The following is a 56658-nucleotide window of genomic DNA, read 5'->3' as shown; positions in this document are numbered from 1 at the left end:
CGGCAACCCCAAGATCGTCCAGGAATGCTCGCTCCCGCTGACCGGGAAGGGCTGCGTGGACCGGATCATCACGGACCTGGCCGTCATCGACGTCGTCCGGGACGGCAGCGGATCGCGGCTGGTCCTGAGCGAACTGGCCCCCAACGTCTCCGTGGAGGATGTAGTGGCCGCCACCGGTGCGGACCTGTTCGAGGAAGACCGGGAACTCACCGTATGACCGGCAGCAACCCCACGGACGGCAACCCCGCGGACCGTAAACCCACGGAAGACGGCGGCCGGCGGGTCATCGAGCAGCGCGGGCTGTACTTCGACGAACTTGAGGACGGCCTGGTGTATGCGCACCGTCCGGGCCGGACGGTGACGGAGACGGACAACGTCCTCTTCAGCACCCTGACCATGAACACCCAGGCGCTGCATCTGGACGCCGCCTGGAGCGCCGGCCAGCCCTTTGGGCAGCGGCTCATGAACTCCATGTTCACCCTGGCCACCATGGTGGGCCAGTCCGTCACCCAGCTGACCCAGGGGACCATCATCGCCCAGCTGGGCCTGACGGACGTTTCCTTCCCGCACCCGCTGTATCACGGGGACACGCTGTACACGGAGACAGTCGTCACCGGCAGGAGGCTTTCGGCCTCACGCCCGGGCCAGGGCATCGTTACCATGGAGCACACCGGCCGCAACCAGGACGGCGCCGTGGTGGCACGTGCCACCCGCAGTTGCCTGATGTGGACCCGGGAGGCACATCAGAACGCGCAGAGCAGCCAAAACGTCGGAGAATAGCCTTATGACCTTTGTGATGGGCCCCGCCCTGCTCTTCTGCCCCGCCGACCGTCCCGAGCGCTACCAAAAGGCCGCCGCCCGCGCGGACGCCGTCATACTGGACCTCGAAGACGCGGTGGCGCCGGCAGACAAGCAGCGGGCCCGCGGCGCCATCCTGGCCCAGCTGGGCACCACCGGCGTGGAGCCCGAGCTTGAGCCCAGCTGCACCATTGTCAGGGTCAACCCCGTGGGCACCGAGGACTTCGAAAAAGACCTGCACTGCCTGGCGCACACGCCCTACCGCACCGTGATGCTGGCCAAGGCTGAATCGGCCGACCAGCTCAAGGCGCTGGAGGGATACCAGGTCATTGCGCTGTGCGAAACGGCGGTGGGCGTCCTCAACGCCCCGGCGATCGCCGCGGCGCCGAATGTGGTGGGCCTGATGTGGGGGGCTGAGGACCTGCTGGCTTCCCTGGGCGGCACGTCCAGCCGGACGGACGACGGCGGCTACCGGGCAGTGGCCCTGCACGCCCGCTCGTCAGTGCTCCTGGCAGCGCGGGCGCACGGCAAGGAAGCAGTGGACGCCGTGTACACCACCATCCCGGACCTCGACGGGCTGGCTGCTGAAGCGGCCGACGCCGTGGCCTCCGGCTTCAGCTCCAAGGCCTGCATCCATCCCAGCCAGGCAGCCGTGGTCCGCAAGGCCTATGCGCCCTCGGACGATGAGGTGGCCGCAGCCACCGCCCTGCTGGACGCTGCCGCGTCGGCGGGCTCCGGGGTCTTCAAGTATCAGGGCAAAATGATCGACGGCCCCATCCTCAAGCACGCCCAGGAGATCGTCCGGCGCGCTGCCGTGGAGGCATAACTACCGTTGCCGTCCCTCCGGCCGCCGGAGGGACGTGGCCGGGATCGGCTCATACAGCAGCGTCCGCACCCAGCGGTTCCCTGTTTCCCGGAACTCCTTCCGGCTGGCGAAGCGGTAATGGAAACTGCGCACGCGCACCCAGCGTGGCGCGGCGCCGTCGAACGGGTCCTTCCGCAGCAGCCGCAGCATCTGCCGGTCCGCCGCCAGCAGCTTGCCCAGGAAGGCGTAGAACCATTCCTCGTGCACGGTCCGCAGCGGCAGGAACCACATCAGCCAGTCCAGCCGCAGGTGGTATGGGGCCCACTGCCGCGGAATCCGGCGCACGTCCCCCGGCTTGCCCTTGAAGCCGTACTCGCGCCAGTCCGAACTGTCACCGGGGTCCTCGTCCAGCGTGCCCTCCACCACGATCTCGATGCGTTGCTTGGTCACCGTGCCAAACGCGCCGTAGGCGTTGACCAGCTGCCACCGGTTGAAGCTGGCGTTCATCAGCTGCCGGCGGGAGAAAAGGTTGCGCAGCGGCCAGTAGCTCAGCACCAGCAGCAGGATCGACGCCGCCAGCGTGATGGCCAGCCACCACAGCGGGGTTTCCGGCCGGGTGCCCGCGGCGGCATTCCAGTCCGCGGGGATGGCAGGGATCACGGCGTGCGCCACGGGGTCGCTGACCGCCGCGAACGCCAGCACGATCGCCATCCAGTTCAGCCAGGCGAAGTTGCCGCTGGCCACCAGCCACAGCTGGGTCACCACCACCACTCCTGCCGCGACGCTTGCCACGGGCTGGGGTGCGAACAGCAGGAACGGCACCACCAGCTGGGCGATGTGGTTGCCCACCACCTCGATCCGGTGCAGCGGCCTGGGCAGCAGGTGGGCCTGCCGGCTCAACGGCCCGGGCATGGGCTGGGTTTCGTGGTGGTAGTACAGGGCGGTCAGGTCGCGCCACTCCCTGCCGCCGCGGATCTTGATCATTCCCGCGCCGAACTCCAGCCGGAACACCAGCCACACGGTCAGGATCAGGATGGTCCGGGGCGGCTCCGTCTGGTTGGAGCCCAGGAAGCCCACCGTGAAGCCCGCCTCCAGGAGCAGCATTTCCCAGCCGAACCCGTAGAAGGTCTGGCCCACGTTCACGATGGACATGTACAGCAGCCACAGGGCCAGGAACGCAATCAGCGGCACCCAGGGCGGCCCCAGCTGCGGGATTCCGGCCACCAGCAGCGCCGACACCACCAGCCCTGCGGCGCAGACTCCGCGCAGCAGCCCGTCCGAGTACCGCCAGCGGAACAGCGTAGGCCGGCGAAAGCGGGGGAACGCGGACAGGAACCCGGGCACCGGGAGGAGGCCGCGCTCGCCGAGCAGGGCGGGGAACTGGTTCATCGTGGACAGGAACGCAACAAAATACAGCGCCGCCACACCCCGTTGCAGCACCTGCCGGGCGAACCCGTATTCCGGCGCGTCAAACCACCACAGCCAGTCCACGGATTCCACGTTACGCCCGGTCACGCGGGGGTCAAGGTGCACTATCGGGCCCGGGCGGAGCAGGGCCAGGGGCGTCAAAGGGGCCCGGACGGGTGCGGGATACTTAACCCATGCAGCCACGCAGAATCGTCCTCCTCGGATCCACCGGTTCCATCGGCACCCAGGCGATTGACGTCGTCGACGGCGCCCCGCCCCTGTTCGAGGTGGTGGCGCTCAGTGCCGGGGGCGGCAACCTGGAGCTCCTGGCGCAGCAGGCGGTCCACACCGGCGCCGCTGCGGTGGGGATTGCCGGCGGGGATCCTGCCCGGCTGACGGCACTGATCAGCGACGCCGCCGCTGCGGCCGGCCGCCAGGGGTACCGGCCGGAGATCGTGGCGGGCCCGGACGCGTCCGCCCGCATCGCCGCAATTGAGGCGGACGTGGTGCTCAACGGCATCACCGGATCCATCGGCTTGGCACCCACGCTCGCGGCCCTCAAGTCCGGGGCCACCCTTGCCCTTGCCAACAAAGAGTCCCTGATCGTGGGCGGCAGCCTGGTCAAGGCCGCAGCCCGCGAAGGCCAGATCGTCCCCGTCGATTCGGAGCACTCCGCCATCGCCCAGTGCCTGCGCTCCGGCACTGCCGATGAGGTGGACAAGCTCATCCTCACAGCTTCAGGAGGACCGTTCCGGGGCAGGAGCCGGGAAGAGCTCCACTCCGTCACCCCCCGGGAAGCCCTGGCCCACCCCACCTGGGACATGGGCGTCATGGTCACCACCAACTCGGCCACCCTGGTGAACAAGGGGCTGGAAGTCATCGAGGCGCACCTGCTGTTCGACATTCCCCTGGACCGGATCGACGTCGTCGTGCACCCCCAGTCCGTGGTCCATTCCATGGTCCAGTTCGTGGACGGCTCCACCGTCGCCCAGGCGTCCCCGCCCGACATGCGCCTGCCCATTGCCCTGGGGCTCGGCTGGCCGGCCCGCGTGCCCAACGCCGCCGTCCCGTGCGACTGGACCCAGGCCGCCACCTGGACCTTCGAACCGCTGGACACGGATGCCTTTCCCGCCGTCGGGCTGGCCAAGGACGCCGCCAAGCAGGGGAGCACCTACCCTGCTGTCTTCAATGCGGCCAACGAGGAAGCGGTCACGGCGTTCCATGCCGGCCGGATCCGTTTCACCGACATCGTCGACACCGTGGACAGTGTGCTCAGCGAACACTCAGGTTCCTCCGGGCTGACGGTGGAATCCGTGCTGGATGCTGAAAGCTGGGCACGCGCCCGGGCCCACGAACGTTTAGCAGTCAGCAGTCTCTAGGAAGCAGCAGCACCTCCATGACCCCTGTCCTACTTTTCATCCTCGGCGTTGTTTTCGTCGCCCTTGGCATCGCCGTGTCCATTGCGCTCCACGAAGTGGGCCACCTGGTGCCCGCCAAGCTCTTCAAGGTCCGCGTCACCAAGTACATGATCGGGTTCGGCCCCACACTGTGGTCGCGCCGAAAGGGCGAAACCGAATACGGCGTGAAGGCCGTGCCGCTGGGCGGCTACGTCTCCATGATCGGCATGTATCCGCCGAACAAGGAGGACGGTTCGGTCCGGCCTTCGAGCACCGGCATGTTCCAGACGCTGGCCACCGAGGCCCGTTCCATGGCCCACGAGGAAGTGGGGCCCGGCGACGAAAACCGGGTCTTCTACCGCCTGCCGGTCTGGAAGAAGGTCATCGTGATGCTGGGCGGCCCGGCCATGAACATGATCCTTGGCGTGCTGCTCACCGCCGTTCTGCTGATGGGCTTCGGCGTGGCGACGGCCACCACCACCATTTCCGACGTCTCCAAGTGCCAGGTTGCCGCAGGGCAGACCGTCGACCCCGATTCCGCCGACTGCCAGTTGACGCCCGCCGCCGCGGCCGGCCTGAAGCCCAATGACACCATCACCTCCTTCGACGGCAAACCTGTCACCAGGTGGGACCAGCTGACGGAATGGATCCGCGCTTCCGCCGGCAAGGAAGTCTCCATTACGGTGCAGCGGGACGGCAACCCGGTATCCACCACCGTGACCCCCGTCCTGTCGGCCCGGCCGGTCATGGGAACCGACGGTCGCCAGGCCACCGACGCCGCCGGCAACCTCCAGTACCAGGACGTCGGATTCCTTGGCATCGGCGCGCAGACGGCGCTGGTGCCCCAGCCGGCGTCGTCCGTCCTGCCCATGGCGGGGGAGAACATCCGCCAGGTGGCCGGTGTTGTCTTCAACCTGCCTGCCCGCGTGGTGGGCGTGGCCAAGGCTGCGTTCAGCGAAGAGCCGCGCGACCCCAACGGGCCCATCAGCGTGGTTGGCGTGGGCAGGGTTGCAGGCGAGGTGGCAGCCATGGAGGCCGTGCCGATGCAGTCCCGGGTGGCAACCCTCGTCGGACTGCTGGCCGGCCTGAACTTCGCACTTGCGGTGTTCAACCTGGTCCCGCTCCTCCCACTAGACGGCGGCCACGTTGCGGGCGCCCTGTACGAGGGCGTCCGGCGCCGGGTGGCAAAGCTGCGCGGGCGGCCGGATCCCGGGGCCTTCGACATCGCCAAACTGCTTCCCGTCACGTACGTGGTCGCGGCGCTGTTGATGGGCATGAGCGCGTTGTTGATCTACGCGGACATCGTCAAGCCGGTCAACCTGTTCGGATAATCGCCCCATATCGGTTGACTTTCAAAAATCAGCCAAATCTGATTGATTGATCACTCTCAACCGCCTATGGTTGAGAGATGTTCGTCATGACCATCGACCAGCGCGGAAGTACCGGTGACCAGGACCGTGTACCGGCCCTGCTGGACCAGCTTGCCGGCCTTGAGCTGCCCAACCAGGAACAGCCGGTCTTCGAGCGCTCCGTAGGGGATGAAGTCCAGGGAGTGGTCCGGGACGCCTCCGCCGTGGTGGAGATAGCCCTGCACGCGCTCCGCGGCGGCCACTGGTACATAGGCATTGGCGTTGGGACCGTGGTCCTGCCGCCCCACGCCAGTCCCCGGGAAGGAACCGGAACGGCCTTTGTTGCCGCGCGGAAGGCTGTTGAGCTTGCCAAGGGCGCCGGTTCCCAGGTGCCGTTGTCGGTGGTGCCCGGCATCATGGCAGGGGAAGCGGCCAAGGGTGTCGCTGCAGCGGAGGGGGTGCAGGCTTGTGCCAATGCGGAGGCGGTGCTCCGGTTGCTGGGCCGGCTTGTCCAGGACCGCACGGAGGCGCAGTGGCGGGTGGTGGACGCCCTGCGCCGCCTGGGCGCGCGGGGCCAGGGCCAGGGCCGGCACGGAAGCCAGAAGCACGTGGCGCTTGAACTCGGAATTTCGGAGCAGTCGGTGAGCCGTACCGTGCTTCGCTCCGGGTGGCAGGAAGAATGGGCAGCCAGGCCGGCCGCGTCCATGCTCCTTGGTTTTGCCGACTCCCGGGTTGGCCGGGCCGAAAAGGATGTCCCTGCGCAGCAACAGCAGCAGGCGCCTGCGCAGCGGCAGGGGCCTGGGCAGCGAAAGCCGGCGGACCGGATTGAAGGAGACACGTGACCGCACTGTGGGTGGCAGTGGCCTTGGTGGTGGCGGGCTTTGCCGGCTGGCCGGTCACTGCGCTGGTGTTCAAGCTCGCCCGGACCATCGACGACAAGGCAGATGCCGCCAAGGCCGCGGAGGAAGCCCGGGCGGCGGAAGAGGACCCGTCGGCTGACGTCACCGTCGATGACCCTTCCCATGCATCCCCGGGGTCGCGCGGAGGCACCGTACCGGCGGCGGGCGCAGACCCGGCTCCTGACGCAGACCCGGCTCGTGACGCTGCCGGCGGTGCAGGCAACCAGGCAGTGGACAGTGAGCTGACCGCCCCTCCCGGACGGCTGGCGTCGGACGGTCCCGCAGCCGGACCCGCCGCACCCAGCCAGCGCATCCTGCGCGGCGGGGCCATCATCGGCGTGCTGGAGCGGCTGGGGGTGTGCCTTGCCATCCTTACCGGCCAGCCCGTGGCCATCGCCTACATCGTTGCGGTCAAGGGCCTGGGCAGGTTTGCCGAGCTGAAGGAGACGCCGGTGGCGGCTGAGCGTTTCATCATCGGGACCCTCACTTCCATGCTCTGGGCCGCCGGCACCGCTGCCGCGGTCAAAGTCCTCTTCCTGCACTGACTGCAGCCCACTGGGCGTCGTCCGCTCCGCCCCGGCACATCCTCCGGCATTGGGGATTGGGACGGTACCAGGGCGGCCATGGCGATAGGGTAGCGGTATGACAGTTTTTGCCGTTGAGTACGTTTATGCCGCCAACTCCACCGAAACCCGCAATGAGGTCCGCCCCGCGCACCGGGAATGGACAGGCGGCCTGGCACAGGACAGCGTCATCGTGGCCAGCGGCCCCTACGGCGACGGCGCGGGTGCCCTGCTGATCTTCAAGGCGTCAGATGAAGGCGCCCTCAACTCGATCCTCAAGCAGGACCCTTTCGCCGAAGCCGGTGTGATCGCCGGAACTCGCATCACCGAATGGTCTCCGGTAACCGGCATGCTGGCCGGGATTGCCGCGTAGCCGCCTTTTTACCCTTTCAACTCAAGGAGTCCACGTGACCTCGGTCAGCCTGGGAATGCCGTCAGCACCACCGCCCGTCCTTGCCCCCCGCCGCAAGACGCGCCAAATCAAGGTCGGCTCGGTAGGCGTCGGATCTGATTTTCCCATCAGCGTGCAGTCCATGACCACGACGCCCACCACGGATATCAACGCCACCCTGCAGCAAATCGCCGAGCTCACGGCGTCCGGCTGTGACATTGTCCGTGTGGCCTGCCCGTCCGCCGACGATGCCGAGGCGCTGCCCATCATTGCCCGGAAATCGCAGATCCCGGTCATCGCGGACATCCACTTCCAGCCCAAGTACGTCTTCGCAGCCATCGAGGCCGGCTGTGCGGCAGTGCGCGTGAACCCCGGAAACATCCGCAAGTTCGATGACCAGGTCAAGGAGATCGCCGCCGCCGCCAAGGACCACGGCACCTCCATCCGCATCGGGGTCAACGCGGGCTCCCTGGAGCCGGGCATCCTCAAGAAGTACGGCAAGGCCACCCCCGAAGCGCTGGTTGAGTCAGCGGTCTGGGAAGCCTCGCTCTTCGAGGAACACGGCTTCCACGACTTCAAGATCTCCGTAAAGCACAACGACCCCGTGATCATGGTGGCCGCCTACGAGATGCTCGCGGAAAAAGGCGACTGGCCCCTGCACCTGGGCGTCACCGAAGCCGGCCCCGCCTTCCAGGGCACCATCAAGTCCGCCACGGCCTTCGGGGCGCTTCTCTCGCGCGGCATCGGCGACACCATCCGGGTGTCCCTCTCCGCGCCGCCGGTGGAAGAGATCAAGGTGGGCAACCAGATCCTCCAGTCGCTGAACCTGCGCCCGCGCAAGCTTGAAATTGTGTCCTGCCCTTCCTGCGGCCGTGCCCAGGTTGACGTGTACACTCTGGCAGAACAGGTCACCGCCGGGCTGGAAGGGATGGAGATCCCGCTGCGCGTGGCAGTCATGGGTTGCGTCGTCAACGGCCCCGGTGAGGCCCGCGAAGCTGATCTTGGTGTTGCCTCCGGCAACGGCAAGGGCCAGATCTTCGTGAAGGGCGAGGTCATCAAGACTGTTCCCGAGAGCGCAATTGTTGAGACACTGATCGAAGAGGCTATGCGTATCGCGGAAGAGATGGGGGAGGCCGATGGCGAAGATGCTGTCAAGGGTAGCCCCGTGGTTAGCGTCTCGTAAGGACGCGGCGGACCCCGCGGGTCTTTCTGTCCGTACCCTCGACGGCCAGGACACCCCCGCGCTGACATCGCTCGCCGGGCAGGACCCGGTAACCAACGTATTCATCCTGGCGCACCTTCGTGCCACGGGAACGGCGGCACCCACCAGCGGCGGCGCCGGGGTCATCGGCGTTTTCGACGACGGCATCCTTGCCGGTGCGTGCTGGGCCGGAGCCAACCTGGTTCCGGTCCAGCTCGATCCCGCCCTGGCCCCCCTGGTGGCCGAGGCCGCCAACAGCTCCGGGCGCCGGTATGCGTCCGCCTTCGGTCCGGCGGATGCGGTGCTGGCGCTCCATGCCGAACTGGCGGAGCTCGGCCACCGTGCCCACGAGGTCCGGGCGGACCAGCCACTGATGGTCATTGAGGGACCGCCCCTGGTGCAGCCCGATCCCGGCCTGGCCCTGGGGAACCTGGCCGACTTCGACCGCATCCTCCCGGCCTGCGCCGCCATGTTCGAGGAGGAGGTGGGCTACTCGCCCTACCTTGGCGGCAGGGAGTTCTACAGCCGCCGCGTCGAGGGCCTCATCCGGCAGGGTCATTCCATGGTCCACCTCAATGACGCGGGGGAGGTGGTCTTTAAAGCCGAGCTGGGGGCGGTCACGGACGATGTCACCCAGGTCCAGGGGGTCTGGATGAATCCGGTCTTCCGCGGCCAGGGGTTGAGTGCCGGCTACATGTCGGCAGTCGTGGAAAAGGCCCAGCAGATAGCACCCGTGACCAGCCTTTATGTCAACGGCTTCAACACCAGGGCAAGATCCACGTACGAACGCGTCGGCTTCCGCCAGGTGGGCACCTTCGCTACAGTTCTCTTCTAGCCGGCGGTCGCCGGTTCCAAGCAGAATATTGGGGGAAAAGTGAAGACATCGGTGCTGGGAACTTTCGGGGCTTCAGTCCTTTTGGCCGTAGCAGTTTCTGCGTGTGGGGGACCCGGGCCGCAGGCCGCAGAGTCCTCACCCGCACCGTCCGCGGGGTCCGGCACCACAGCCGCCGGCCCCACCGCCACGGCAACTCCTACGCCAACCCCGACGGCGAAGGCATACACGGCCGAAGAGCTGGCTGCCATAGTGGGCCAGGTGCGGGACGCGGCCGACCGGAGGCTGACCGTCCTGCCCAGTGCCGATATCAACACCACGCTGGAGCAGACGAAGGCGATGCTTGCCTCCATCGACGTCAAGCCGGAGGAGTGCAAGGCGCTCGCTGCCGCAAGCACCGTGCCTTCGGTGGACGGAGCAGCCATGGCCGTGGGAATGAGCAATGATGCGTCCACAGGCGCTGTCACTGCCCTTTCTTTGGTTGCCGGCCTGGACCAGAGCTTCCTCAGCAAGGTTGCCGACCCGTCGGAACAGCTGGCGAAATGCTCTTCAATGACCATGACTGCCTCGGGTATGGACGTCTCTGTCACCATCACGCCGGTGGACGCCGGCACACAGCCCGGTGCGGTCGCCTACCGCACGGACAGTGCCCTGCCGGACGGCCGTACCCAGTCCACCATCACGGCGCAACTGGTCCGCCAGGGCGTGGTGCTCACCTCGGTTGCGTCCGGCGGCGCAAGCGAGGCCGACGCCGTCCGTCGGGCAGGTGCGCTCCTTGACTCCGCGGCTGCCCTGGTGAAGTAACAACCGGCGGCAAACACGGGGCAAACGGATTCCCAAAATAAAAACACTTGTCAAACGTGTGCACGATCACATAAGTTCGATCTAGCTGCGCTGGAAGTGGGGTGGGCGGTCTCACCAGTCCTCACCAGTACTCAGGCGATAACGGCGTTGAGCCACGCCCGGATGCGATGACCAGCCCTATTGGGGGGCCAGGGGCTTTGTATTCCCGGGCGTGGCTCTACTGTGTCCGGGGGTGGTCCCTGGTGCTCCCGCCACCGCCAGTAAGTCCCGCCGGTTGAGTGCCGGTAGATTAGTACCCAGACGAATTTGTCCGGCCCTGCTGACCCAGCACTTCCCCAGAAACGGATACCACCCGTGGTCCTACGACTGTCCCAGCTTTTCCTGCGCACGCTGCGCGAAGACCCCGTCGACGCCGAGGTTGCCAGCCACAAACTCCTGGTCCGCGCCGGCTACATCCGCCGCGCCGCCCCCGGCATCTACACCTGGCTGCCGCTGGGGCTGAGCGTCCTGCGCAAGGTCGAGGAAATCATCCGCGAGGAAATGACGGCCATCGGCGCCCAGGAAGTCCACTTCCCGGCCCTGCTGCCCCGGGAACCGTATGAGGCCACCAACCGCTGGACCGAATACGGCGAGGGCCTGTTCCGGCTGCAGGACCGCAAGGGCGCCGACTACCTGCTGGCCCCCACGCACGAGGAAATGTTCACGCTCCTGGTCAAGGACCTGTACTCGTCCTACAAGGACCTGCCGCTGAGCCTGTACCAAATCCAGAACAAGTACCGCGACGAGGCACGTCCCCGGGCAGGGCTCCTCCGCGGCCGTGAGTTCATCATGAAGGATTCCTACTCCTTCGACGTCGACGACGCCGGCCTGGATGCCAGCTACGCAGCGCACCGCGCCGCCTACCTGAAGATCTTCGAGCGCCTCGGACTCGAGGTTGTGCCGGTAGCGGCCACTGCCGGCGCCATGGGCGGATCCAGGAGCGAGGAATTCCTGTTCCCCACCGAGATTGGCGAGGACACCTTCGTCCGCTCCGCAGGCGGCTACGCGGCCAACGTGGAGGCTGTCACCACGGTGGTCCCCGACCCGATCGACTTCACCAATGCTCCGGCAGCGGAAGTCCTGGACACCCCGGACACGCCCACCATCGAGACCCTGGTTGCCGCGTCCAACCAGATTGCCCCGCGGGCAGAGGCCGACGGCGGCGCCTGGACTGCCGCCGACACGCTCAAGAACGTGGTCCTCGCCGTCACCCTGCCCACCGGTGAGCGTCAGCTGGTGGTCATCGGCGTTCCCGGCGACCGCGCAGTGGACCTCAAGCGCGTCGAAGCCAACATCGGCGCCTTCCTGCCCATCGCAGGCGAGATCGGACTCGAGCAGGCCGGCGAGGAGGACCTGAAGAAGCAGCCGCTGATCGTCAAGGGCTACCTGGGCCCGGGCCTTTCCCCGGACCAGGCCCTCCTCGGCGCCGAGAGCGCCACAAAGCTCCTCTACCTGGTGGACCCGCGCGTGGTCAGCGGCACCGCCTGGATCACCGGCGCCAACGAGGCCGGCAAGCACGTCTTCGGTTTGGTCGCGGGCCGCGACTTTACCTGGGACGGCGTGATCGAGTGCACCGAAGTCCGTGCCGGCGATCCTTCGCCGGACGGCTCCGGCCCCCTGGAAACCGCCCGCGGCATCGAAATGGGCCACATCTTCCAGCTGGGCCGCAAGTACGCCGAAGCCCTGGACCTCAAGGTGCTGGACCAGAACGGCAAGCAGGTAGTGGTCACCATGGGTTCCTACGGCGTCGGCGTAACCCGGGCCGTGGCAGCCCTGGCCGAAGCCAACCACGATGACCGCGGCCTGGTCTGGCCCCGCACCGTGGCACCTGCCGACGTGCATGTGGTGGCCGTGGGCCGCGGCGAGGAGATCTTCCAGGCAGCGGAGAAACTCTCGGCAGACCTTGAAGCGGCAGGCCTGTCGGTCATCTACGACGACCGTCCCAAGGTCTCGCCCGGCGTGAAGTTCGGCGACGCGGAACTGGTGGGCGTGCCCACCATCCTCGCCGTGGGCCGCGGGCTGGTGGACGGTGTGGTGGAAATCAAGGACCGCCGCAGCGGTGAAGCCGAGAACATCGAGGTGGACAAGGCCGTCGACTACGTGGTCAACGCCGTCCGCAACCAGTGATCTCCGGCTTCGAATCGATCCAGCTCACCACCATCATCCTGATCGTGGTGGCTGGATTCGCAGCCGGCTGGGTTGACGCGGTGGTGGGCGGCGGGGGCCTTATCCAGCTTCCCGCACTGCTGCTGGTTCCCGGCATCGCGCCGGTCCAGGCGCTGGCCACCAACAAGATGGGCTCCATCTTCGGGACCGCCACCAGCGCCGCCACGTACTACCGGAGGGTGGGGCCGGACCTTCGGACGGCCGTCCCCATGGCCGTCATAGCCCTCGCGGGCAGCTTCGGCGGGGCGAGCCTGGCGGCCACCCTGCCGGCCGGGGTCTTCAAGCCCATCATCGTGGTGGCGCTGGTCGCCGTCGCGCTTTTCACCGCCCTCAAACCCAGCGTCGGCGAGCTGACGGCACTGCGGCACGAAGGCCACCGGCACTATGTGGTGGCCTGCCTCATCGGTGCGGTGATCGGGTTCTATGACGGACTCATCGGCCCCGGGACGGGGTCCTTCCTGGTCATTGCCCTGGTGTCCGCCATGGGGTATGCGTTCCTGGAAGCGAGCGCCAAGGCCAAGATCGTGAACATGGCCACGAACGCCGGGGCGCTGCTGTTCTTCCTCCCGCACGGCTCCATCCTGTGGGGCATCGGCCTGCTGCTCGGGGCAGCGAACATGGCCGGAGGCTACCTGGGCGCCCGGACCGCCGTGCAGCAGGGCAGCAAGTTTGTCCGGGTGGTCTTCCTGGTGGTTGTCGGGGCCTTGATCATCAAGCTCGGCTACGACGTCTGGCAGGAGAACTTCGCCTGACCCCGGCCCGGAAACTGGTTCTCGTGACCCGGGCGTGCCCGGCGTAGCATGCAGGTATGGCACACGGCGACGACGGGTATGCCGCGGCGTTGGCAGCCGCAGCAGGGCACTCGCAGGCCTGGCTGGCCAGCCTCCGGGACCGCCCTGTAGGCCCCCGCGTGCATGCCTCTGACCTTGCCGGCGTGTTTGGCGGCCCACTGCCCGCAGCAGGCATGCCCGCTGCTGAGGTGATCGATTTCCTTGCCACGCAGGCCGAGCCCGGGCTGATGGCCATGCCCTCGGGCCGGTTCTTCGGCTGGGTCATCGGCGGTACCCTGCCCGCTGCACTGGCCTCAGACTGGCTGGTGAGCGCCTGGGACCAGAACGCGGCCATGCGCTACGCCACCCCCGCCACAGCCGCCATAGAGGACGGCGCCGGAAAGTGGCTGCTGGACCTGCTGGGGCTGCCCGGCGGGTCCGACGTCGGCTTCGTCACCGGGGCCACCATGGCCAACTTCACTGGGATGGCCGCCGCCCGCTGGCGGCTCCTGGCCGACGCCGGATGGGACCTGGACCGGGACGGCCTGTCCGGGGCGCCGCGGATCCGCTGCTTCGTGGGCCGGGAACGGCACGACACTGTCGACCTTGGCCTCCGCTACCTTGGCCTGGGGAAGCCAATCCAGGTCGACGCCGACGCGCAGGGCCGCCTGCTTCCCGCCGCGCTGGACGCCGCCCTCGCCGCCGGGTCCGGCCCCGCCCTGGTATGCCTCCAGGCGGGCAACGTGCACTCGGGCGCCTTTGACCCCTTTGCCGAGGCCATCGCCGTCGCACGCAAACACGGCGCGTGGGTCCACGTCGATGGCGCCTTTGGCCTGTGGGCCGCCGCTGTGCCGGAACTGCGGCACCTCACCCGGGGGTTTGAAGAGGCGGATTCGTGGGGCACCGACGCCCACAAGACCCTGAACGTGCCATACGACTGCGGCATCGCCATCGTCCGGGACCCGTCGGCGCTGCGGGCTGCGATGGGCCTGCATGCCAGCTACCTGGTGCATGACGCCGAAGGCCCGGGCGACCCTTTCGAAAAAGTCCCCGAGCTGTCCCGTCGCGCACGGGGAGTGCCGGTCTGGGCGGCCCTGAAAAGCCTCGGCCGCGACGGGGTGGCCGCGCACGTGGGCGGCCTGGCCGCGGCAGCAACGGCCATCGCGGAGGGAGTGGCAGGGCTCGACGGCGTCGAGGTGGTCAACGACGTCGGCTACACCCAGGTGTCCCTTGCCTTCGGAGACGACGAGACCACCCGCAAGGTCACCGCCCGCATCATCGAGGAGGGAAAGGTCTGGATGTCCGGTTCCCGGTGGCGCGACCGCGACATCCTCCGGGTTTCGGTGAGCAACTGGCAGACGGCCGGGGAAGACGTAGCCACGGCCGTGGGAGCCGTCCGGAACGCCCTCGCCGCCGTCCGGAACCCCTGACTGTTCCGTCGGCGCCCTGCTGTCCAGCCCCGCGCCTCGTTTCCCACCCGGTCCAGCGGCCATGGTTGCCTTGGCTGGGCCTATCCGCCCTGTCCAGGTTCCGGCAGCGAATGGGGATGCGGCAGGCCCTCCAGCGTGTTTCCGGCGAGGGTGCTGGCTACCCAAAGCGACCGCGCCAGGTCACCCCTATGGCCCTTCCCGGCGTACCACAGCGCGTTTTCCACCTCTCTGGCGATGCCCCATTCCCTGGCCGCGTCCGGGTCCAGCCCGGCGGCGGTGCTGAAATCGTGGCAGCGGCCGAGGAGCGCTGGAGCGGGCCGGGCCGCGGGCAGGTCTCCCAGGCGGTTCCAGAGCAGCGGCGCAACCGCGAACTCAGGCTCACCGATCATGGGCTGGGGGTCGATCGCCGCATAGCCGGCCGCGGCTGCCTCCGCTGTTCCAGGCCGGGCCAGGATGTTCAGGAAATGCAGGTCCGTGTGGACCAGGAGATCCCGGCCGGACCGGCGTCCCACCGCGCCGCGTGTCTGGCACACCTCCAGCGCCGCTTCCAACAGCCACCGGGGAAACGGCCGTCCCAGTTGTTCCCAGTCCGCGGGCAGGTCATCGCTCCATTGTTCGGCCCGGGCAGCTATGTGGGTGAACTCCTGCCATTCCGGGCGGTGGTCCGGGACAAGTCCCAGCTGACGCACCAATCCGCCCCACACCTGCGCTGCCTCATCCAGCGGCAGGTCCGCCAATGACCGGCCGGCGTCGAGCCGTTCCAGGAGCATGGCACAGGATCCGCTGTCCGAGGCCAGCAGGAGGACGGCACCGCGGCCGCCCCAGAGCGCCAGCGCATGCCGCTCCACCTTGGCCTCATCGTGGGGAAAAGCGATTTTGAGGGCTGCCGGCGAGCCGTCATCCTGCCGTACCGGCACGACCAGGCCGCCGTGGCCGCTCCAGGGGAAGCAGCCCGGCACCAGGTCAACCTCCAGATGCCACTGTTCCAGACGCTCGGCCAGCAGGCGCGGAAGACTGCCCAGCCAGGCCCGTCCCGCACTGCTGCGGGCGTAGCGGGAAGCGAGGTCAGGGGGAACGGGAACGGCAGCCGGCACGGCGCCAGATGACAAGGGGCCGGGCACCACGGGATCAGACAACACCGGAGGCGCCGAGCAGGTTGCCGATGACGAACGTTGCCGCGAGGGCCAGGGCGCCGCCCACCACCACGCGGACAGCTGCCCTGGTTTTCGAGCCGCCGCCAATCCAGGCACCGAGTGCACCTGTCAACGCCAGGGCCACCAGCACCGATATGAACGTCAGCGGGACCCGGATCCCCGGCGGCGGCAGCAGGATGGCCAGCATGGGCAGGATGGCGCCAATGGTGAAGGCAATGGCCGAGGCGAAAGCCGCGTGCCAGGGGCTGACAATGTCCGCTTCGTCGATGTTGAGCTCGGCGGACAGGTGCGCTGCCAGGACATCATGGGCCGTAAGCTCGCTGGCGACCTTGGCCGCCGTCTCCGGGGTGAGGCCCTTGGCCTGGTAGATGGCGGTCAGCTCAGCCAGTTCCGCTTCCGGGTCCTCCGCCAGCTCGCGGCGCTCCTTCTCGATCAGCGCCCGCTGGCTGTCGCTTTGGCTGCTGACGGAAACATATTCGCCCAGCGCCATGGACACCGCACCGCCCACCACCCCGGCTACGCCCGCCGTGAGGATGGGGCCCAGCTCGGCGGTGGCCCCGGCCACGCCCACGACGATGGCGGCAACGGAGACGATGCCGTCGTTGGCGCCCAGGACACCGGCGCGCAGCCAGTTCAGCCGGTGCGCTGTATCGTCGCCGTGCGGCTCAGTCTCCAGGTGGCGGTTCAGGTCCGGGCCGGCTGCATTGGTCCCCGGGGCATCGGCCGGTTCGTCCGCGTTCATGCCTTCAGCAAACCACCCCCGCCCGCCCAATGCCACCCTCCACAAGGCCTTCCTTCGGGACCGGATCCAGGGCGGGACGGCGGTCCGTTCAGCGGGGGTCAGGATGCGGCGGGCGACGGCGCCAGGCCGGTCCCGGCGGGAAGGGCAGGCAGTTGCCCGGTGTCCAGGAGCAGGCCCGGCACAGGCCCGGGGTCTGCTCCCCAGCGCAGGGCACGGCCTGCGGCGGAGCGAAGGGCTGCCAGGGCCCATGTCCGGTCCTGGCCCTGCGAGACGGCCACAACGTCGCCATACGAGGCCAGCGTTGCCGCCTCAAGTTTGCCCAGCCCGGCGGCCGGGGCAGCCAGGAAGCCCGGATCGAGGACGTACCCGGGCTGTTGCGGCACGGGGCCGCCGCAGGCCGCCCGGAGCCGTTCCGCCGCGGCCGCAGCCAGATCCTTGTGCACGCCCAGGAATTCCGACGCCGGACCGGCCTCGGCGGGAGCGAGGCGGGGGAGCGCCACCTGGTAGCCGTAAACGGCCCGCTGCTCGGCGGAAACGGCCGCGGCCAGGGCCTGGCGCGTGCCGGGGGCAGTGCCTGGCGCCGCGCTGTCCTTGGCGGACGGGGCTGAGACGGACGGGGCTGAGGCGGGCGGGGCTGAGGCCGGCGTGCCTGAAGGGGCCGGGGACAACATGGCCTGGACTGAAGGCGAGGGGCACGGGGAAGCGGCTGCTGCTGTCCCGGGCGCCTCGGCGTCGGGTCCTGGGGTTCCCTGCGGTGCGGGGACCCCGGCGGCAGCGGCAAGACGCCCGGCCGCGATGAGCTGCGCGGTGCCGGCGCCCGCGAGAAGCCGTGCCATGCCGCCGTCGGCCGTTTCAGCGTCCCTGAGCCGGATGGTCCCGCTGGTGGCCAGGGCCTGGACCAGCTCCGCGGTGTTTCGTGGACCGGCGACGGACGCTGGTGACGCACCTGCCTGCGGCGATGCCTGGGGCGGGCCGCCCGCAGGCCCGGTCGGGGCACCGGTCACGGAGGCGGCGCTTGGGGGCATCAACGCCCTGGCCTGAATGGTCAGCAAGGTCACAACAGGGTCCACAGCGGTGGAATCCGCGGCGCCCACGGAAGCGAGCTGCATTCCGGCGGCCCGCAGATCGAGGGCCGCACTGAATGCTGCCGCCCGGGCGCGCTCAGAAAACGGAGGCTCGGCGGGGGCAGGTTTTTCCGCGGGAATCAGGGCGAAACCGAGGCTCAGGACAACCAGGGCAGCAAGTGCAAAGACGGCAAATCGGATCGGGCGCATGCGGGGGTCGGTGTCCTGGCGGCGGTCTTTCACAACAGACCATGGTGTCACGCTGAGGGGGCACCCGGGTGCACCACTGGACCGGTAAAATAGCTACGCTAGTAAACACCACATCATCTATAGGGAGGGCGGCCGGCATCGTGAGCAATGCAGAAGCCACGGCTTCACCAGACCATACCGGTACGGGAAGCGGATCCGCGCCGGCCCACAATCCCGAAGCTGCCAGGCTCCGGGCCCTCCTGGAACCCGCGGTCCAGGCCAACCGCCTGTACCTCGAGGATGTTGCCATCATCCCCGGCTCCCACCGGGTGGTCCACGTTGTGGTGGACCTGCCGCAAGAGGAGACTGGCGGAGTCAGCCTTGACGTCATCGCGGACATCTCCCGGGTGCTCTCTGACGTGCTGGACAACGACCCCAACGACGACGGGCGGCCCTACGACCTCGAGGTGTCCTCACCCGGCGTCGGGCGTCCCCTGACCGAACCCCGGCACTGGCACCGCGCCCGCGGCCGGATGGTCAAGGTCAACGTCATCCAGGGCGAAAACGTCACCGGCCGCATCCACGCCGTGGACGGCGGGGGAGTGACGGTTATCCCCGAGGTGCCCGTCAAGAAGGGCATGAAGCCCCGGCAGGGTGACCCGGTAAAACTTCCTTTCGACAGGATCCGCAACGGAAAAGTCGAGATCGAATTCAGCCACCTCCCGGAGGACGGTCTGGAACCTGAACACAATGGACCTTCCGAGGAGGCCTGATGGATATTGACATGAGCGCACTGAGACTTTTGGAGCGTGAGCGTGAAATCCCGCTGGACCTCCTGATCCCCACCATCGAGCAGGCGCTCCTGGTGGCCTACCACAAGTCACCCGGCGCCTTCGAAAAAGCCCGCGCCGAACTGGACCGCAAGAGCGGCCACGTCACCATCTGGGCTGTCGAGATTGACGACGACGGCGCGCCCATCGGCGAATTCGAGCACACCCCGGAGGGGTTCGGCCGCATCGCTGCCAGCACCGCACGGCAGATCATCCTGCAGCGGCTCCGCGACGTTGAGGACGACAACGTCCTGGGCGAATTCAAGGGCCGCGAAGGCGAACTGGTGTCCGGCACCATCCAGCAGGGCAACAACCCGCACATGATCCAGGTCAACCTGGGGTCAATCGAGGCTCTCCTGCCGCCGCCCGAGCAGGTTCCCGGTGAAAAGTACATCCACGGCAACCGGCTGCGCGCCCTGGTCATCGATGTGCACCGCGGCACCAAGGGCCCGTCCGTCACGCTGTCCCGGTCACACCCGGGCCTGGTCCGGAAGCTCTTCGAACTCGAAGTGCCGGAGATCGCCGACCACTCCGTGGAAATCGTGGCGCTGGCCCGCGAAGCCGGGCACCGCACCAAGATCGCCGTCAAGGCGAACACCCCGGGAATCAACGCCAAGGGTGCCTGCATCGGTGAAATGGGCTCCCGCGTCCGCGCCGTCATGACCGAGCTGAACGACGAAAAGATCGACATCGTCGATTTCAGCGAGAACCCGGCCACGTTCATTGCCAGTGCCCTGTCGCCGTCGCGCGTGAATTCGGTCACCATCACGGACGAGGCAACGCGCTCCGCCCGGGTGGTGGTCCCGGACTACCAGCTGTCCCTGGCCATCGGCAAGGAAGGCCAGAACGCCCGCCTGGCGGCCAAGCTGACCGGGTGGCGCATCGACATCGTCTCCGACGCCGCGGGCAACCGCGATAAGTGAGGTCCGGGCAGGGTGGCTGCTGCGCCGCAACAGCCACCCGGTTTCGGGCAGAACGGCCCGGAGGGGCTAGAATAGATAAGACCGCGCCTAACGGCCGGTAGCCGTGTGCCTTGGGCGTGCTCGTTTCCGTGACTACGGAAACGGTAAAACCTGCGGCCAGCAGAAAGAACGTCAGGACGATGACCGTGGCAGAAATGCTTTCCGCCGGGAATCAGCCCCAACGTACCTGCATCGGATGCCGGAAGAAGGGTCCGCGGTCGCAGTTGCTCCGGCTCGTCGCCGAAGGCAGCGGGTCAACCGCTGTCCTGGTGGATGAACGACGCCGGATGGCTGGCCGGGGTGCATGGCTGCACCCCAGCGCATCGTGCCTGGCTCTGGCGATCAAGCGGCGAGCATTCGGGCGTGCCCTTCAGGGCGCAACCGGGACCGCCGCCGTCGAACACCGGATCACGTCAGGCCCGAACGTTGACGCCGCCCCGGTGGCTGCAACACCAACCGTCCAACCTGAAAGCGGGTCAGAAATCTGATGGAAACCCGATGAGTTCCCAGCGATGAGTGCGTAACGATGACAACTTTGTTGCGCTCTGCAATGGGCCCCTTCGCATCAACAGCGGCTGGGGTCCGCAGTAAGAAGTAGACGGTTCGTGCCTGGCTCGGTGCGGACCGAGACAGGAGAAATGTGGCCAAGGTCCGCGTACATGAGCTCGCCAAAGAGCTCGGTATAACTTCCAAAGATGCAGTGACAAAACTGCAGGAACTGGGCGAATTCGTTCGCTCCGCCTCGTCAACTATCGAGGCCCCCGTTGTGCGTAAACTGCGCAACGCCTTCCCCGACGCTGCCGCAAAGTCGGCGGCTCCGGCCGCAGCGCCCGCCGCTGCCCCCAAGGCGCCCGCTCCCGCAGCAGGCAACCGTCCTTCAGCCCCGGCTCCCGGCCCGGCTGCGCCCAAGGCTCCGGCCCCCAAGGCTGAGGCCCCGGCTCCGGCCGCCCCCGCCGAGCCCGCTGCCAAGGAAGCTGCACCGGCAGCGCCGGCTCCCGCCGCGCCTGCCGCCCCCGCAGCACCGTCTGCGGGTGCTCCTTCCACGGGTGCCAAGCCCGGTGCACGCCCGGCCCCCAAGGCCGAGACCCCGGCTCCTTCCGCCCGTCCGGGTGGATCCACACCGGGTGCCTCCGGCCCCCGTCCCGGCGGACCCCGTCCGGGCAACAACCCCTTCGCCACTTCCCAGGGCATGCCCCGGGGCCGCGGCGGAGACGGTGAGCGCGCCCCGCGCCCCGGCAACAACCCGTTTGCCACCTCGCAGGGCATGCCCCGTCCCGGCGGCAGCCGCACCGACGGCGACCGTCCCGGTGGCCCGCGCCCCGCAGCAGGTGCAGGCGGACCGCGTCCCGGTGGGCCGCGTCCCGCAGCCGGTGCCGGTGGGCCCCGCCCCGCCGCAGGTGCAGGCGGACCCCGTCCGGGTGCACCGCGTCCCGGTGGTCCCCGTCCCACGCCCGGCATGATGCCCAACCGCACTGAGCGTCCCGCACCCGCAGGTGCAGGCCGTCCCGGTGGCGGCCGCGGTCCCGGACGCCCCGGTGGCGCTCCCGGCACCGGTGGTCCCGGTGGCGGCGGCGGTGCTCCCGCCGGCGGCGGTTTCGGCAAGGGCGGCCGCGGCCGCGGCGGTACCCAGGGTGCCTTCGGCAAGGGCGGCGCAGGCCGTGGCAAGCAGCGCAAGTCCAAGCGCGCCAAGCGCCAGGAACTTGAGCAGATGAGTGCCCCGTCGCTGGGTGGCGTGAGCGTACCCCGCGGCGACGGCAACACCGTCATCCGGCTTCGCCGTGGCTCGTCCATCACGGACTTCGCCGACAAGATCGAGGCAAACCCCGCCGCACTGGTCACCGTGCTGTTCCACCTCGGTGAAATGGCCACGGCCACCCAGTCGCTGGACGAAGAGACCTTCGCCCTGCTTGGCGAGGAACTGGGCTACAAGCTCCAGGTTGTCTCGCCGGAGGACGAGGAGCGCGAGCTGCTCTCCGGCTTCGACATCGACTTCGACGCTGAGCTCGAAGCCGAAGGCGACGAAGACCTTGAGGCACGTCCTCCAGTAGTCACCGTCATGGGCCACGTCGACCACGGTAAGACCCGACTGCTCGATGCCATCCGCAAGTCCGACGTCATGGCCGGCGAACACGGCGGCATCACCCAGCACATCGGTGCCTACCAGGTCACACACAACCATGAAGGCACCGACCGCAAGATCACCTTCATCGATACCCCGGGCCACGAGGCGTTCACCGCCATGCGTGCCCGTGGTGCCAAGGTCACCGACATCGCCATCCTGGTGGTCGCAGCCGATGACGGCGTCATGCCGCAGACCGTTGAGGCCCTCAACCACGCCCAGGCGGCCAATGTGCCGATCGTCGTGGCCGTGAACAAGATCGACAAGGAAGGCGCCAACCCGGACAAGGTCCGCGGCCAGCTGACCGAGTACGGCCTGGTTCCCGAGGAATACGGTGGCGACACCATGTTCGTCGAGGTCTCTGCCCGCCAGAACCTCAACATCGACGAGCTGCTCGAGGCCGTCCTGCTCACCGCGGATGCTGCCCTGGACATGCGCGCCAACCCGAACAAGGACGCCCGCGGCATCGCGATCGAAGCCAACCTGGACAAGGGCCGCGGTGCTGTTGCCACCGTCCTGGTCCAGTCCGGTACCCTGCGCGTCGGCGACACCATCGTGGCAGGCACGGCCCACGGCCGCGTCCGTGCGATGTTCGACGACGACGGCAGCGCCCTGACCGAGGCCGGCCCGTCCCGCCCCGTCCAGGTGCTGGGTCTGTCCAACGTGCCGCGCGCCGGCGACACCTTCTTCGTGACCGCTGACGAGCGCACCGCCCGCCAGATCGCCGAGAAGCGTGAAGCAGCCGACCGCAACGCCGCCCTGGCCAAGCGCCGCAAGCGCATCAGCCTGGAAGACTTCGACCAGGCCGTCGCCGAAGGCAAGATCGACACCCTCAACCTCATCCTCAAGGGTGACGTGTCCGGTGCCGTGGAAGCCCTCGAAGACGCGCTGCTCAAGATCGACGTCGGCGAAGGCGTGCAGCTGCGCGTCATCCACCGCGGTGTGGGTGCCATCACGCAGAACGACGTCAACCTGGCAACGGTCGACTCCGCCGTCATCATCGGCTTCAACGTCAAGCCCGCCGAGCGGGTTGCCGAACTGGCAGACCGCGAAGGCGTCGACATGCGCTTCTACTCCGTCATCTACGCAGCAATCGATGACATCGAAGCAGCGCTCAAGGGCATGCTCAAGCCGGAATACGAAGAATTCCAGCTCGGCACCGCCGAGGTCCGCGAAGTCTTCCGCTCCTCCAAGTTCGGAAACATCGCCGGCTCGATCGTCCGCTCGGGCATCATCCGCCGCAACACCAAGGCACGCGTCAGCCGCGACGGCAAGATCATCGGCGACAACCTCACCATCGAGACGCTCAAGCGCTTCAAGGACGACGCCACCGAGGTCCGCACGGACTTCGAGTGTGGTATCGGTCTTGGGTCGTACAACGACATCACCGAAGGCGACATCATCGAGACCTTCGAGATGCGCGAGAAGCCGCGCGTCTAAGCTGGTCCGCCTTCGGGCAGTCAGCAGTGCCAGGTGCGGGGCCGTTGGATTTTTCCGGCGGCCCCGCCCCTTCGCTGGGTGGCCTACGTCTTACGACGTCGGCCACCCAGCTCCGGCAGGCCCGATGCCACTCCCTGGCCGCCGGAAAAATCCAACGCAGGTCCGTCGTGCACTCGCCACAGCGCGGGGCAGCCGGCCCCAGGTGCGTGGCAGATAACTGAAACGTCCGATCGCGGCCCCCGTGCCGCCGTCGTGCGTCCCTAATTTTTTCTTCTTATAGGAGTTGTTCATGGCTGATCCGGCACGTGCTGCCAAGTTGGCGCAGCGGATTAAGGTTGTTGTTGCTGAGGCTCTGGGCCGGAAGGTCAAGGATCCCCGGCTGGAGGGCATTACTGTTACTGATGCCCGCGTGACCAATGATCTGCAGCATGCCACTGTTTATTACACCGTCTTTGGCGACCAGGCTGTCCAGGCCGACGCTGCCAAGGGGCTTGAGAAGGCCAAGGGCGTGCTCCGGCAGGAGGTGGGCCGGAACATCACCGTACGCCTGACCCCCACCCTTGAGTTTGTGGCTGACCAGATTCCGGTGGTCGCGTCCAACCTCGAAGAACTGCTCCGCGAGGCCAAGAGGCGCGACGCCGAGGTGGCCGCCCTTGCCGCCAATGCGCGGCACGCAGGCGACGCCGACCCGTACAAGTCGGCCGCGTCCGCCGACGTGGACATCGACGAGGACGACTTCGACGAAGAGGACCTGGACCTCACCGACGATGAGGACCTCGACGAGGACGGCCACAAGTAAAGACGCACACCAGGGCCCGGGAACGTATCCCGGGCCCTGATGCATTTAATCCCCCCGCGGCCTGCCGGCGGGGCAGGCTGCCGCTAGCGGAGGTCGGCCTTGATGACCTTGCCCGCGGGCGGCTGCGACGGGTCACCCAGGGCGTCGATGGTGGCGTAGAGCGTATGGCCGCTGATGTCGACATCTGCCGGCATGTTCACCGCCAGGAACTGGGAGCGGTCCCCGTCACAGGTGAACTTCAGGATCTCGCCGCCGAACAGGGATGCAACATAGACATCACCGTTGCCTGCTACCGCCAGGCCCGTGGGGCTAAGGATGTCCTCTGCCCAGAGGTCGGTGTCGCCGTTCCACGGATTGATCCTGAAAATGGCACCGCGGGCCCCGAGTTCAGGTCCTTCCGGGCCGCCCGGCAGGGACGTCACATACAGCATCCCGTCAGGTCCGATCCCCACATCCGTGGGTACCGGTTCAAAGGCATACTCATGGCCCACCACGCACGCGGGCACCTCCACCGTGTTTCCCATCATGTCCGTGGGAATCCGCAGGCCCGCCGGAACCACGGCAGGCCGCGGCGGCAGCACGGCGACAGTGTCGATGTCACCGTTCTTCAGGTTCACCTTGAGCACGGCGTTCATGCCTGCATCCGCAACATAGGCAGTGTTGTCGCGCACCGCCAGCGCATATGGATGGGAATCCACGATGCCCTTGTAGCTGGGGGGCGGGAACTGCGGCCACGCGGCGAGGCACTGGGCGCTGACGTCGTCGCCGAATCCGTAGTGCTGGTCACCGTCGGGGTTGTGGCTCCGCTCGTAATCGGCAAAGTCGGCGATGGTCTCAACATCGCCCCGGGCGTCAATGGACTTCAGGTACCCGTGCAGCCCTGCGGGGTCGCCCTGGCCGGCGCCCACGCTTTCAAGGAAGTACGTCGTGCTGCCGCGGGTGTCGGCCCCGGCCACCTCCCAGCCCTGGGGAGTGTCCGTGGAAAGGTCCTCCGTGGACCCGTCCCGGTCAATCCGGGTGAGCTTTCCGGCAAAATCCTGGGACACCAGGACGGATTTTCCGGGTCCGGCAGTGACATGCAGCGGCGAGACGAAGCCTCCTGCAACCACATCGTAATCCGGTGTCCTGGCGGAAGCGGCGGCAGGGCCTGCGGACGCGATGGCAGCGGCCGAGGCCGCCGTACAGGCTAAGAGTGCGAGTCTTTTGTTCATTGGGTACTCCGGGGTGCGGGCCCTTGCGGGCTGGATGTGGAGCCTCCGCGGAGGCAAAATGGATCCCCCGGGCGCAAGCGTAGGCCCGTACCGGCTGGTAGTGGTTGGGGGCATCTCCCCTTTTTGGCCCCCTTTCCATCCCCCTCCGGGGCGCCCGTGGCTAGGATCGTGCTATGAACTCCGCGGACCAAGGCAACAGCCCTTCCATCGACCCTGAGTTGAGCCAATACCTTGGGCAGGCCGTGGACCTGGCCACGCGGAACGTCGGCGAGGGCGGCGGCCCCTTCGGAGCGGTGGTGGTGACCCCCGACGGGCGCGTCCACGCCGGGGTCAACCGGGTGACCCGGGACAACGATCCCACCGCCCACGCCGAGGTGGTGGCCATCCGGGCCGCGGCGGCAGCGACGGTGAATTTCGACCTCACCGGCTCAGTCCTCTACGCAAGCTGTGAGCCGTGCCCCATGTGCCTGGCATCGGCCCTGTGGGCCAGGATCGGCCACGTCTACTTCGCCGCCGACCGGCACGGGGCAGCGGCTGCAGGCTTTGATGACGCGCTCTTCTACGACTACTTCAACGGCGCCGCGCCGGAGCTGATGCCGGTGACCAGGGGTGACATCCCGACGTCGGACCTCCCCTTCCAGACGTGGCGCGCCTTTGACAGCAGGAAGGAATACTAGCCATGGAACCCACACTCGTCAGCTGCCCCAGCTGCGGGAAGACCAACCGCGTGCCCGCGCAGGCTGCCGGCCACCCCCGCTGCGGCAACTGCAAGGCAGACCTGCCGTGGATCGTGTCCGCGGGCGATGGTGACTTCGCTGCCGTGGCGGAGCAGTCCCCAGTTCCGGTGCTGGTGGATTTTTGGGCGGCCTGGTGCGGACCCTGCCGCATGGTCAGCCCCGTCCTGGACAAGCTGGCCCGTGAACGGCCGGGGAAGATCAAGCTGGTGAAGGTGGATGTGGACAAGTCGCCCGGCCTGTCGCGGCGGTTCGACGTGCAGGCCATCCCCACGCTGATGGTGCTCGTGGACGGCAAGGTCGCGGCACGCCAGGCAGGCGCCGCGCCGGCAGAGGCGCTGCGGTCCTGGCTGGACAAAGCGTTGGCCGGCGCCCGCAGCTGATACTGCCTGGCCCGGGTTTTACCGGCCGGCGGCAGGAAGCCGGGACAGTCCTTCCAACAGATCCTGCTTCCGGCCGCACAGCGCGATCCGGACCCACCCCTCGCCGATGGATCCAAACGCAGTTCCGGGAGCCAGCGCCACCCCGGAGTCGGCCAGGAACCGCCGGACCCAGCTCCGCACATCGCCGCCGGTTACATGGGACATGTCCGCCCACAGATAGAACGCGCCCTGCGCCGGCAGGTAGCGGATGCCCTTCGCCGCCAGGACCGCGGACGCCGCATCCCGGTTGTCCCGGTAGTGCTGGTGCGCGTGCCGCACGTAGTCTCGCGGCCCGGTGAGGGCTGCGAGCGCGGCGTACTGCGGGGCGGACGCCACGCAGGAGACGATCGATTCCATGACGTTGTCCATCTTCTGTTCAAGCCCCGGTGGGCAAATCAGCGCGCCGATCCGCAGGCCCGTCAGGCCGTAGGTCTTGGACAGCGTCAACGAGGTGAACACCCGCGCATCCTCCGCCGTACCGCCGTCGAACCTTGCCGGGCTGACATGCGGGACATCGTAGGTGAACGCCTCGTAGCACTCGTCCGAGATGACCCAGATGTCATGCCTGCGGGCCAGCTCCACCAGCTCACGGACCAGGTCTTCACTGAGCACGGCGCCCAGCGGGTTGGACGGGGAGTTGAGTACCAGGACCCGGGTGCGGCTGGTGATGAGGGCTTCCACGTCCGCGACCCGGGGCTGGAAGCCGTGGTCCGGGTGCAGGGGATAGCCGACGGGAACGGCGTTCAGCAGCCGGCTGGTCATGGCGAAGGTGGGGTAGCCCGGGTTCGGGATCAGGATCTCGTCGCCGGGGGAGAGCAGCAGGCTCATGGCGAAGTGCAGGCCCTGCTGGGCGCCGGACACCACGTATACCCGCTCCGCGCCGACGTCCACGCCCTGTTCCTCCCGGAACCTGGCGGCGAACGCTTCCCGGAGGGCCGGGATCCCGGCGTTGGGCGTGTAGTTGGTTTCATCGCGGTCCAGGCAGGCGATGCCGGCGTCCAGGACGTGGCGGGGGAGGGGGAAGCCCGGCTCCCCGATGCTGAGCACCACGGCGCCGGGAGTGCGCCAGGCGGCCTCGGTAATTTCGCGGATCTGGTTGACGGGCACGTCGCGGACATGGGCGGCAAGCTCAGGCATGCCAGCCATCCTAGCCGTCCCCTGCCCCGCCTCCGCCCGCCCCGGTGACGTGGCCGTCGTGGTGGGCTGCCGCCGTCGTCCGCTCCCGGCCGGTACCCTGCACATGCGCCCCAATCTGCGCCCATATACTGGGAGGCGTGCTTTCTGGACTGGTGATAGTGGACAAGCCGCAGGGATGGACCAGCCATGATGTGGTTGGCCGGATGCGGCGCCTCGCAGGGACCCGGAAAGTGGGGCATGCAGGAACCCTCGATCCCATGGCCACCGGTGTCCTGGTGCTGGGCATCAACAAAGCCACCCGGCTGCTGACCTACATCGTGGGCACTTCGAAGACCTACACCGCCACCATCCGCCTGGGCCAGTCCACGGTGACCGACGACGCGGAGGGCGACGTCACGGCCACCACGAGCGCGGCCGGCATCACCGACCAGCAGATTCACGACGGCGTCGCGGAGCTGACGGGCGACATCCAGCAGGTGCCCAGCAGCGTCAGCGCGATCAAGGTCAACGGCGAACGCGCCTACGCCCGCGTGCGGTCCGGCGAGGAAGTCAAGCTCGCCGCGCGCCCCGTGACCATCCACCGGTTCGACGTGCATGGCATCCGCAGGGACGCGGCAGCGGACGTGGTGGACCTGGACGTGACGGTGGAATGCTCCTCCGGCACGTACATCCGCGCCCTCGCCCGGGACCTGGGCAACGCCCTCGGCGTCGGCGGCCACCTCACCTCGCTCCGCCGGACCCAGGTGGGGCCCTACTCGCTGGACCAGGCGCGGACCCTCGAACAGCTCGCCGATGAGCTCAATGTCCTGGACATGTCCCTCGCCGCCAGGGCGCTGATGCCCAACCGAGAACTCACCGCCGAAGAAACCGCCGAGATCTCCTTCGGCCGGCGGATCGCGGCCGGTGCTGCAGCCGGGACGCCCGGCGCCGCCACGGTGGAGCACCCTGCCGCGGCCTTCGCTCCCGACGGCACCCTGGTGGCCCTTCTCGCCGACGCGGGAAGCTACGCCAAACCGGTCCTGGTCTTCGCCCCCGGCACCGGGCCTGGCGCCGGGGCCGGACCTGGCGACGGTGCGGCAACAACCTCCGCAGCGGAGGCATAGGCGTGGACGCGTACTTTTGGATCATCCTGGTGGTCGGCCTGGTGTCCACCCTGCTGTGCCTGGGCGCCGGGATCCTGAAGAAGGCACCCAACGACGTCACCATCCTGTCCGTCGTGGCCGTCGAAGTGGCCCTGGTGGTCTACCTGGTGGGGTCGATCGTCCGCGTGATCGCCGGCGAACCGATCGCAGGGGAAGCCTGGGAGTTCTGGGGCTACATGGCCACCGCGATGCTCCTGCCACCCGCCGCCATCTACTGGTCCATCCTGGAGCGCACGCGGTGGAGCAACTTTGTCCTGGCCGCCGTCGGCGTCACGGCGCTGGTGATGGCAGCCCGAATGAACCAGATCTGGTACTGAAGTGGAAGAAGCAGCAGAAATGAAAGACCAGCAGGCCCAGCCCGCCACCGGAGAAACCGTCCGCAACACCCGCAATACCGGGCCCGGGCGCCTCCTGATCGCGGTGTACGGGGTGTTCGCCATCTCGGCCACCGCCCGCGCCGGCTACCAGATCCTCACCAAGTTCTCCGAGGCACCCCTGGCCTACCTGCTCTCCGCCTTTGCCGCCCTGGTCTACATCCTGGCCACCGTGTCACTGGCCAAGGCCGGAACCACATGGTTCAAGGTTTCGGTTGCGGCGGTGCTGGTGGAACTTGCCGGCGTCCTGGTGGTGGGGACCCTGAGCATCCTGGACTCCGTGCAGTTCCCGCATGAGACCGTCTGGTCGCTGTTTGGCCGCGGCTACGGTTTCATCCCGCTGCTGCTGCCCATCCTGGGGCTGGTGTGGCTTTACCGGCGCCGGCCCTCACAGGCGAAGACTGCGCAGTGACGGGCAAAGCTGCACAGTGAATCCGGGTAATCTTGAAGAGTTCCGCGGCCGGAAGGGTCCCGGAACGTTGATGCTTTCAGGCAGCTTAAGGCGAGGGTGATGGTTTACATCTGGAACGATCCGTCCGATGTCCCGGCGGACTTCGGCCCATCTGTTGTCACTTTCGGCAACTTCGACGGCGTTCACCGAGGCCACCAGCAGGTGTTGTCCCAGCTGATCCGGTCGGCCCGCCTCTCCCATGCCAAGGCAGTGGCCGTCACGTTCGACCCCCACCCCGCGGTGATCCACCGGCCGGAGGCTGCACCGGAGCTCATCATGGGCCTGGATGACAAGCTGGAGGCGCTGGGCGAGCTGGGCCTGGACGCGATCCTGGTGGTCAAGTACTCCCTGGACCTCGCCAGCCTCACGGCCGAAGAGTTCGTGGAGCAGTACCTGGTGGACTGCCTGCACGCCAGCCACGTGGTCATCGGCCATGATGCCCGGTTCGGCCGCGGCAACTCCGGCGACCTGGACACCATGAAGGCGCTCGGCGAAAAATTCGGCTTCGAAGTTCAGGTGATCAGCGAATTCGGGGCCGAAGGCTACCCGCTGCATGACGACGACGGCACGGACCGCCGCTGTTCCTCCACCTGGGTGCGCGAAGCGCTGCAGGCCGGAGATGTCACCACCGCTGCATCGGTCCTGGGGCGGCCGCACCGGATGCGCGGCGAGGTGGTCCACGGCGCCGCCCGCGGCAGGGCACTGGGGTTCCCCACGGCGAACCTTGCTTCCAACGCCACAGGGCTGATTCCCGCCGACGGCATTTACGCCGGGTGGCTGGTGGACCAGGCAGGCAAGCGCTGGCCCGCGGCCATCTCCGTGGGGTCCAACCCCACGTTCGACGGCGTCAGCCGCCAGGTCGAGGCGCACGTCATCGACAGGCCCAAGGAAGCCGTAGAGGACTTCGATCTGTACGGCCAGACAGTGATCGTTGAATTCGTGGAGCGGCTTCGTGGCATGGTGGCCTACCGTGGCCCTGAGGCACTGGTGGAACAAATGCGGCTGGACGTGGCCCAGGCCCACCAGCTCCTGGGCGGCCGCTGACAGTACGGCCCGGGTGACAACAACGAAAGGCAGGACGTGTCCGTCGAGAAGAACACCCGCAAGCTGGATAAGGGGATTGTCCGCGACTTCAGCTCACGGATGAGCTACGCCTCCTACCTGCAGCTCCCCACCCTGCTCAGTGCCCAGCAGCCGGTCAGCCAGCCCGAACACCACGACGAATTGCTGTTCATCATCCAGCACCAGACCACGGAGCTGTGGCTGAAACTGGTCCTGCATGAACTGCGCAGCGCCGCCGCCTGGCTCCGCGAAGACGACCTCGGTTCGGCGCTCAAGGGCATCGCCCGGGTCAAGCACATCCAGAAGACCCTCACCGAACAGTGGTCCGTGCTGGCCACCCTGACACCCACCGAGTATTCGCAGTTCCGGGGCTTCCTGGGCAACTCGTCAGGGTTCCAGTCCGCACAATACCGGGCCGTCGAATTCGTACTGGGAAACAAGAACCGCAAGATGCTGCCGGTCTTCGAATCCGATTCTGAGGCCCACGCAATGCTCGAGGAACTTCTTGCTGCTCCCAGCATCTACGACGAGTTCCTGGCCTACCTCTCCCGGCAGGGCTTCGACGTCCCGCCCGCAGTCCTGGACCGGGACGTGACCCGCGCCCACGAGTTCACCCCGGAGCTGGTACCGCTCTTCAAGCACATCTACGAGAATGCCGCGGACAACTGGGCGGCCTACGAGGCCTGCGAGGAACTGGTGGACCTGGAGGATAATTTCCAGCTCTGGCGGTTCCGGCACCTGCGCACCGTCCAGCGGACCATCGGCATGAAGACCGGCACCGGCGGATCCAGCGGTGTGACCTTCCTGCAGAAGGCCCTGGAACTGACTTTCTTCCCGGAACTATTCGCGGTCAGGACGGAGATCGGACAATGAGCATCCACCAGGAAAACATCGCCGGCGTGACAGCGGAAACGCTCCGGCAGCGCGCCGGGGAGCTGGACCGGAAAGACGCCCTGGCGCACTACCGCGACCACTTCATCGGCACGGACACGCCCCTGTCCTACCTGGACGGTAACTCGCTGGGCCGGCCCCTGAAGCGGACGGCGGACGACGTCGCTGCCTTCATCCGCGACGAGTGGGGCGGCCGGCTGATCCGCGGCTGGGACGAACAGTGGCTCGCCATGCCGCAGGCCATTGGCGACCAGCTGGGCCGTGCCGTCCTGGGTGCGGCGCCGGGGCAGACCATCATCGCCGACTCCACCACCGTGGTGCTGTACAAGCTGATCCGGGCAGCCCTCGCCGCCGCGGCGGACCCGGACCGGAACGAGTTGGTGCTCGACACCGAAAACTTCCCCACCGACCGCTACCTGGTGGAGGGCATCGCCCTCGAGGAAGGCCTGACACTCCGCTGGATCGAACCGGATCCCGCCGCAGGGGTGACCCTCGAGCAGGTGCGCCAGGCCACCGGGCCGCGCACCGCCGTCGTCCTCCTCAGCCAGATCGCCTACCGTTCAGGCCACCTCGCTGACCTGCCCGGCATCACCAAAGCAGTACACGACGCCGGCGCCCTGGTGGTGTGGGACCTGTGCCATTCGGCGGGGTCGGTGCAGATCGACCTGGACGGCGCGGACGTGGACTTCGCCGCGGGCTGCACCTACAAATACCTCAACGGCGGCCCCGGCTCCCCGGCGTTCGCCTACGTCAACGCCCGTCACCTGCCCTCGCTGACCCAGCCGATCTGGGGCTGGATGGGCCGCAAAGACGCTTTCGAAATGGCGGCCGGCTACCAGCCGGCATCCGGCATCCGCGGGTTCCTCAGCGGGACCCCCGCGATCTTCGGCATGATCGCCATGCAGGGGACCCTGGACCTCATCGAAGAGGCCGGCATGGCCGCCATCCGGTCGAAGTCCGAAGACCTTACCGCCTTCGCCGTTGAGGTCTTCGACGCGTGGCTGGCACCCCTGGGAGCCGAACTGGCCACGCCACGGAATCCGGGGGAGCGGGGCGGGCACATCACGGTGGACCACGCTGGGTTCACCAAGGCCACCGTCGAGGCCCTGTGGGACGGCGACGTCATCCCCGACTTCCGTTCGCCGCACGGCATCCGGGTGGGCCTGTCACCCCTGAGCACCAGCTTTGCCGAAGTGCTTCACGGCATGGCCGCCATCCGGGACAGGCTGCTGGGCTGACCACAGCGGTGATCCCGCCGCACGTGTTTCGACAAGGTTAGGCCCGGGCCGGTAAACTGGACGTTGGATCCGGCTGCAGTCCGTGGCGGCTGGTTCCTGTTGGTGGCGGCCCCTTCCGGATTACCGGGGCGGACGAACACGGCAGACCCGGCAGTGAGTTACTGACCTGGGCCCTCACGGCACATTCCCAAGGAGTTATTGTGGCACTTGACGCCGCTGTAAAGCAGTCCATCATCAAGGAATACGCAACCGCCGAAGGCGACACCGGTTCACCGGAGGTCCAGGTTGCCGTCCTGACCCAGCGGATCAAGGATCTGACTGAGCACATGAAGGAGCACAAGCACGACTACCACACCCAGCGCGGTCTGCTGGCCATGGTTGGTCGCCGCAAGCGCATGCTGAGCTACCTCAAGAAGACTGACATCGCCCGCTACCGTTCGCTCATCGAGCGCCTCGGCCTGCGCCGCTAGTCTGGCTTTGGGGCGGCCCTTTCCATCCGGAACGGGCCGCCTTCTTCAAATGAAAAACTAAACAGGAGGATCAACCGCATCACGCATTCGCGGTCCTCGGTAGTGATCCCCGGGAACGGCTTCGTTGACTGAAGCCGGCGGCCCGTGGGTCTCGATCGATGACCGGGTGCAGGGCCAGTAGACAGATGCTGGCCAGGTTGATGCGGCTGGACTTCCGTAAAAAAGAAACGGAGGTGACTCTCTTGGAGGGTCCCGAAATCCAGTTCTCGGAAGCAGTCATTGACAATGGCCGTTTCGGCAAGCGCGTAATCCGCTTCGAAACCGGCCGGCTTGCCAAGCAGGCAGCCGGCGCGGCCATGGTGTACATCGACGATGACACCGCGCTGCTGTCCGCAACCACCGCCGGCAAGCACCCGCGTGAAGGCTTCGACTTCTTCCCGCTGACCGTCGACGTCGAAGAGCGCATGTACGCTGCCGGCCGTATCCCGGGCTCATTCTTCCGCCGCGAAGGCCGCCCGTCCACCGAAGCCATCCTGGCCTGCCGCCTGATGGACCGCCCGCTGCGCCCCGCCTTCATCAAGGGCCTGCGCAACGAGGTCCAGATCGTGGTCACCGTCCTGGCCATCAACCCGGACGAGCTCTACGACGTGGTGGCCATCAACGCCTCCTCCATGTCCACGCAGCTGTCCGGCCTGCCGTTCTCCGGCCCCATCGGCGGCGTCCGCGTTGCCCTGGTGAACGACGAAAACGGCTCCCAGTGGGTTGCTTTCCCCAAGCACTCCCAGCTCGAGAACTCCGTGTTCAACATGGTGGTTGCCGGCCGCGTTGCCGGTGACGACGTTGCCATCATGATGGTCGAGGCCGAAGCCACGGACAACTCCTGGAACCTCATCAAGGAACAGGGCGCCACCGCCCCCACCGAAGAGGTTGTGGCCGAGGGCCTGGAGGCTGCCAAGCCGTTCATCAAGGCCCTGTGCGACGCCCAGGCTGACCTGGCCGCCCGCGCTGCCAAGCCCACGGTCGAGTTCCCGGTCTTCCTGGACTACGAGGACGACGCTTACGCCGCCGTCGAGTCCGCTGCCGCCGACAAGCTCGCCGCCGTCTTCCAGATCGCCGACAAGCAGGAACGCGACAACGCTTCCGACGCACTCAAGGACGAGGTCCTCGCCGGCCTCGCCGGCCAGTTCGAAGGCCGCGAGAAGGAACTGTCCGCAGCGTTCCGCTCGGTCACCAAGCACGTTGTGCGCCAGCGCATCCTCAAGGACCAGGTCCGCATCGACGGCCGTGGCCTGACGGACATCCGCCAGCTCACCGCCGAGGTCGAGGTCCTGCCCCGTGTCCACGGCTCCGCCATCTTCGAACGCGGCGAGACCCAGATCATGGGTGTCACCACGCTGAACATGCTCAAGATGGAACAGCAGATCGACTCGCTGTCGCCGGTCACGCGCAAGCGCTACATGCACAACTACAACTTCCCGCCGTACTCCACCGGTGAAACCGGCCGCGTGGGCTCGCCCAAGCGCCGCGAAATCGGCCACGGCGCCCTGGCCGAACGTGCACTCGTGCCCGTCCTGCCGTCCCGCGAGGAATTCCCCTACGCCATCCGCCAGGTGTCCGAAGCCCTCGGCTCCAACGGTTCGACGTCGATGGGTTCCGTCTGCGCCTCCACCCTGTCCCTGCTGAACGCCGGTGTGCCCCTTAAGGCCGCCGTCGCCGGCATCGCCATGGGCCTGGTCTCCGACCAGGTGGACGGCCAGACCCGCTACGCAGCCCTGACCGACATCCTCGGCGCCGAAGACGCCTTCGGTGACATGGACTTCAAGGTTGCCGGTACCTCCGAGTTCGTCACGGCCATCCAGCTGGACACCAAGCTCGACGGCATCCCGGCCTCGGTCCTGGCCGCAGCCCTGAAGCAGGCCCGCGAAGCCCGCCTGCACATCCTCGAGGTCATCAACTCGGCCATCGACACCCCGGACGAGCTCTCCGAGTTCGCACCGCGCGTCATCGCCGTGAAGATCCCCGTGGACAAGATCGGCGAGGTCATCGGCCCCAAGGGCAAGATGATCAACCAGATCCAGGAAGACACCGGCGCCGACATCTCCATCGAGGACGACGGCACCGTCTACATTGGCGCCACCAACGGTCCGTCTGCCGACGCAGCACGTTCCGCCATCAACGCCATCGCGAACCCGCAGGTCCCGGAAATCGGCGAGCGCTACCTGGGTACGGTCGTCAAGACCACCACCTTCGGTGCCTTCGTATCGCTGACCCCGGGCAAGGACGGCCTCCTGCACATCTCCGAGCTCCGCAAGCTGGCCAACGGCAAGCGCGTGGACAACGTGGAAGACGTGGTCTCCGTCGGTCAGAAGATCCAGGTGGAAATCACTAAGATTGACGACCGCGGAAAGCTCTCGCTCGCCCCGGTGGTCGCTGAGGAAGAGGCTCCGGCCGACTCCGAGCGCGCCCACGCCACGGAGCCTGCCGAAGGCGCTGACGTCTAACAGCCCGGGCTTCCCGGCACAAGCATGAAGCGGCGGGACCGGTGGATGATCCACCGGTCCCGCCGCTGTTACGATGGCAGCCAGATCCGGCTGCCCGTCCTGAAAGGCATCAATGACTGTTGTACCCCTGCCGCTTGAGCAGAACCACGCCGGCGACACCCTGGTCCACGGCTCCGACGGCGGGTCCGAGGTCCGGCGTTCAGTGCTGCCGGGGGGAGTGCGGGTACTGACGGAAGCGATGCCGGGCCAACGGTCAGCCACCATCGGGTTCTGGGTGGGCGTAGGCTCCCGCGACGAAGCTCCCGGCCAGCACGGATCCACCCACTTCCTTGAACACCTGCTGTTCAAGGGCACCAGGCGCCGCACGGCCCTGGAGATCGCCTCCGCCTTTGATGAGGTGGGCGGCGAATCGAACGCGGCCACCGCCAAGGAAAGCACCTGCTACTTTGCCCGGGTCCTGGACTCGGACCTGCCTATGGCCATCGACGTCATAGCGGACATGATCACCGGCGCCGTGCTGGACCCTGACGAGATGGAGCAGGAACGGGACGTCATCCTCGAGGAAATCGCCATGGACAGCGATGACCCCACCGATGTTGCCCACGAGCACTTCGTGGCCAAGGTCCTGGGCAGCCACCCGCTTGGCCGTCCCATCGGCGGCACCCCCGCGGCCATCAAGGCCGTTGCCAGGGACTCGGTGTGGGAGCACTACCGCAGGTACTACAAACCGGAGGAGCTGGTCATCACCGCCGCGGGCGGCCTGGACCACGACGTCGTCTGCGGCCTTGTGGTGGACGCCCTCCAGGCCGCGGGCTGGTCACTGGAACCGGACGCGGCACCGGTGCAGCGCCGGTCCACCGAACGTGCCCTGATCACCGGAACCGCCGGCCTGCACGTGGTCAAGCGCGCGGTGGAGCAGGCGAACATCATCATGGGATGCCCCACCATCGTTGCCACCGACGAGCGCCGCTACGTCATGAGCGTCCTGAATGCGGTGCTGGGCGGCGGCATGTCCTCCAGGCTGTTCCAGGAAGTCCGCGAGAAGCGCGGCCTGGTGTACTCCACCTACTCCTTTGCCTCGTCCTACGCCGACGCCGGCTATTTCGGCATGTACGCGGGCTGCACACCATCCAAGGTCCGGCAGGTGCTGGACCTGCTGGCGATCGAGCTGGACAAGCTCGCCGAACACGGAATCTCCGAGGACGAGCTCCGCAAGGCCGTGGGACAGCTTGGCGGCGGAATCGTCCTGGCCCTGGAGGACACGGGCTCGCGGATGTCCCGGCTGGGCAGGGCCGAACTGGTGTCCGGTGAATACCAGGACATTGATGAGACGCTGCGCCTTATCAAGGCCGTCACCGTTGAACAGGTCCAGGAACTGGCTGCCGAACTCGCCGCGGCGCCGCGGACCGTCACAGTGGTTGGCCCGTTCGAGGAGAACGAGACCTTCGGGCTGTAGCCAACCGGCTGCATACGGCACAGAGGCTGGCGGCGCCACGCAGAAGAGTCCATCCTGAGGTGCAGGGGGTTCATGTCTGCAGGCGGGGCGATGGGCGGTGCACGAAATGGAGCAAGGGCATCCTGCCCTGTCCGGCCTTCTGGGCCACTGGCGGGGCCAAACCCACGTCGCTGCAGGCCCATGGGGGCCCGAACGCAGTGTCGACGCCGAGGTGACCTACAGCCGGGTGGCCGCGGGACTGGGCGTCGTGCAGAGCTACCGCCACGTCGAACCGGACGGCAGCCATTTTGAAGGCCACGGCATCTTCACTGTCGATCCGGTCCACAACGACGTGCTCTGGTATTACGTGGACAGTACTGGCGTGCCGCCCGGTACTGCCGCGCGCTGTACCTGGCGCCACGGCGTCCTCCGCGTTGATCGTCCCAGCGACGCCGGATGGACCCGCCACTCCCTCCTGCTCCGTGACGGTGTCCTGACCCACGTCACCGAGTTGCGCTCAGTTGCCAGGGACGACGACGGCGGCACAGCAGGTGGGGAAGCCGCTGCGGATGGACGAAGCCCGGCCTACAGGCCGTTTATGCGCTCGGTCTTCCGCCGGGACTGAGGTGCTTCGACTGGCTTGAACTGCTCGCCGGGGTGTCGAGGGCCCACAGTGTGAAGGGGGAGCGCTTGAGGTCCACTATGGCCAGGACTGCATCTTGTTCCAACAGTCCTTCAATGGGTCTGGCGGCAGCATGAAAGGGCGCGAGTAGAACTCATCCCACAGGGGGTCGTCGAGGGGGATCGCTTCTGGCGTAAGAAACTTTTCCTGCGGGTCTGTGCCCAGCAATGCACTTTCCTCATAGGGAAACGCATTTAAGAGTCCCACTCCTGGCGGCCAGTGGGTTGGTTCTGCATCCTGATGCTCTGGGTTGTAATGGCGTCCGGTGGGTGAAGTCCAGCCGGGCGGTTCGTGATTGTTGGCCGGCCCGGGTGTCCACCTGCTGTTGTGTTTGAGCCGGTGGTGCCTTGGGCACAGCTGAGCCAAATTACTTGCTCCGGTAACGCCGCCGTGTTGCCACGCTTGTAGGTGGTCGGTTTCGTTGTCGGGGGTGCGGTTGGTGCAGCCGGGGAACGTGCACTTGGCGTCGCGCATCCTGATCCAGCGTTTGATGGTTTCGGTGAGCCGGTAGTTTTTGCGGCCTATCTCCAGGGGTGCCCCGTCCCTGGGGTCGACGAGGACCCGGTAGAACGAGTCAGCCCCGTCGGCGACAAGTTTGCGGGCCATGGAGACCGGGATCGGCCCGAAACCATCGAGCATTGCGGGTTCATCGGTCTGACCGAGCAGGGAGAATACGGGCACCATCACCAGGACGTCTGCCCGCGGGGCGGGGACCTTCCCGACCTCCGTGGATTTCCCGGTCTGTGTGGTGTTCCCAGTGCCGAGAAGCAGTGATGCGGCGATGTCGGGGCGGAGCTGGGTGAGGGTGCGGGGTTCGTCGGGGCCTTGGAGTCCGCGGGCGGTGGCGGTGGTCCGGTTCCAGACGGCGCAGGCGGTGTCGCCGGGGAGGTAGAGCGAGACCCAGGCCATGCCATCGCGGTCGGGAGTGAATTCCATCCGCCGGTCAGCCACTCCCTTTGCGTGGCGTTTCTCGATCGACTCGGGGTGGTGGCGTTCCCGCCAACCACGGACCTTCGCCCGGAACCGGGACGGAACGAGGTCGCCGGGGGCCGCGCCGCGGGCGGGCTGGGGTGCGTCGGGGTCGAAGAAATGCGCAACCAACGCAACAGCACCAGCCCCATCGAGGCCTTCGGTTTCGTCCGCGACAATCCGGGCGTGCTGCCACGACATGTCCCCGGCGGACAGTGCATCGAACACCAGCGGCAGGGAACAAATCCGCCGCGACTGCTCCACGAACACCCCAGCTGCGGCAGAGCTGAGGGTCAGGACCCCGGCGATCTCCTCCACCGCCGACATCTGCGCGTAGGTGCGGTCCTGGACCGAAGCATCCGGCGGCGTCATCGCCTCCTGCAGTTCAACGGCCCGCGCAGCCTGCCGGGACTTTACCGCCCCGAGCTGCGCTTCCAGCCGGGCCATCAGCTCCAAGCCTTCCAGGCACAGCTTGTACCGGTGCTGCAGCATGTCAATATCCCCAGCCGCAGCTTTCAGCGCTGAATGTTCGAGGTTCCGGTCTTCAAGAGCGAGAGCATCAAGGGCAGCAACAGAGGTATGAACACCCTCCAACACCGCCCCAAGACCACCGCTGATTCCCATACCCACATCATCCAGCGTGGGTCTGACAATCAAGCCCCTACCGCGAAGCCCCGACAGCCAGAACCGTCATGGCTCCAGCAGCCCTAGCGCCTAGCCCCCTGCGAAGGGCGGCAGCACGTCCACGACGTCGCCGGGGCCAAGGACGGTTGCCTGGTCCCGCACGGCCACCTCATTGAGCAGGAAGCTGCTCCGCGAAAGAAGCCGGGGAAGCGGCGGAGTGCCCGCCGGAGGCTCCGCGCGCTCCACGGCGGCGATGGCTGCCAGCAGGTCCGCTACCGTGGCGCCCTCGGGCAGCTGGAACTTTTCTTCCTCGAAGCCGGCTGCAGCGCGCGCGGCAGCAAAATAGCGTACAAGCATCTGTGTCAGCCCCCGATGGCGCTCATGCTGCGGTCCGGCTGGACGAAGTCCGGAGCGTCAAGTCCCACGTGGTCCATGCCGTGGGCCTTTGGTTTGATCCACATGGCGTCCTGCCACCGCTGCGCCAGTTCCGCATCGGAGGCGCCCGCGCGCAGCAGGCCCAGCAGGTCGAACTCCTCGCGTGAGAACAGGCAGCTCATGATCTTGCCCTCGGCAGTAATCCTGGTGCGGCGGCAGTCGGCGCAGAACGGTTCGGTGACGGAGGCAATGATGCCCACTGTTCCCAAAACCGGGCTGTCGGTATCAGCGGAACCCGCCACCCGCCGTCGTACTTCAAACCGCTCCGCGGGAGCGCCGTCACGCGCCCGGGGATCCGGGGTGAGGACGTAGTCCCGGGACAGCAGTCCGCGGATTTCGGCGGCGGTGATCATGTTGCGCCGCGTCCAGCCATGGTCGGCATCGAGCGGCATCTGCTCAATGAACCGCAGTTCGTACCCGCGTTCCAGCGCCCACGCCAGCAGCTGTGGCGACTCGGCGTCGTTGATGCCCCGCATCAGGACCGCGTTCAGTTTGACCGGGCCCAGCCCGGCAGCCCAGGCAGCGTCCACGCCGGCCAGGACCTGGTTGAGGAAAGGGCGCCGGGTCAGCTTGGTGAACGTCTCTTCATGCAGCGAGTCCAACGACACGTTGATGCGGGTCAGCCCGGCGTCCTTGAGCGCCGCCGCCTTCTTTGCCAGGCCGACGCCGTTGGTGGTCATGGAGATCGGCAGGTCCGGGTGGTTGGCCCGCAGGGCCGCGATGATGTCCACCAGGTCATGCCGGACCAGTGGCTCACCGCCGGTCAGCCGCAGTTCCCGGACGCCCAGCTGCTCCACGCCGACCTTGACGATCCGCACGATTTCCCCGGCCGACATCACTGCCTGCTTGGCGAGCCATTCCAGGCCTTCCGCAGGCATGCAGTAGGTGCAGCGGAGGTTGCACTTGTCCGTCAGAGACAGCCTCATGTCCGTGGCGCGGCGGCCATACCGGTCCGCCAGTCCCGCCGGCGCATCCGCGGGCCGTCGTGCGGGGACGCCGGGCAGCGCCGATGCTGCTTCCTCCCGCGGCTGCGGCATGCCTAGCTGGACACTCATGAATTCAGGCTACGCCACGTTGCGCCGCGCATCACACCTGTGACCGGGAAGCGGAAGCACCTGGCGCATCCGGGGACATCATCCACGCGCGGAGCGCCGGCGAACCTATGCTGGAAGTTGTGAGGAGTTCCCGGCAAAAGCACGGAGCGGACGACGACGGCGCCGGCCTTGGGGAGCGTGCGGAAAGTCCCGTCCGGCACCGGGCAGTCCTGCGCACCGGGGCCCGCTGGGCCGCGGCTGCCGGAATAGGTGCAGCCGCCGGCGGCGTCGCCGTGGGGGAGCTGGCGGCAGGTCTTGCCAGCCCCTCCCTTTCACCGCTGACCGCTGTGGGCGGGGCTGTCATCGATGCCGTCCCGCCCGGTGTCAAGGACTGGGCCATCGCCCTCTTCGGCACGGCGGACAAGGCTGCGCTCCTGGCGGCCATGGCGCTGGCCATTGCCGTGCTGGCCGCAGTTGCCGGCGTCCTCGAGCGCCGACGGCGGTTCGCCGGTGCCGCCGTGATGGGCATCTTCGGGCTGGCCGGCGTGGCAGCGGTCCTGACACGGTCCCAGGTGACCCCTGCAGCCCTCGTGCTTCCGCTCCTGGCCGCGGCAGTCGCCGTCGTGCTGTTGCGTTTCCTGGCCCGGCGGCTGCAGGCGTGGGAGGACCTGGAACCTGGAGACGCAGGCCCGGAAGGCGAAGGCCCCGGCGACACAGGGCCTGCCGGAACCGGCACCGCCGCTTCCCGACGCAGTTTCCTCCAGGCCCTTGCCACCACTGCCGCGGCCACTGCTTTGGGCGGAGTGCTGGCGGGAATCTGGCGCGGCGCCGCAGCAGCGGTCAGTGAAGCCAGGGCACGCATTTCCCTTCCCCTGCCGGCGTCGGCCGCGCCGCCCATTCCCGCCGCCGCAGAGCCGGGCGTCGCCGGCATGCCGCCGCTGGTCACCCCGAACCCGGACTTCTACCGAATCGACACAGCGCTGGCTGTCCCCGCGGTCAGCCCGGAGACGTGGGTCCTCAAAGTCACCGGACGGGTGGCCCGCGAAGTCCAGCTTTCCTTCGCCGACCTCCTTGCCAAGCCCTTGGTTGAACGCCACGTCACCATTGCCTGCGTGTCCAATGAGGTGGGCGGGGACCTGATTGGCAACGCCCGCTGGCTCGGCTGGCCGGTGCGTGAACTGCTGGCCCTGGCCGGTCCCCAGCCGGGCGCGGATATGGTCCTCTCCCGAAGCGCCGATGGCTGGACCGCCGGAACGCCGCTGGATGCCCTGACCGACGGCAGGGACGCGCTGCTTGCCGTGGGCATGAACGGTGAGCCCCTGCCGCTGGAGCACGGCTTTCCGGTCCGCCTGGTGGTCCCCGGCCTTTACGGCTATGTGTCAGCCACCAAATGGGTCACAGAACTCAAGGTCACCAGGTTCGCCGACGACGCCGGGTACTGGACGCCGCGGGGCTGGTCCGCGCGCGGGCCCATCAAGACGTCGTCGCGCATCGACGTGCCCCGCAGTGGGCGCCCGGTCAGCGCAGGAACCGTGGTTTTCGGCGGAGTTGCCTGGGCCCAGCACACCGGCATTGGGAAAGTGGAGCTGCGGGTCAACCGGGGACCGTGGCAGGAAGCCGAGCTGGCCCCGGGCATCTCGGTGGACACGTGGTACCAGTGGAAGCTGGCCGTCGATCTCACCTCTGGGCAGTACGAGGTCCAGGTCCGCGCCACGAACCTGTTGGGTGAACCCCAGGACGAAACGGCGCGGCCGCCGGCGCCGGACGGAGCTACGGGATTCCACACGGTTAGAGTGGACGTGAAATCCTGACGGCCGCGACCAAAGGCGTACCCATGACCAGCCACCCCCACGGCAAGGCCAAGCATGCGCGGAGCGTCGCTGCGCATGCGGCCGCCGTTGCGGAACTCCTCCAGCCGCTCCGCTCGCCGGAGCGCACGGAAACCCTGCCGCTCATCCAGGCGCTGGGCCGCGGCCTGGTGGACCATGTCGCCGCTCCCATCAGCCTTCCCCCGTTCGCCAACTCGCAGATGGACGGGTACGCCGTCCGCGCCGGCGACCTGTCGGGCGCCGGCGCGGACCTGCGCATCGTGCCCCCGGTCCCAGCCGGGTCCAGCCCGCAGCCGCTGGCGCCCGGAACGGCCGCCCCCATCATGACCGGTGCCATGATCCCGGAGGGGGCTGACGCCGTCGTACCCATTGAAAAAGCGGTGCCGGACCGCTTCCCGGAGCCCGGCCCGGACGGCGCAGTGAACTGGAACGGCACAGTGAAACTGAACGGCACAGCGAACTGGAACGGCACAGTGAAACTGCCTGCCACCGCCCCGGGAACGTATGTCCGCGCCGCCGGCAGCGACATTGCTGCGGGGGAGCGGGCACTGGCTGCCGGTACCTGCCTGGGGCCGGCGCAGTTGGGGCTGCTCGCCGCGCTGGGCATCCCGGAAGTGACGGTTTCTAAGGCCGCCACCGTCCTGCTTGTCACCACCGGGGACGAGGTGGTGGATCCCGGCCAGGACCTTGCGCCGGGCAAGATCTACGACTCCAACGGAACCCTCCTGGAAGCCGCCATGCAGCAGGCCGGGCTGACTGTCCGGCGCACCGCCATTTCCACCGACAACCCCGCGGAGCTGCTCGCGCTGCTGCGCGCCGGGAGCCCGCGCGCGGACCTGATCGTGACCACGGGCGGGGTCAGCAAGGGCGCTTACGAGGTGGTGCGCCAGGCGATGGCAGGCCAGCCTGTCGAGTTCCTGCACGTGGCCATGCAGCCCGGTGGTCCCCAGGGAATCGGAACATTCGACGGCGTTCCCTTCCTTGGGTTCCCGGGCAATCCGGTCAGCTGCCTGGTGTCCTTTGAAATGTTCCTCCGTCCCGCCCTGTCAGCATGCCTCGGGGCGCCGGCACCGAGGCTGCCCCTGCGTGCCCGCCTGGACCAGCCCCTGGCGTCCCCCGCGCACAAGCACCAGGTCCGGCGTGGAAGCCTGCAGCCGGACGGGTCCGTGAAGCTGGAGGGCGGCGAGGGCTCGCACCTGATGCACGCGCTCGCCGGTTCCAACGTCCTGGTCCACGTTCCCGCTGGCGTAACGGAGCTCGCCGCCGGCGACGAGGTGGAAGTATGGATGTTGTGAACGCAGAACAAACCCCCGCACTGACGCACCTGCGCCAGGACGGCAGCGCCCAGATGGTGGATGTTTCCGCCAAGGCAGAAACAACCCGCGAGGCCACGGCCACCGCCACGGTCCGGACCACCCCGGAGGTGATGCGGCTCCTGGGCACCGGGGGGCTTCCCAAGGGGGACGCGCTGGCCGTCGCCCGCGTCGCCGGCATCATGGCGGCCAAGAAGACCCCGGACCTGATTCCGCTGTGCCATCCGCTGCCCCTCGCCAAAGTCACGGTCGATTTCGACCTCGGCGAAGATGCCGTCTCCATCAGCTCCACTGTCAAGACACGGGGCGTCACGGGAGTGGAAATGGAGGCCCTGACCGCCGCGTCGGTGGCGGCCCTCAGCGTCTACGACATGATCAAGGCCGTGGACAAACATGCCGTCCTGACAGACATCAAGGTGCTGGCCAAGAGTGGCGGCAAGAGCGGAGACTGGGCCCTGTGACCACCCCCCACATCCTGCATCTCCCCGAACCGCACCGGCACGGCGACGTGCAGGGGCGGAAGGCCGGCGTCGTCATCGCCTCCACCCGGGCCGCCGCCGGCATCTACGACGACGAGACCGGACCGGTCATCACCGACTGGCTCACTGAACATGGCTTCGACGTCTTCCCGGCCATGGTGGTCCCCGACGGCGATCCCGTGGGCGCCGCCATCCGGGCGCTCCTCACCCAGCACCCCGCCGTCGTCATCACCAGCGGCGGCACCGGCCTCAGCCCGGACGACCGGACACCGGACGTCACCCTGCCGCTGCTGGACCGGGAAATCCCCGGCATCATGGAGGCGATTCGCCGCGCCGGCGCTGCCAAGACCCCGCTGGCTGCCCTCAGCCGGGGATATGCCGGTGCCGCCGGGCGTACCTTCATCGTGAACCTGCCCGGATCGCCCAAAGGCGTCATGGACGGGCTGACCGTCCTGGACCCGGTGATCGGACATCTTTGTGACCAGCTGGAAGGCGGACATGGGCACTGAAGCATTCGAAGTAGTGAGCGCGGTCCTGAGCGCGGAGCCCATCTCCGTGGACCAGGCAATCGCCGCAGTGGAAAGCGACACGGCCGGCGCCGTGGTCAGCTTCAGCGGCGTGGTGCGCAACCACGACGGCGGCAAGGCCGTTGAGCGCCTCAGCTACAGTGCGCACCCCACGGCGCACCAGGTGATGGCCGACGTCGTCGCGCGCCTCGTTGCCGAACAGAACGCCGAAGCAGGTGCCGGCACCGGACAGCCCGTCCGGATCTGGGCGGCGCACCGGATCGGGATGCTGGAGATCGGGGACCCCGCCCTGGTGTGCGCGGTGTCCGCCGCGCACCGCGGGCAGGCGTTCGCCGTCTGCTCCGATCTGGTGGACCGCATTAAGGAACAGGTGCCCATCTGGAAGGAACAGTTCTTCTCGGACGGCACCGTCGAATGGGTCGGCGCAGGCAGCTGACGCTGCTGCCCGGACGGCCCCCGGGTGCGAGGTAACGCACGCCATCCGGTTCCTGCCCGCACCCGTCCCGCCGGTAGGGTTAATGCCATGACCGAACAACACTCCGTTCCCAAGCTGGTGGCCGTCCTTGGTGCCAATGGACGCATGGGCGCCGAGGCCGTCAAGGCCATCGACGCCGCGCCCGACATGAAGCTCGTTGCAGCCCTGGGACGGGGTGACTCGCTGGAGCAGCTGGCAGCCTCAGGTGCCCGGTACGTGGTGGACCTGACGGTTCCCGAAAGCACCGAAGCGAACGTCCGCTTCGCCGTCGAGCACGGCATCCACGCCGTGGTGGGAACCACCGGCTGGGACACGGGGCGGCTGTCCGCCCTGGAATCCCTGCTGGCAGCGCACCCGGAGACCGGCGTTCTCATCGCCCCCAACTTCGCCCTGGGCTCGGTGCTGGCCTCTGCCTTCGCCGCGAAGGCGTCCAAATACTTCGAATCGGTGGAGATCATCGAGCTGCACCATCCGGACAAGGTGGACGCCCCTTCCGGCACCGCAGTCCGCACCGCTGAGCTGATCGCCGCCGAACGCCGGGCAGCGCAGGTGCCGCCCAGCCCGGATGCCACCACCAGTGAACGTGCCGGCGCCCGCGGCTGTGAGGTGGACGGCGTCCGGGTCCACAGTGTCCGGCTTCGCGGCCTCGTGGCACACCAGGAAGTCCTCCTGGGTGGCCCGGGCGAACAACTGACCCTCCGCCACGATTCCTTCGACCGCGCCTCGTTCATGCCCGGCGTGCTCCTGGGCCTGCGCAACGTTGCCGCACACCCGGGGCTGACCTTCGGCCTGGACGGCTACCTGGACCTGGGGCTCTAAGCCGTGAACGGGCTCCTTGCCGGCTTCCGGAAGAACCGCACCAAGATCTGGGTGGGCGCTGTGACGCTGCTGCTGGTCTTCTACCTGGTGGTGTCGTTCCAACGCTCACTCCTGCTCCTGACGGACAGCAACCTCACGGCCAAGGCCATCGGCGCCGCCTACCTGGTGCTGCCTGTGGTGGGTGCCTGGGCCCTGATCCGCGAGCTGATGTTCGGTGCCCGCACCGAGCAGATGGCCAAGGTCCTGGAAGCCGAAGGCGGGCTGCCCGTCGATGAGCTTCCGCGCACGCCGGGCGGCCGGATCGTCCGGGCCGCGGCGGACGCTGAATTCGAAAAGTACCGGGCCGAAGCCGAGGCCGCTCCCGATGACTGGCGTTCCTGGTTCCGCCTCAGCTGTGCCTACGACGCGGCCGGCGACCGCAAACGTGCGCGGGCGTCCATGCGTGACGCCGTGAAGCTCTTCACCGCCGCCTCCTGATACCGGCCTGCGCCAGCCCTGCTCCCGCAGCCCCCGCGCTCCGCGGCCTCCTGCGCCGTTTAGTGCGATGGGCATTTCTGCCCATCGCAGTCCGTTGCCGTCCGCGGTAGGTTTTATTTAGTAAAGACTCTTTAGCTTTGGGGGAAAGCATGAGGTTGGCCATGTCCATGCCGCGGGCGTGGGCCAGCTGTACCCCAGGCCCTCTCCCCGGGCAGCCGCACCCATCCCTGCCACGCACCAGCGCTCCCTTGCCGCGTGCCGGGAAGCCGGAGGCTGCCTGATGCTGCACGCACCCCACCCTTGAACCGCCCGCACACCTGCACCCGTGCACCCAAGAACCCGCACCTTTGGACAGAAGGACCATCCATGAGCCACCCGAATTTCCCCAACCCATCGCAGAGCGGGCCGTCCGCTCCGCCCATTCCGCCGGCCCCGTCCACCTTCGGCGGACAATCCACGTTTGAGGGGCACTACCCCGGAGCTCCGCAGGGGGATTACCAGCCGGGGCCCCACGGCAGCGGCCCCTACCCGGACGGTCCCCGGAAGTCGTTCATGACAACCTGGATCCTTTCGCTGCTGCTGGGTACCTTCGGCGCGGACCGCTTCTACCTTGGCAAGATCGGCTCGGGCATCGCCAAGCTCCTGACGGCCGGCGGCCTCGGCATCTGGGCCATCGTGGACCTGATCATCACCTTGACCGGAAACACCAGGGACAAGGATGGCCGCCCGCTTGAGGGCTACCCGGAGAACAAGAAGAAGGCCTGGATCATCACCGGCGTCGTCTGGCTCATCAGCATCATCACCGGAATCCTGCTGACCATCATGTCCGTCGCCATGATCGGAGCTGCCCTCGACAACCGGAAGCTCCCCGTATCTCCCGAGCTTCCGTCGGCCTCGCAGGCAGCGCCCAACCCGTCACGTGGAACAACCCCGTCGAACGGAGCCGCTCCGTCCAGTGGCGCCGACGCCGGTGCAAACTCCTTCGTTGCCACCGTGTCCGAAGGCAACACTGTCAAGATCAGCGTCCTCGATTCCATCTACACGGCCGAAATCCCGGGCATGACCTACATGCAGCCGAAGAACGGCGGTTTCCTCGCGGTCAAGGTGTCCTGGGAGACGCTGACCGGAAGCAGCTTCTCCAGCCCCTCGAATTTCAAGGTCTACGACGCCGAGGGCAAAGAGGGCGAACTGGTCTATCTTGACGATGGCATGGGCGCCCTGCCCACCGACGAGGTCGGTGCCGGCGATGTCCGCCAGGGCGTCATTGCGTTTGATGTGAAGAAGGGCCCCACCCAGGTTGTTGTCAACGATGACTTCGGCGACAAGACGGCCACCTTCACCCTGACCCCGCAGTAGCAGCCGGCGCACTGCAGCCGGTTTCAGAACGAAACCCGCGGCCCCACTTTCCGGTGGGGGCGCGGGTTCTTTTTCATTCCAGAGCGGGGGCGAAGCCGGGCCAGGCGAGGTGGATTGCCTTGGTTCAGGAGAGGGCCTTGAAGCCGCCCCGGCCCACCACGGCCGCCGCATGGCCCGCCCATTCCAGCGGGCCGCGCCAGGACAGCCGCGCAAAGACAATGCCAACAGTGATGGCAGTGGCCGCCTGGGCAAAGTACATCCCGTCCTCCGTCCAGCCGGCGGGCAGGGGTTTCAGATAGAAGCTGGACACCACCCAGACGTGCACTGTGTACAGGGTCAGCGTCATGGCGCCGGCCCCGCGCAGCGGAAGCAGCAGGTCCAGGTCCACCCACTCCGCGAGGCGCCCCAGCAGCAGGCAGGCGCCAATGACCGCCGCCGCCACTGCCGAGGTGTGCAGCAGGTCAAGCGGAGTTCCCGAGTGCGGTGCGGCCGATGCCAGCCACCACCAGGAGCCCTCCTGGGGGATACCTGTCAGGTTGACCTGCAGCACGCTGCCCAGCGGATACCCCGGGGAATTGAGGACCTTTTCCAGCGCTGCCACGCCGCCCCAGTCCTCCATGGCCGCTGCCCCCAGGGCCTTGGCCGCCACGGCCACCACCGTTCCGGCCGACAGCAGCAGTATGGGAACCAGTGCCTTGGTGAGGACCAGGCGCCCGATCACCAGCCCCACCAGCAGGTAGGACAGCCACTGGAACACAGGGTAGTAGCCGGTAAAGAACACATCCGCGAGCAGCCGGGAAGGTGTTCCGAGGTCTTCCCAGCCAGGGTTGTGGCCCAGCTTCAGGGGAGGCTCAGGGGCAAGGAGCCAGGGCCGCATGAGGTATGCCAGCACTGGCGAGGCAAGGATCCAGCCACCGGCCCAGGCGCACAGCGGCTTCACGCCAAGCCCCAGGAAGGGGAGGATGCACAGGAACAGCACGGCGTAGTGGACCAGGATAATGGCCACGTTCACCTCCAGGCCGCCCAGGGTAAGTCCGACGGCGGCAATCACCAGGGCGCGCAGCGCCACACCGCGCCGGGCGGCGGAGAGCCCGGGGCCTGCCAGCGGCTTGTCCTTCCCGGTGGACAGGGCAAGTCCCACGCCGGCCAGCACGGCGAAGAGGGCGGCGGCGCGTCCCGAGAAGGTGAGGCCAATCCAGGTTGGCGTGAGGTTTGCATTCGATTCGAACGTCGGCAGCAGGTGGGTGGCCATCATGCCCAGCAACGCCACGCCGCGGGCGGCATCGATGCCCCGGAGGCGCCCCGGCTGTTGCCTGCCTGGGGCCTTGCGGGACCGGGTGGCCGGGCTACGGGACGTCATGACCAGATCGTCTCACATGCTGCTCCTGAGTCGCTTGTGACAGCGGGCGCCAGCGGTGCCCGGAGCGCCAGCATCCCTTGTATTCGAATATATGTTCGAATAGCATGTCGGGTATGGAAATGACGTCGTCCGGAGCATCCGGATCCAGGGGAGGAGCGGCCGGGGGAGCCGCCCATGAAACCAGCGGGCAAGGGCGCCGGCAGCCGGAAGCCCCGCCGGGCAGTCTGCAGGCGGCCCCGGTGCGGGAGGGCAATGTGCAGGCGGGTCCTGCATGGGAGGGCCGTGCGCCGGCAGGCACCGCCCAGGCGGATCACGTGCAGTCCGGGAGCCTGCCGCGCCGTTACGCCCCGGACGACCTTCCGCCCGGGGATCCTGGCGCCGCGGACGGGCCACTGAAGGCGATGAGTCCCGGAGTGGTGGACTACTTGTTCCGCCAGCTTGTTTCCGGGCGGCCCGCGGAGGACGTCGCGTGGGAACGGGAAGGCGTCAGCCTTGCGGCCCAGCCGGCGGGGGCAGAGCTGGCCCGCAGGCTTGCTGAAACGGATCTTGATGCCCTGACGCCCACGGAGTTGTTCCATTACGTGCGGGCGGCGCAGCGGCTCGCATCATGGGCAGAGGGCCTTCGGCAGTCGGCGGTCGGCCGCTATTGCCATGCGGGGGCGGACGCTCCACGGCCAGGGCGTCGTCGTATTTGACGTTCGTCACGCCCGTGGCATTGTCCTAACCAGCCGGGGACAGGGTAACGTTTTTTCCATGGCTGACTCTTCCGCGCACATCCCTGCCCTCGGTACCCTCCTGACCGCCATGGTCACGCCGTTCACCAAGGACGGCGCAGTGGATTACGACCAGGCGGCAGCGCTGGCCAGCAAGCTGGTCGACGACGGCTGTGACGGCCTGGTGGTCACCGGCACCACCGGCGAGACCTCCACGCTGACGGACGAAGAGAACCTCGGCATGTTCCGCGCCGTGAAGGATGCCGTGGGCGGCCGGGCGGCCATCATTGCCGGGACCGGCACCAATGACACCGCGCACTCGGTCCACCTCTCCCAGCAGGCTGCTGCCCTCGGCGTCGACGGCCTCCTCCTGGTGACCCCTTACTACAACAAGCCCAGCCAGGCCGGTGTCCGCGCCCACTTCGAGACCATCGCCTCCGCCGTGGACGTACCCGTCATGCTGTACGACATCCCCGGCCGGTCCTCGATTCCGATCGAACCCGACACCATGATCCGGTTGGCGCAGCACCCCAACATCGTCGCCGTCAAGGACGCCAAGGCAGACCTCACCGCAGCCACCCGCGTCATGGCAGAAACCGACCTCCTGTTCTACTCGGGCGACGACGGGCTGACCCTTCCCTGGATGGCGCTGGGCGCCGTCGGCCTGGTGGGTGTCACCACCCACGTCGCCACCCGCCGCTTCCGCGAGCTCATCGACGCCGTCAACGCCAATGACCTTGGGACTGCCCGCAAGATCAACTTCGAGCTGCAGCCCGTGGTCCGCGCAACCATGACCCGTGTCCAGGGGGCCGTGGCGGCCAAACAGATTCTTAAATGGCAGGGAGTCCTGCCCAACTCGATTGTCCGTTTGCCCCTCGTGGAGCCGGACGAAACCGAGATCGAAACCATCCGCGGGGATTTGGCGGAAGCGGGGCTGGTCTTCTCCTGAGGCTAAGACCGGCACCCTTCCGCCTGGAAAGAAGTGCACTATGACCCAAACTGCCCTTACCGGCCTTGTCACCCCTCCGCGCCTGCCCCAGGGCACCCTGCGGATCGTCCCGCTTGGCGGGCTGGGGGAGATCGGCCGGAACATGGCCGTGTTCGAAATCGACGGCAAACTGCTGATCGTGGACTGCGGCGTCCTCTTTCCCGAGGAAACCCAGCCCGGCGTTGACCTGATCCTGCCGGACTTCTCGTACATTGAGGACCGGCTGGACGACGTCGTGGCCGTGATCCTCACGCATGGTCACGAGGACCACATCGGCGCCGTGCCGTACCTGCTGCGCCTGCGCAACGACATCCCCCTGGTGGGCTCCCAGCTGACGCTGGCCCTGATCGAGGCGAAGCTGCAGGAGCACCGCATCCGGCCCTACACGCTGACCGTTGAAGAAGGCCAGGTGGAGAAATTCGGGCCGTTCGAATGCGAGTTCGTCGCCGTCAACCACTCCATCCCGGATGCCCTTGCCGTGTTCATCCGCACGGCCGGCGGCACGGTCCTGCACACCGGTGACTTCAAGATGGACCAGCTGCCGCTGGACGGACGCATCACCGACCTGCGCCACTTCGCCAAGTTGGGCGAGGAGGGCGTTGACCTCTTCATGTCCGACTCCACCAACGCCGACGTGCCCGGATTCACCACGGCCGAGAAGGAAATCGGCCCCACCCTGGAGCGGCTTTTCGGCCAGGCCACCAAGCGCATCATCGTGGCGTCTTTCTCCTCCCACGTCCACCGCGTGCAGCAGGTCCTTGACGCCGCTGCCAAGCACAACCGCAAGGTGGCCTTTGTGGGCCGCTCCATGGTCCGCAACATGGCCATCGCGGAGAAGCTGGGCTACCTGGACGTCCCTTCCGGGCTGATCGTCGACATCAAGAACATCGACAACCTGCCGGACAACCGCGTGGTCCTCATGTCCACCGGCTCCCAGGGCGAGCCCATGGCGGCCCTGTCCCGGATGGCAAACGGCGACCACCGCGTGGTGGTGGGCGACGGCGATACCGTCATCCTGGCCTCCAGCCTCATCCCGGGCAACGAGAATGCGGTGTTCCGGATCATCAACGGTCTCCTCAAGCTCGGCGCCGACGTGATCCACAAGGGCAACGCCAAGGTCCACGTGTCCGGCCACGCAGCAGCCGGGGAACTGCTCTACTGCTACAACATCCTCGAGCCGCTCAACGCCATGCCCGTGCACGGCGAGACCCGCCACCTGATCGCCAACGGCAAGATCGCCATTGAGTCGGGAGTCCCGGAAGCCAGCGTCATCCTTGCCGACAACGGCACGGTCATCGACCTCCGCGACCACCAGGCGGACATCGTGGGCCAGGTGGAGGTTGGATTCGTCTACGTTGACGGCTCCAGCGTGGGCGAAATCACCGACGCGGACCTCAAGGACCGCCGCATTCTGGGCGATGAAGGCTTCATCTCGATCATCACGGTTATCCACCGGGCCACCGGCAAGGTGGTGTCCGGGCCCGAGATCCACGCCCGCGGTGTTGCCGAGGACGATTCAGTCTTCGACGACATCATCCCCAAGATCAACGCGGCACTGGAAGAAGCAGTCCAGAACCACGCCGACCACACCAGCCACCAGCTCCAGCAGGTGGTGCGCCGCGTCGTGGGCACGTGGGTCAACCGCAAGCTGCGCCGCAAGCCCATGATCATCCCGGTGGTGCTCGAGGCCTGAGATTAGCTCCGCTGCCGCAGGGCAGGTTCGGAAGGCCCCGGTTCACCGCGAACCGGGGCCTTCTGCGTGTCCGGGCGGTGCGGCCGGTGCCCCCAACCGATGCGCTCCCCGGGCCCCGATATCCCCGGAATCACAGCATGCTTCCGGTACCGTGGCTACTATGGCCACACGTACTACTTCCGCGCCCAAAGGTACCGGCAGGGGCAGCTCCGGCAGCAAATCCGGGAGCTCCACAGCCCGCGGAACCGGCTCCACTGCCAGCAAGGCAGGGCGCGGCGGCTCATCCAGCACTGCGCGCACCCGCCAGCTTCCCGCCGTCGAACACCACCAGCCGTGGCTGCTGCGCGTTGTCGGCGGAGCATGGCTGGGCATGGGCCATCTGGTGGGCGGGGGAGTGCGCCGCATCGGCCACGACGTCAGTGACCTTCCTGCCGAGGACCGCCGCGACGGCGCCGCGCTGTTCAACCTGGCGCTGGGGGTTTTCATCGCCACGTTCGCCTGGTGGGGCCTGACGGGCTGGTTCCCGGACGCCGTCTACGCCGTGGTGAACGGCACCTTCGGCTGGATCTCCCTGCTGCTTCCGCTCATGCTGTTCGTCTGCGCCTTCCGGTTGTTCCGGCAGCCCTCCGACGGCCGGGGCAACAACAGGGTGGGCATCGGCTTCCTGATTATGACGTTCGCCGGCTGCGGCCTGGCGCACATCCTGGGCGGCCAGCCCACCGTCGCCGACGGCTTCGACGGCCTCCGCAAAGCCGGCGGCATGCTTGGCTTCCTGGCCGCCACGCCGCTGGCCGCCATCCATCCCGCCGTTCCTGTGGCCCTCTACGGCCTGCTCGCCTTCGTGTCCCTGCTGATTATCACGGCCACCCCGTTCACGGCCATCCCGCGCCGCATCCGCGGAGCCTACGAGCACCTTATGGGCATCGACCTGATGGACCAGGAACGCCCCGACGTCCACGACCGCAGCTACCTGGAACGGACGGCCCCCGCCGCACCCCGCAAGAAGAAGCGCAAGCTCTTTGGCAAGGACCAGGAGTCCGAGCCGGGCCTTGAGGGCTACGTAGGCGACGAAGCGTTTGAGCACGCCGTCATTGACGACGACGAGCAGGAACCTGCCCGGCCCGCGCCGGGCGTGCGTCGGCCCACCCAGGCGGAGATCGCCGTCGAGAAGATCAAGGCCGCCCAGGGCCTGGGCGCCGGTTCGCAGGCGGCCCCGCCGGAAAACGCCACCGAAGCCATCCCCCTGGTCATCCCGGGTGCCGCGGCTCCGGGCAAGCCTGCCGCCGCGCCCACCGTGCCCTCGAACCCGGTGGCGCCCGCGCCGCCGCCCGTTCCCATCCCGCAGCGGACCGAGCAGCTCTCGCTCGCCGGCGATGTCACGTACACCCTCCCGGCCTCGGACTTCCTGACCCCCGGATCCATCCCCAAGGAGCGCACGGAAGCGAACGACGCCGTCGTCGCCGCCCTGACCGATACCCTGCAGCAGTTCAACGTTGACGCCACCGTCACCGGCTTCAGCCGCGGCCCCACCGTCACCCGGTACGAGATCGAACTTTCGCCGGGCACCAAGGTGGAGCGTGTCACCGCCCTGTCCAAGAACATCTCCTACGCCGTCGCCTCCAGCGATGTCCGCATCCTCAGCCCCATCCCGGGCAAGTCGGCCATCGGCATCGAGATCCCCAACACGGACCGCGAAACCGTCTCCCTGGGCGATGTCCTCCGCAGCCAGAACGCCCGCCGCACGGACCACCCGATGGTCATGGGCGTGGGCAAGGACGTGGAGGGTGGCTACGTGGTGGCCAACCTGGCCAAGATGCCGCACCTCCTGGTGGCTGGTGCCACCGGTGCCGGTAAGTCGTCCTTCGTGAACTCAATGATCACGTCCATCCTGATGCGTGCCACCCCGGACGAGGTCCGCATGGTCATGGTGGACCCCAAGCGTGTGGAACTGACCGCCTACGAGGGCGTTCCACACCTGATCACTCCCATCATCACCAACCCCAAGAAGGCGGCCGAAGCGCTGCAGTGGGTGGTACGGGAAATGGACGCCCGCTACGACGACCTCGCCAACTACGGCTTCAAGCACATCGACGACTTCAACAAGGCCGTGCGCGCCGGCAAGGTCCAGCCGCCGGTCGACTCCAAACGCGTCATCCGGCCCTACCCGTACCTGCTGGTGATCGTGGACGAACTCGCCGACCTCATGATGGTGGCCCCCCGCGACGTCGAAGACTCCATCGTCCGCATCACCCAGCTGGCCCGTGCCGCCGGCATCCACCTGGTCCTGGCCACCCAGCGGCCCTCCGTCGACGTGGTCACGGGCCTCATCAAAGCCAACGTGCCCTCGCGCATGGCCTTCGCCACGTCCTCCGTCACGGACTCCCGGGTGGTCCTGGACCAGCCGGGCGCCGAGAAGCTCATCGGCCAGGGTGACGCGCTCTTCCTGCCCATGGGCGCCTCCAAGGCGATGCGTGTCCAGGGCGCCTGGGTCACGGAGTCGGAGATCCACAAAGTGGTGGAGCACGTCAAGGGACAGCTGCAGGCTGTCTACCGTGACGACGTCGCCCCTGAAGCGGAAAAGAAGCAGATCGACGACGACATCGGGGACGACCTCGAGGTGCTGCTGCAGGCCACTGAACTGGTGGTCACCACCCAATTCGGCTCCACCTCCATGCTGCAGCGCAAGCTCCGGGTCGGGTTCGCCAAGGCCGGCCGGCTCATGGACCTCCTCGAATCCAGGGGAGTGGTGGGCCCCTCGGAGGGTTCCAAGGCGCGTGACGTCCTGGTGAAGCCGGACGACCTCGCCGCCGTCCTCGCCGCGATGAAGGGCCAGGAAGCCCCTGCGGCGCCTGACTCGCAGACCGCCGCACTCAGTGACAATGCCAACGCCAACATCGCCCAGGGCGGCTACGCCGAAGACCTGGTGGCTGCGGACCTGGACCAGAGGAAGCAGAACGTCGAATACTACGACGGCTCGGATTCGGCCCCGGGCGGCTACGGCGATGACGACGACGGCTCCGAAGACGCGTGGTCCCTCACGGGACGCTAGGCCGGTAGCCTAGGAACGTGACTAGCACCGATGCCACCGCCGCCGGCCAAGGCCGAGCCGGGGTCTGGAACCTTCCCAATGTCCTGACCATGATCCGCATTGTGCTGGTCCCGTTCTTCGTGTGGTTCCTCGTCGCGGATGCGCCGGGGCTGCACAGTACCTCCGGACCGTGGCGCTGGGCGGCGGTGGCGGCGTTCGCCGTCGCCATCTACACCGACAAGCTCGACGGCGATATCGCCAGGAGCCGGAACCTCGTTACGGACTTCGGCAAGATCGCCGATCCCATCGCCGACAAGCTCCTCATCGGCTCCGCCCTGGTGATGCTGTCCCTGCTGGGCGAACTGCCCTGGTGGGCAACCCTGGTGATCCTGGTCCGGGAATGGGGCATCACTGCGCTGCGTTTCTTCGTGATCCGCTACGGCGTCATCCCCGCTTCCCGCGGCGGCAAGCTCAAGACCGTCGTGCAGACCGCAGCGATCTTCCTGTACCTGCTGCCGTTCGGGGCGTTCGCGCCGTGGATGTCATGGGTAGCGTTTGCCGTCATGATGGCCGCCGTGGCAATCACGCTGTGGACCGGCATTGAATACGTGATTGAAGCCATGCGCCTCCGTGCGAAGG

The 56658-nt window shown here is 67.6% G+C and carries 54 protein-coding genes (2 of these 54 only partly in view); 44 read left to right on the top strand and 10 right to left on the bottom strand.

Going from position 1 to position 56658, the window contains the following annotated elements; all coding sequences use genetic code 11:
- The 3 genes in view from PUN51_RS06985 to PUN51_RS06975 are tightly spaced (at most 4 nt apart) and all read left to right on the top strand, a layout consistent with a single transcriptional unit that may run on beyond the window.
- On the top strand, positions 1-217 hold the 3' portion of the coding sequence (locus tag PUN51_RS06985) for a CoA transferase subunit B (protein ID WP_374114919.1). The gene continues 563 nt to the left of window position 1, outside the view; only the last 217 of its 780 coding nucleotides appear in the window; its start codon lies beyond the left edge, outside the window; its stop codon occupies positions 215-217.
- Positions 214-780, top strand: a complete 567-nt coding sequence (locus tag PUN51_RS06980; protein ID WP_224025573.1) for a MaoC family dehydratase — start codon at positions 214-216, stop codon at positions 778-780. Before PUN51_RS06985 ends, PUN51_RS06980 begins: the two co-directional genes overlap by 4 nt.
- A gap of 4 nt (positions 781-784) precedes the next feature.
- The gene (locus PUN51_RS06975) at positions 785-1624 is read left to right on the top strand and encodes an HpcH/HpaI aldolase/citrate lyase family protein (RefSeq protein WP_159632372.1); all 840 of its coding nucleotides are present in this window, start codon (positions 785-787) and stop codon (positions 1622-1624) included.
- On the opposite strand, the gene PUN51_RS06970 is transcribed toward PUN51_RS06975, so the two are convergent.
- Positions 1625-3094: a lipase maturation factor family protein gene (locus PUN51_RS06970; protein ID WP_275180505.1), complete on the bottom strand. Its 1470-nt coding sequence runs from the start codon at positions 3092-3094 to the stop codon at positions 1625-1627. It abuts the gene before it with no gap.
- A 110-nt stretch (positions 3095-3204) separates the two neighbouring features.
- Between PUN51_RS06970 and dxr the strand changes: the two genes are divergently transcribed.
- The 11 genes from dxr to PUN51_RS06915 all read left to right on the top strand — a co-directional run bounded on the left by dxr (position 3205) and on the right by PUN51_RS06915 (position 14851).
- On the top strand, positions 3205-4389 hold the full coding sequence (gene dxr, locus PUN51_RS06965) for a 1-deoxy-D-xylulose-5-phosphate reductoisomerase (protein ID WP_275180338.1): 1185 nt from the start codon (positions 3205-3207) through the stop codon (positions 4387-4389).
- Positions 4390-4406: 17 nt separating this feature from the next.
- Positions 4407-5738 carry a M50 family metallopeptidase gene (locus PUN51_RS06960; RefSeq protein ID WP_275180337.1) on the top strand — a complete coding sequence of 444 codons (1332 nt, stop codon included), beginning with the start codon at positions 4407-4409 and terminating at the stop codon, positions 5736-5738.
- A gap of 77 nt (positions 5739-5815) precedes the next feature.
- Entirely contained in the window at positions 5816-6598 is a 783-nt protein-coding gene (locus PUN51_RS06955; RefSeq protein WP_275180336.1) for a MarR family transcriptional regulator, read from the top strand.
- Positions 6595-7200: a hypothetical protein gene (locus tag PUN51_RS06950; RefSeq protein WP_275180335.1), complete on the top strand. Its 606-nt coding sequence runs from the start codon at positions 6595-6597 to the stop codon at positions 7198-7200. Before PUN51_RS06955 ends, PUN51_RS06950 begins: the two co-directional genes overlap by 4 nt.
- 97 nt (positions 7201-7297) lie before the next feature.
- Entirely contained in the window at positions 7298-7591 is a 294-nt protein-coding gene (locus tag PUN51_RS06945; protein ID WP_224025578.1) for a YciI family protein, read from the top strand.
- Positions 7592-7625: 34 nt separating this feature from the next.
- Complete coding sequence (ispG, locus tag PUN51_RS06940; RefSeq protein ID WP_018771945.1) at positions 7626-8792, top strand: flavodoxin-dependent (E)-4-hydroxy-3-methylbut-2-enyl-diphosphate synthase; 1167 nt, start codon at positions 7626-7628, stop codon at positions 8790-8792.
- Positions 8755-9645 (top strand): GNAT family N-acetyltransferase, encoded by an 891-nt coding sequence (locus tag PUN51_RS06935; RefSeq protein ID WP_159635612.1) that lies wholly within the window; start codon positions 8755-8757, stop codon positions 9643-9645. The genes ispG and PUN51_RS06935 overlap by 38 nt, the downstream gene beginning before the upstream one ends.
- A gap of 39 nt (positions 9646-9684) precedes the next feature.
- Positions 9685-10446 carry a hypothetical protein gene (locus PUN51_RS06930; RefSeq protein WP_275180334.1) on the top strand — a complete coding sequence of 254 codons (762 nt, stop codon included), beginning with the start codon at positions 9685-9687 and terminating at the stop codon, positions 10444-10446.
- A gap of 354 nt (positions 10447-10800) precedes the next feature.
- Positions 10801-12612, top strand: coding sequence for a proline--tRNA ligase (locus tag PUN51_RS06925; RefSeq protein WP_275180333.1), 1812 nt, complete (start codon positions 10801-10803; stop codon positions 12610-12612).
- Positions 12609-13403 carry a sulfite exporter TauE/SafE family protein gene (locus PUN51_RS06920; protein WP_224025582.1) on the top strand — a complete coding sequence of 265 codons (795 nt, stop codon included), beginning with the start codon at positions 12609-12611 and terminating at the stop codon, positions 13401-13403. The genes PUN51_RS06925 and PUN51_RS06920 overlap by 4 nt, the downstream gene beginning before the upstream one ends.
- A 56-nt stretch (positions 13404-13459) precedes the next feature.
- Positions 13460-14851 carry a pyridoxal phosphate-dependent decarboxylase family protein gene (locus tag PUN51_RS06915; RefSeq protein WP_275180332.1) on the top strand — a complete coding sequence of 464 codons (1392 nt, stop codon included), beginning with the start codon at positions 13460-13462 and terminating at the stop codon, positions 14849-14851.
- Positions 14852-14931: 80 nt separating this feature from the next.
- Here the strand turns inward: PUN51_RS06915 and PUN51_RS06910 are convergent, their stop codons facing one another.
- From PUN51_RS06910 to PUN51_RS06900, 3 genes are all read right to left on the bottom strand, one after another.
- Positions 14932-15945 carry an aminoglycoside phosphotransferase family protein gene (locus PUN51_RS06910; protein ID WP_224025584.1) on the bottom strand — a complete coding sequence of 338 codons (1014 nt, stop codon included), beginning with the start codon at positions 15943-15945 and terminating at the stop codon, positions 14932-14934.
- A gap of 34 nt (positions 15946-15979) precedes the next feature.
- On the bottom strand, positions 15980-16747 hold the full coding sequence (locus tag PUN51_RS06905) for a VIT1/CCC1 transporter family protein (RefSeq protein WP_159632363.1): 768 nt from the start codon (positions 16745-16747) through the stop codon (positions 15980-15982).
- A 98-nt stretch (positions 16748-16845) separates the two neighbouring features.
- Positions 16846-18021, bottom strand: coding sequence for a DUF4439 domain-containing protein (locus PUN51_RS06900; protein WP_275180331.1), 1176 nt, complete (start codon positions 18019-18021; stop codon positions 16846-16848).
- 140 nt (positions 18022-18161) lie between these two features.
- Between PUN51_RS06900 and rimP the strand changes: the two genes are divergently transcribed.
- The 5 genes from rimP to rbfA all read left to right on the top strand — a co-directional run bounded on the left by rimP (position 18162) and on the right by rbfA (position 24150).
- Entirely contained in the window at positions 18162-18773 is a 612-nt protein-coding gene (rimP, locus tag PUN51_RS06895) for a ribosome maturation factor RimP (protein WP_224025586.1), read from the top strand.
- The gene (gene nusA / locus PUN51_RS06890; protein WP_159632360.1) at positions 18773-19753 is read left to right on the top strand and encodes a transcription termination factor NusA; all 981 of its coding nucleotides are present in this window, start codon (positions 18773-18775) and stop codon (positions 19751-19753) included. The genes rimP and nusA overlap by 1 nt, the downstream gene beginning before the upstream one ends.
- A 179-nt stretch (positions 19754-19932) precedes the next feature.
- Complete coding sequence (locus PUN51_RS06885; protein ID WP_275180503.1) at positions 19933-20280, top strand: YlxR family protein; 348 nt, start codon at positions 19933-19935, stop codon at positions 20278-20280.
- A 152-nt stretch (positions 20281-20432) separates the two neighbouring features.
- Positions 20433-23351, top strand: coding sequence for a translation initiation factor IF-2 (gene infB, locus PUN51_RS06880; RefSeq protein WP_224025587.1), 2919 nt, complete (start codon positions 20433-20435; stop codon positions 23349-23351).
- A 289-nt stretch (positions 23352-23640) separates the two neighbouring features.
- Entirely contained in the window at positions 23641-24150 is a 510-nt protein-coding gene (gene rbfA / locus PUN51_RS06875; RefSeq protein WP_275180330.1) for a 30S ribosome-binding factor RbfA, read from the top strand.
- Positions 24151-24233: 83 nt separating this feature from the next.
- Here the strand turns inward: rbfA and PUN51_RS06870 are convergent, their stop codons facing one another.
- Entirely contained in the window at positions 24234-25361 is a 1128-nt protein-coding gene (locus PUN51_RS06870) for a ScyD/ScyE family protein (protein ID WP_275180329.1), read from the bottom strand.
- Between the two features lie 173 nt (positions 25362-25534).
- Between PUN51_RS06870 and PUN51_RS06865 the strand changes: the two genes are divergently transcribed.
- Positions 25535-26038: a nucleoside deaminase gene (locus tag PUN51_RS06865; RefSeq protein WP_275180328.1), complete on the top strand. Its 504-nt coding sequence runs from the start codon at positions 25535-25537 to the stop codon at positions 26036-26038.
- Between the two features lie 2 nt (positions 26039-26040).
- A complete protein-coding gene (gene trxA, locus PUN51_RS06860) occupies positions 26041-26478 on the top strand; it encodes a thioredoxin (RefSeq protein ID WP_159632355.1) in 438 nt (145 codons plus the stop codon).
- Between the two features lie 18 nt (positions 26479-26496).
- Here the strand turns inward: trxA and PUN51_RS06855 are convergent, their stop codons facing one another.
- Positions 26497-27654, bottom strand: coding sequence for a pyridoxal phosphate-dependent aminotransferase (locus tag PUN51_RS06855; protein ID WP_275180327.1), 1158 nt, complete (start codon positions 27652-27654; stop codon positions 26497-26499).
- Positions 27655-27791: 137 nt separating this feature from the next.
- On the opposite strand from PUN51_RS06855, the gene truB reads away from it, so the two are divergent.
- The 10 genes from truB (at position 27792) to PUN51_RS06805 (ending at position 37843) form a co-directional block, all read left to right on the top strand.
- The gene (truB, locus tag PUN51_RS06850; protein ID WP_275180326.1) at positions 27792-28757 is read left to right on the top strand and encodes a tRNA pseudouridine(55) synthase TruB; all 966 of its coding nucleotides are present in this window, start codon (positions 27792-27794) and stop codon (positions 28755-28757) included.
- A gap of 2 nt (positions 28758-28759) precedes the next feature.
- Positions 28760-29113: a hypothetical protein gene (locus PUN51_RS06845; RefSeq protein WP_159632352.1), complete on the top strand. Its 354-nt coding sequence runs from the start codon at positions 28760-28762 to the stop codon at positions 29111-29113.
- A gap of 19 nt (positions 29114-29132) precedes the next feature.
- The gene (locus PUN51_RS06840; protein WP_159632351.1) at positions 29133-29582 is read left to right on the top strand and encodes a hypothetical protein; all 450 of its coding nucleotides are present in this window, start codon (positions 29133-29135) and stop codon (positions 29580-29582) included.
- A 99-nt stretch (positions 29583-29681) separates the two neighbouring features.
- Positions 29682-30665 (top strand): bifunctional riboflavin kinase/FAD synthetase, encoded by a 984-nt coding sequence (locus tag PUN51_RS06835; protein WP_275180325.1) that lies wholly within the window; start codon positions 29682-29684, stop codon positions 30663-30665.
- A gap of 36 nt (positions 30666-30701) precedes the next feature.
- Positions 30702-31556, top strand: a complete 855-nt coding sequence (kynA, locus tag PUN51_RS06830) for a tryptophan 2,3-dioxygenase (RefSeq protein WP_275180324.1) — start codon at positions 30702-30704, stop codon at positions 31554-31556.
- A complete protein-coding gene (locus PUN51_RS06825; RefSeq protein WP_275180323.1) occupies positions 31553-32812 on the top strand; it encodes a kynureninase in 1260 nt (419 codons plus the stop codon). Before kynA ends, PUN51_RS06825 begins: the two co-directional genes overlap by 4 nt.
- 200 nt (positions 32813-33012) lie before the next feature.
- Complete coding sequence (gene rpsO / locus PUN51_RS06820) at positions 33013-33282, top strand: 30S ribosomal protein S15 (RefSeq protein ID WP_043452786.1); 270 nt, start codon at positions 33013-33015, stop codon at positions 33280-33282.
- 242 nt (positions 33283-33524) lie between these two features.
- A complete protein-coding gene (locus tag PUN51_RS06815; RefSeq protein WP_159635603.1) occupies positions 33525-35783 on the top strand; it encodes a polyribonucleotide nucleotidyltransferase in 2259 nt (752 codons plus the stop codon).
- A 112-nt stretch (positions 35784-35895) separates the two neighbouring features.
- The gene (locus tag PUN51_RS06810) at positions 35896-37239 is read left to right on the top strand and encodes a M16 family metallopeptidase (protein ID WP_159632347.1); all 1344 of its coding nucleotides are present in this window, start codon (positions 35896-35898) and stop codon (positions 37237-37239) included.
- 106 nt (positions 37240-37345) lie between these two features.
- Positions 37346-37843, top strand: a complete 498-nt coding sequence (locus tag PUN51_RS06805) for a DUF1579 family protein (protein ID WP_275180322.1) — start codon at positions 37346-37348, stop codon at positions 37841-37843.
- Between the two features lie 75 nt (positions 37844-37918).
- Here the strand turns inward: PUN51_RS06805 and PUN51_RS06800 are convergent, their stop codons facing one another.
- The 3 genes from PUN51_RS06800 to moaA form a co-directional block, all read right to left on the bottom strand.
- A complete protein-coding gene (locus PUN51_RS06800; protein ID WP_275180321.1) occupies positions 37919-39361 on the bottom strand; it encodes an HNH endonuclease signature motif containing protein in 1443 nt (480 codons plus the stop codon).
- Between the two features lie 222 nt (positions 39362-39583).
- Positions 39584-39850, bottom strand: coding sequence for a MoaD/ThiS family protein (locus tag PUN51_RS06795; RefSeq protein ID WP_159632342.1), 267 nt, complete (start codon positions 39848-39850; stop codon positions 39584-39586).
- Positions 39851-39855: 5 nt separating this feature from the next.
- On the bottom strand, positions 39856-40983 hold the full coding sequence (gene moaA, locus PUN51_RS06790) for a GTP 3',8-cyclase MoaA (RefSeq protein ID WP_275180320.1): 1128 nt from the start codon (positions 40981-40983) through the stop codon (positions 39856-39858).
- A gap of 119 nt (positions 40984-41102) precedes the next feature.
- On the opposite strand from moaA, the gene PUN51_RS06785 reads away from it, so the two are divergent.
- The 8 genes from PUN51_RS06785 to PUN51_RS06750 all read left to right on the top strand — a co-directional run bounded on the left by PUN51_RS06785 (position 41103) and on the right by PUN51_RS06750 (position 48237).
- Positions 41103-42773 carry a molybdopterin-dependent oxidoreductase gene (locus tag PUN51_RS06785; RefSeq protein ID WP_374114918.1) on the top strand — a complete coding sequence of 557 codons (1671 nt, stop codon included), beginning with the start codon at positions 41103-41105 and terminating at the stop codon, positions 42771-42773.
- A gap of 23 nt (positions 42774-42796) precedes the next feature.
- Positions 42797-44086: a molybdopterin molybdotransferase MoeA gene (locus PUN51_RS06780; RefSeq protein WP_275180319.1), complete on the top strand. Its 1290-nt coding sequence runs from the start codon at positions 42797-42799 to the stop codon at positions 44084-44086.
- Positions 44074-44565 (top strand): cyclic pyranopterin monophosphate synthase MoaC, encoded by a 492-nt coding sequence (gene moaC, locus PUN51_RS06775; RefSeq protein ID WP_224025601.1) that lies wholly within the window; start codon positions 44074-44076, stop codon positions 44563-44565. The genes PUN51_RS06780 and moaC overlap by 13 nt, the downstream gene beginning before the upstream one ends.
- On the top strand, positions 44562-45092 hold the full coding sequence (locus PUN51_RS06770; RefSeq protein ID WP_159632338.1) for a MogA/MoaB family molybdenum cofactor biosynthesis protein: 531 nt from the start codon (positions 44562-44564) through the stop codon (positions 45090-45092). The genes moaC and PUN51_RS06770 overlap by 4 nt, the downstream gene beginning before the upstream one ends.
- Complete coding sequence (locus tag PUN51_RS06765) at positions 45082-45546, top strand: molybdenum cofactor biosynthesis protein MoaE (protein WP_159632337.1); 465 nt, start codon at positions 45082-45084, stop codon at positions 45544-45546. Before PUN51_RS06770 ends, PUN51_RS06765 begins: the two co-directional genes overlap by 11 nt.
- Positions 45547-45633: 87 nt before the next feature.
- On the top strand, positions 45634-46404 hold the full coding sequence (dapB, locus tag PUN51_RS06760) for a 4-hydroxy-tetrahydrodipicolinate reductase (RefSeq protein WP_224025602.1): 771 nt from the start codon (positions 45634-45636) through the stop codon (positions 46402-46404).
- Positions 46405-46407: 3 nt separating this feature from the next.
- Positions 46408-46881 carry a hypothetical protein gene (locus PUN51_RS06755; RefSeq protein WP_159632335.1) on the top strand — a complete coding sequence of 158 codons (474 nt, stop codon included), beginning with the start codon at positions 46408-46410 and terminating at the stop codon, positions 46879-46881.
- 366 nt (positions 46882-47247) lie between these two features.
- Positions 47248-48237: a TM2 domain-containing protein gene (locus PUN51_RS06750; protein WP_275180317.1), complete on the top strand. Its 990-nt coding sequence runs from the start codon at positions 47248-47250 to the stop codon at positions 48235-48237.
- Between the two features lie 124 nt (positions 48238-48361).
- Here the strand turns inward: PUN51_RS06750 and PUN51_RS06745 are convergent, their stop codons facing one another.
- A complete protein-coding gene (locus PUN51_RS06745; RefSeq protein ID WP_275180316.1) occupies positions 48362-49597 on the bottom strand; it encodes a heparan-alpha-glucosaminide N-acetyltransferase domain-containing protein in 1236 nt (411 codons plus the stop codon).
- A gap of 113 nt (positions 49598-49710) precedes the next feature.
- Between PUN51_RS06745 and PUN51_RS06740 the strand changes: the two genes are divergently transcribed.
- The 5 genes from PUN51_RS06740 to pgsA form a co-directional block, all read left to right on the top strand.
- Positions 49711-50292, top strand: coding sequence for a hypothetical protein (locus PUN51_RS06740; protein WP_275180315.1), 582 nt, complete (start codon positions 49711-49713; stop codon positions 50290-50292).
- A gap of 58 nt (positions 50293-50350) precedes the next feature.
- Entirely contained in the window at positions 50351-51259 is a 909-nt protein-coding gene (gene dapA, locus PUN51_RS06735) for a 4-hydroxy-tetrahydrodipicolinate synthase (RefSeq protein ID WP_141940780.1), read from the top strand.
- 40 nt (positions 51260-51299) lie between these two features.
- Positions 51300-52991 carry a ribonuclease J gene (locus PUN51_RS06730; RefSeq protein ID WP_159632332.1) on the top strand — a complete coding sequence of 564 codons (1692 nt, stop codon included), beginning with the start codon at positions 51300-51302 and terminating at the stop codon, positions 52989-52991.
- Between the two features lie 160 nt (positions 52992-53151).
- Positions 53152-56040, top strand: a complete 2889-nt coding sequence (locus tag PUN51_RS06725; protein ID WP_275180314.1) for an FtsK/SpoIIIE family DNA translocase — start codon at positions 53152-53154, stop codon at positions 56038-56040.
- Positions 56041-56057: 17 nt separating this feature from the next.
- Positions 56058-56658 carry the 5' portion of a CDP-diacylglycerol--glycerol-3-phosphate 3-phosphatidyltransferase gene (gene pgsA / locus PUN51_RS06720; RefSeq protein ID WP_275180313.1) on the top strand. It continues 44 nt past the right edge of the window, so only the first 601 of its 645 coding nucleotides appear in the window; it begins with the start codon at positions 56058-56060; the stop codon falls past the right edge of the window.

Source organism: Arthrobacter sp. NQ4, from assembly GCF_029077345.1.
Taxonomy (GTDB): domain Bacteria; phylum Actinomycetota; class Actinomycetes; order Actinomycetales; family Micrococcaceae; genus Arthrobacter.
This window is presented reverse-complemented; position numbering and strand designations above follow the sequence as displayed.

What these genes read in the sequence shown, in the direction of transcription:
- PUN51_RS06780 (WP_275180319.1), top strand. Translation starts at nt 42,797, where the DNA reads ATGACCAGCCACCCCCACGGCAAGGCCAAGCATGCGCGGAGCGTCGCT.
- PUN51_RS06730 (WP_159632332.1), top strand. Translation starts at nt 51,300, where the DNA reads ATGACCCAAACTGCCCTTACCGGCCTTGTCACCCCTCCGCGCCTGCCC.
- PUN51_RS06980 (WP_224025573.1), top strand. Translation starts at nt 214, where the DNA reads ATGACCGGCAGCAACCCCACGGACGGCAACCCCGCGGACCGTAAACCC.
- PUN51_RS06800 (WP_275180321.1), bottom strand. Translation starts at nt 39,361, where the DNA reads ATGCTGCAGCACCGGTACAAGCTGTGCCTGGAAGGCTTGGAGCTGATG.
- PUN51_RS06945 (WP_224025578.1), top strand. Translation starts at nt 7,298, where the DNA reads ATGACAGTTTTTGCCGTTGAGTACGTTTATGCCGCCAACTCCACCGAA.
- PUN51_RS06865 (WP_275180328.1), top strand. Translation starts at nt 25,535, where the DNA reads ATGAACTCCGCGGACCAAGGCAACAGCCCTTCCATCGACCCTGAGTTG.
- PUN51_RS06795 (WP_159632342.1), bottom strand. Translation starts at nt 39,850, where the DNA reads ATGCTTGTACGCTATTTTGCTGCCGCGCGCGCTGCAGCCGGCTTCGAG.
- PUN51_RS06750 (WP_275180317.1), top strand. Translation starts at nt 47,248, where the DNA reads ATGAGCCACCCGAATTTCCCCAACCCATCGCAGAGCGGGCCGTCCGCT.
- dapA (WP_141940780.1), top strand. Translation starts at nt 50,351, where the DNA reads ATGGCTGACTCTTCCGCGCACATCCCTGCCCTCGGTACCCTCCTGACC.
- moaC (WP_224025601.1), top strand. Translation starts at nt 44,074, where the DNA reads ATGGATGTTGTGAACGCAGAACAAACCCCCGCACTGACGCACCTGCGC.
- moaA (WP_275180320.1), bottom strand. Translation starts at nt 40,983, where the DNA reads ATGAGTGTCCAGCTAGGCATGCCGCAGCCGCGGGAGGAAGCAGCATCG.
- PUN51_RS06935 (WP_159635612.1), top strand. Translation starts at nt 8,755, where the DNA reads ATGCTGTCAAGGGTAGCCCCGTGGTTAGCGTCTCGTAAGGACGCGGCG.
- PUN51_RS06870 (WP_275180329.1), bottom strand. Translation starts at nt 25,361, where the DNA reads ATGAACAAAAGACTCGCACTCTTAGCCTGTACGGCGGCCTCGGCCGCT.
- PUN51_RS06810 (WP_159632347.1), top strand. Translation starts at nt 35,896, where the DNA reads ATGACTGTTGTACCCCTGCCGCTTGAGCAGAACCACGCCGGCGACACC.
- PUN51_RS06955 (WP_275180336.1), top strand. Translation starts at nt 5,816, where the DNA reads ATGTTCGTCATGACCATCGACCAGCGCGGAAGTACCGGTGACCAGGAC.
- PUN51_RS06960 (WP_275180337.1), top strand. Translation starts at nt 4,407, where the DNA reads ATGACCCCTGTCCTACTTTTCATCCTCGGCGTTGTTTTCGTCGCCCTT.
- PUN51_RS06885 (WP_275180503.1), top strand. Translation starts at nt 19,933, where the DNA reads ATGACCGTGGCAGAAATGCTTTCCGCCGGGAATCAGCCCCAACGTACC.
- PUN51_RS06900 (WP_275180331.1), bottom strand. Translation starts at nt 18,021, where the DNA reads ATGCGCCCGATCCGATTTGCCGTCTTTGCACTTGCTGCCCTGGTTGTC.
- PUN51_RS06740 (WP_275180315.1), top strand. Translation starts at nt 49,711, where the DNA reads ATGGAAATGACGTCGTCCGGAGCATCCGGATCCAGGGGAGGAGCGGCC.
- PUN51_RS06765 (WP_159632337.1), top strand. Translation starts at nt 45,082, where the DNA reads ATGGGCACTGAAGCATTCGAAGTAGTGAGCGCGGTCCTGAGCGCGGAG.
- PUN51_RS06805 (WP_275180322.1), top strand. Translation starts at nt 37,346, where the DNA reads ATGGAGCAAGGGCATCCTGCCCTGTCCGGCCTTCTGGGCCACTGGCGG.
- PUN51_RS06840 (WP_159632351.1), top strand. Translation starts at nt 29,133, where the DNA reads ATGAAAGACCAGCAGGCCCAGCCCGCCACCGGAGAAACCGTCCGCAAC.
- nusA (WP_159632360.1), top strand. Translation starts at nt 18,773, where the DNA reads ATGGATATTGACATGAGCGCACTGAGACTTTTGGAGCGTGAGCGTGAA.
- PUN51_RS06915 (WP_275180332.1), top strand. Translation starts at nt 13,460, where the DNA reads ATGGCACACGGCGACGACGGGTATGCCGCGGCGTTGGCAGCCGCAGCA.
- rbfA (WP_275180330.1), top strand. Translation starts at nt 23,641, where the DNA reads ATGGCTGATCCGGCACGTGCTGCCAAGTTGGCGCAGCGGATTAAGGTT.
- PUN51_RS06835 (WP_275180325.1), top strand. Translation starts at nt 29,682, where the DNA reads ATGGTTTACATCTGGAACGATCCGTCCGATGTCCCGGCGGACTTCGGC.
- PUN51_RS06725 (WP_275180314.1), top strand. Translation starts at nt 53,152, where the DNA reads ATGGCCACACGTACTACTTCCGCGCCCAAAGGTACCGGCAGGGGCAGC.
- PUN51_RS06825 (WP_275180323.1), top strand. Translation starts at nt 31,553, where the DNA reads ATGAGCATCCACCAGGAAAACATCGCCGGCGTGACAGCGGAAACGCTC.
- trxA (WP_159632355.1), top strand. Translation starts at nt 26,041, where the DNA reads ATGGAACCCACACTCGTCAGCTGCCCCAGCTGCGGGAAGACCAACCGC.
- PUN51_RS06975 (WP_159632372.1), top strand. Translation starts at nt 785, where the DNA reads ATGACCTTTGTGATGGGCCCCGCCCTGCTCTTCTGCCCCGCCGACCGT.
- dxr (WP_275180338.1), top strand. Translation starts at nt 3,205, where the DNA reads ATGCAGCCACGCAGAATCGTCCTCCTCGGATCCACCGGTTCCATCGGC.
- PUN51_RS06745 (WP_275180316.1), bottom strand. Translation starts at nt 49,597, where the DNA reads ATGACGTCCCGTAGCCCGGCCACCCGGTCCCGCAAGGCCCCAGGCAGG.
- PUN51_RS06905 (WP_159632363.1), bottom strand. Translation starts at nt 16,747, where the DNA reads ATGAACGCGGACGAACCGGCCGATGCCCCGGGGACCAATGCAGCCGGC.
- PUN51_RS06855 (WP_275180327.1), bottom strand. Translation starts at nt 27,654, where the DNA reads ATGCCTGAGCTTGCCGCCCATGTCCGCGACGTGCCCGTCAACCAGATC.
- dapB (WP_224025602.1), top strand. Translation starts at nt 45,634, where the DNA reads ATGACCGAACAACACTCCGTTCCCAAGCTGGTGGCCGTCCTTGGTGCC.